The organism is Streptomyces sp. NPDC057950, assembly GCF_042887295.1.
Lineage (GTDB): Bacteria > Actinomycetota > Actinomycetes > Streptomycetales > Streptomycetaceae > Streptomyces > Streptomyces kaempferi.
On sequence record NZ_JBHVPP010000016.1, the window covers coordinates 184294 to 241312 of the forward strand.

Annotated in this window: 49 protein-coding genes (1 of these 49 cut by a window edge); 26 read left to right on the forward strand and 23 right to left on the reverse strand. The window is 71.2% G+C overall.

Annotated features, from left to right (window positions below; translation table 11 throughout):
- Positions 1-50 precede the first annotated feature (50 nt).
- The 3 genes from ACFVTC_RS25945 to ACFVTC_RS25955 all read left to right on the forward strand — a co-directional run bounded on the left by ACFVTC_RS25945 (position 51) and on the right by ACFVTC_RS25955 (position 3233).
- Positions 51-716, forward strand: coding sequence for a LuxR C-terminal-related transcriptional regulator (locus ACFVTC_RS25945; RefSeq protein ID WP_390130793.1), 666 nt, complete (start codon positions 51-53; stop codon positions 714-716).
- Positions 713-1750 carry a sensor histidine kinase gene (locus ACFVTC_RS25950; RefSeq protein WP_390130795.1) on the forward strand — a complete coding sequence of 346 codons (1038 nt, stop codon included), beginning with the start codon at positions 713-715 and terminating at the stop codon, positions 1748-1750. The genes ACFVTC_RS25945 and ACFVTC_RS25950 overlap by 4 nt, the downstream gene beginning before the upstream one ends.
- Positions 1751-2027: 277 nt before the next feature.
- Positions 2028-3233, forward strand: a complete 1206-nt coding sequence (locus ACFVTC_RS25955; RefSeq protein ID WP_390130797.1) for a lactonase family protein — start codon at positions 2028-2030, stop codon at positions 3231-3233.
- Positions 3234-3505: 272 nt separating this feature from the next.
- On the opposite strand, the gene ACFVTC_RS25960 is transcribed toward ACFVTC_RS25955, so the two are convergent.
- Entirely contained in the window at positions 3506-4048 is a 543-nt protein-coding gene (locus ACFVTC_RS25960; RefSeq protein WP_390130899.1) for a DoxX family protein, read from the reverse strand.
- A 466-nt stretch (positions 4049-4514) separates the two neighbouring features.
- On the opposite strand from ACFVTC_RS25960, the gene ACFVTC_RS25965 reads away from it, so the two are divergent.
- Positions 4515-5228 carry a beta-glucanase gene (locus tag ACFVTC_RS25965; protein WP_390130799.1) on the forward strand — a complete coding sequence of 238 codons (714 nt, stop codon included), beginning with the start codon at positions 4515-4517 and terminating at the stop codon, positions 5226-5228.
- 41 nt (positions 5229-5269) lie between these two features.
- Here the strand turns inward: ACFVTC_RS25965 and ACFVTC_RS25970 are convergent, their stop codons facing one another.
- Complete coding sequence (locus ACFVTC_RS25970) at positions 5270-6793, reverse strand: SpoIIE family protein phosphatase (protein ID WP_390130801.1); 1524 nt, start codon at positions 6791-6793, stop codon at positions 5270-5272.
- 578 nt (positions 6794-7371) lie between these two features.
- Between ACFVTC_RS25970 and ACFVTC_RS25975 the strand changes: the two genes are divergently transcribed.
- The 4 genes from ACFVTC_RS25975 to ACFVTC_RS25990 all read left to right on the forward strand — a co-directional run bounded on the left by ACFVTC_RS25975 (position 7372) and on the right by ACFVTC_RS25990 (position 13810).
- The gene (locus ACFVTC_RS25975; RefSeq protein ID WP_390130803.1) at positions 7372-9834 is read left to right on the forward strand and encodes a SpoIIE family protein phosphatase; all 2463 of its coding nucleotides are present in this window, start codon (positions 7372-7374) and stop codon (positions 9832-9834) included.
- A gap of 199 nt (positions 9835-10033) precedes the next feature.
- A complete protein-coding gene (locus ACFVTC_RS25980) occupies positions 10034-10831 on the forward strand; it encodes an SAM-dependent methyltransferase (protein WP_390130805.1) in 798 nt (265 codons plus the stop codon).
- A 238-nt stretch (positions 10832-11069) separates the two neighbouring features.
- A complete protein-coding gene (locus ACFVTC_RS25985) occupies positions 11070-12716 on the forward strand; it encodes a sigma-70 family RNA polymerase sigma factor (protein WP_390130807.1) in 1647 nt (548 codons plus the stop codon).
- 605 nt (positions 12717-13321) lie between these two features.
- Entirely contained in the window at positions 13322-13810 is a 489-nt protein-coding gene (locus ACFVTC_RS25990; protein ID WP_168525836.1) for a hypothetical protein, read from the forward strand.
- Here ACFVTC_RS25990 and ACFVTC_RS25995 read toward each other — a convergent pair whose 3' ends face one another.
- From ACFVTC_RS25995 to ACFVTC_RS26020, 6 genes are all read right to left on the reverse strand, one after another.
- The gene (locus ACFVTC_RS25995) at positions 13811-14329 is read right to left on the reverse strand and encodes a SpoIIE family protein phosphatase (protein ID WP_390130900.1); all 519 of its coding nucleotides are present in this window, start codon (positions 14327-14329) and stop codon (positions 13811-13813) included.
- Positions 14326-14685, reverse strand: a complete 360-nt coding sequence (locus tag ACFVTC_RS26000) for an anti-sigma factor antagonist (protein WP_390130809.1) — start codon at positions 14683-14685, stop codon at positions 14326-14328. Before ACFVTC_RS26000 ends, ACFVTC_RS25995 begins: the two co-directional genes overlap by 4 nt.
- A gap of 138 nt (positions 14686-14823) precedes the next feature.
- A complete protein-coding gene (locus ACFVTC_RS26005) occupies positions 14824-16203 on the reverse strand; it encodes a hypothetical protein (protein ID WP_390130811.1) in 1380 nt (459 codons plus the stop codon).
- Positions 16200-17426 (reverse strand): glycosyltransferase, encoded by a 1227-nt coding sequence (locus ACFVTC_RS26010; RefSeq protein WP_390130813.1) that lies wholly within the window; start codon positions 17424-17426, stop codon positions 16200-16202. Before ACFVTC_RS26010 ends, ACFVTC_RS26005 begins: the two co-directional genes overlap by 4 nt.
- 262 nt (positions 17427-17688) lie before the next feature.
- Complete coding sequence (locus ACFVTC_RS26015; protein WP_390130815.1) at positions 17689-18219, reverse strand: hypothetical protein; 531 nt, start codon at positions 18217-18219, stop codon at positions 17689-17691.
- An 8-nt stretch (positions 18220-18227) separates the two neighbouring features.
- Positions 18228-18734: a SigE family RNA polymerase sigma factor gene (locus ACFVTC_RS26020; protein WP_356285908.1), complete on the reverse strand. Its 507-nt coding sequence runs from the start codon at positions 18732-18734 to the stop codon at positions 18228-18230.
- Between the two features lie 198 nt (positions 18735-18932).
- On the opposite strand from ACFVTC_RS26020, the gene ACFVTC_RS26025 reads away from it, so the two are divergent.
- Positions 18933-19370, forward strand: coding sequence for an Rrf2 family transcriptional regulator (locus ACFVTC_RS26025; RefSeq protein ID WP_390130818.1), 438 nt, complete (start codon positions 18933-18935; stop codon positions 19368-19370).
- A 150-nt stretch (positions 19371-19520) separates the two neighbouring features.
- Here ACFVTC_RS26025 and ACFVTC_RS26030 read toward each other — a convergent pair whose 3' ends face one another.
- From ACFVTC_RS26030 to ACFVTC_RS26060, 7 genes are all read right to left on the reverse strand, one after another.
- Positions 19521-20471, reverse strand: coding sequence for a TIGR03620 family F420-dependent LLM class oxidoreductase (locus ACFVTC_RS26030; RefSeq protein WP_390130820.1), 951 nt, complete (start codon positions 20469-20471; stop codon positions 19521-19523).
- Positions 20472-20730: 259 nt separating this feature from the next.
- Complete coding sequence (locus ACFVTC_RS26035) at positions 20731-21480, reverse strand: SDR family NAD(P)-dependent oxidoreductase (RefSeq protein WP_390130821.1); 750 nt, start codon at positions 21478-21480, stop codon at positions 20731-20733.
- Positions 21481-21613: 133 nt separating this feature from the next.
- Entirely contained in the window at positions 21614-22780 is a 1167-nt protein-coding gene (locus ACFVTC_RS26040; protein ID WP_390130823.1) for a monooxygenase, read from the reverse strand.
- A gap of 98 nt (positions 22781-22878) precedes the next feature.
- Entirely contained in the window at positions 22879-23868 is a 990-nt protein-coding gene (locus ACFVTC_RS26045) for an amidohydrolase family protein (RefSeq protein ID WP_390130825.1), read from the reverse strand.
- Between the two features lie 63 nt (positions 23869-23931).
- Entirely contained in the window at positions 23932-24414 is a 483-nt protein-coding gene (locus ACFVTC_RS26050) for a (2Fe-2S)-binding protein (RefSeq protein ID WP_390130826.1), read from the reverse strand.
- On the reverse strand, positions 24411-25343 hold the full coding sequence (locus ACFVTC_RS26055) for an FAD binding domain-containing protein (protein WP_390130828.1): 933 nt from the start codon (positions 25341-25343) through the stop codon (positions 24411-24413). The genes ACFVTC_RS26050 and ACFVTC_RS26055 overlap by 4 nt, the downstream gene beginning before the upstream one ends.
- Positions 25340-27652: a xanthine dehydrogenase family protein molybdopterin-binding subunit gene (locus tag ACFVTC_RS26060; protein WP_390130830.1), complete on the reverse strand. Its 2313-nt coding sequence runs from the start codon at positions 27650-27652 to the stop codon at positions 25340-25342. The genes ACFVTC_RS26055 and ACFVTC_RS26060 overlap by 4 nt, the downstream gene beginning before the upstream one ends.
- 620 nt (positions 27653-28272) lie before the next feature.
- Here ACFVTC_RS26060 and ACFVTC_RS26065 point away from each other — a divergent pair.
- From ACFVTC_RS26065 to ACFVTC_RS26085, 5 genes are all read left to right on the forward strand, one after another.
- On the forward strand, positions 28273-29100 hold the full coding sequence (locus tag ACFVTC_RS26065) for an alpha/beta fold hydrolase (RefSeq protein WP_390130832.1): 828 nt from the start codon (positions 28273-28275) through the stop codon (positions 29098-29100).
- A gap of 135 nt (positions 29101-29235) precedes the next feature.
- Positions 29236-29397 carry a hydrophobic protein gene (locus tag ACFVTC_RS26070; RefSeq protein ID WP_168525801.1) on the forward strand — a complete coding sequence of 54 codons (162 nt, stop codon included), beginning with the start codon at positions 29236-29238 and terminating at the stop codon, positions 29395-29397.
- Between the two features lie 289 nt (positions 29398-29686).
- Positions 29687-30058, forward strand: a complete 372-nt coding sequence (locus ACFVTC_RS26075) for a PRC-barrel domain-containing protein (protein ID WP_168525799.1) — start codon at positions 29687-29689, stop codon at positions 30056-30058.
- Between the two features lie 116 nt (positions 30059-30174).
- The gene (locus ACFVTC_RS26080) at positions 30175-31758 is read left to right on the forward strand and encodes an FMN-binding glutamate synthase family protein (protein ID WP_390130833.1); all 1584 of its coding nucleotides are present in this window, start codon (positions 30175-30177) and stop codon (positions 31756-31758) included.
- 75 nt (positions 31759-31833) lie between these two features.
- On the forward strand, positions 31834-33561 hold the full coding sequence (locus ACFVTC_RS26085; protein ID WP_390130834.1) for a thiamine pyrophosphate-dependent enzyme: 1728 nt from the start codon (positions 31834-31836) through the stop codon (positions 33559-33561).
- A 134-nt stretch (positions 33562-33695) separates the two neighbouring features.
- Here ACFVTC_RS26085 and ACFVTC_RS26090 read toward each other — a convergent pair whose 3' ends face one another.
- Positions 33696-34103 (reverse strand): STAS domain-containing protein, encoded by a 408-nt coding sequence (locus ACFVTC_RS26090; protein ID WP_390130835.1) that lies wholly within the window; start codon positions 34101-34103, stop codon positions 33696-33698.
- 182 nt (positions 34104-34285) lie between these two features.
- Here ACFVTC_RS26090 and ACFVTC_RS26095 point away from each other — a divergent pair, with 182 nt between their 5' ends.
- Both ACFVTC_RS26095 and ACFVTC_RS26100 read left to right on the forward strand, forming a co-directional pair.
- Positions 34286-34660: a helix-turn-helix transcriptional regulator gene (locus ACFVTC_RS26095; RefSeq protein ID WP_390130837.1), complete on the forward strand. Its 375-nt coding sequence runs from the start codon at positions 34286-34288 to the stop codon at positions 34658-34660.
- A gap of 149 nt (positions 34661-34809) precedes the next feature.
- A complete protein-coding gene (locus ACFVTC_RS26100; RefSeq protein WP_390130838.1) occupies positions 34810-35151 on the forward strand; it encodes an ANTAR domain-containing protein in 342 nt (113 codons plus the stop codon).
- Between the two features lie 395 nt (positions 35152-35546).
- Here ACFVTC_RS26100 and ACFVTC_RS26105 read toward each other — a convergent pair whose 3' ends face one another.
- Complete coding sequence (locus tag ACFVTC_RS26105) at positions 35547-36491, reverse strand: alpha/beta hydrolase family protein (RefSeq protein ID WP_390130839.1); 945 nt, start codon at positions 36489-36491, stop codon at positions 35547-35549.
- A 322-nt stretch (positions 36492-36813) separates the two neighbouring features.
- On the opposite strand from ACFVTC_RS26105, the gene ACFVTC_RS26110 reads away from it, so the two are divergent.
- Positions 36814-37422, forward strand: a complete 609-nt coding sequence (locus tag ACFVTC_RS26110) for a TetR/AcrR family transcriptional regulator (protein WP_390130841.1) — start codon at positions 36814-36816, stop codon at positions 37420-37422.
- A 220-nt stretch (positions 37423-37642) separates the two neighbouring features.
- Positions 37643-38155 (forward strand): peptide-methionine (S)-S-oxide reductase MsrA, encoded by a 513-nt coding sequence (gene msrA, locus ACFVTC_RS26115; protein ID WP_390130842.1) that lies wholly within the window; start codon positions 37643-37645, stop codon positions 38153-38155.
- Between the two features lie 77 nt (positions 38156-38232).
- Here msrA and ACFVTC_RS26120 read toward each other — a convergent pair whose 3' ends face one another.
- Together ACFVTC_RS26120 and ACFVTC_RS26125 are read right to left on the reverse strand one after the other, a co-directional pair.
- Positions 38233-39414 carry a N(5)-(carboxyethyl)ornithine synthase gene (locus ACFVTC_RS26120; RefSeq protein ID WP_390130843.1) on the reverse strand — a complete coding sequence of 394 codons (1182 nt, stop codon included), beginning with the start codon at positions 39412-39414 and terminating at the stop codon, positions 38233-38235.
- 203 nt (positions 39415-39617) lie between these two features.
- The gene (locus ACFVTC_RS26125; protein WP_390130845.1) at positions 39618-39890 is read right to left on the reverse strand and encodes a hypothetical protein; all 273 of its coding nucleotides are present in this window, start codon (positions 39888-39890) and stop codon (positions 39618-39620) included.
- Positions 39891-40379: 489 nt separating this feature from the next.
- On the opposite strand from ACFVTC_RS26125, the gene ACFVTC_RS26130 reads away from it, so the two are divergent.
- The gene (locus ACFVTC_RS26130; protein WP_390130846.1) at positions 40380-40799 is read left to right on the forward strand and encodes an SRPBCC family protein; all 420 of its coding nucleotides are present in this window, start codon (positions 40380-40382) and stop codon (positions 40797-40799) included.
- Between the two features lie 243 nt (positions 40800-41042).
- A complete protein-coding gene (locus ACFVTC_RS26135; RefSeq protein ID WP_390130848.1) occupies positions 41043-41837 on the forward strand; it encodes an SDR family NAD(P)-dependent oxidoreductase in 795 nt (264 codons plus the stop codon).
- A 297-nt stretch (positions 41838-42134) separates the two neighbouring features.
- Here ACFVTC_RS26135 and ACFVTC_RS26140 read toward each other — a convergent pair whose 3' ends face one another.
- Entirely contained in the window at positions 42135-42959 is an 825-nt protein-coding gene (locus ACFVTC_RS26140; RefSeq protein ID WP_390130849.1) for an SAM-dependent methyltransferase, read from the reverse strand.
- Positions 42960-43095: 136 nt separating this feature from the next.
- Here ACFVTC_RS26140 and ACFVTC_RS26145 point away from each other — a divergent pair, with 136 nt between their 5' ends.
- Entirely contained in the window at positions 43096-44493 is a 1398-nt protein-coding gene (locus ACFVTC_RS26145; RefSeq protein WP_390130850.1) for a PP2C family protein-serine/threonine phosphatase, read from the forward strand.
- A gap of 516 nt (positions 44494-45009) precedes the next feature.
- On the opposite strand, the gene ACFVTC_RS26150 is transcribed toward ACFVTC_RS26145, so the two are convergent.
- Positions 45010-47583: a SpoIIE family protein phosphatase gene (locus ACFVTC_RS26150; protein ID WP_390130852.1), complete on the reverse strand. Its 2574-nt coding sequence runs from the start codon at positions 47581-47583 to the stop codon at positions 45010-45012.
- A gap of 181 nt (positions 47584-47764) precedes the next feature.
- Between ACFVTC_RS26150 and ACFVTC_RS26155 the strand changes: the two genes are divergently transcribed.
- Complete coding sequence (locus tag ACFVTC_RS26155) at positions 47765-50623, forward strand: SpoIIE family protein phosphatase (protein ID WP_390130854.1); 2859 nt, start codon at positions 47765-47767, stop codon at positions 50621-50623.
- Between the two features lie 102 nt (positions 50624-50725).
- Positions 50726-51724 (forward strand): NAD(P)H-dependent flavin oxidoreductase, encoded by a 999-nt coding sequence (locus ACFVTC_RS26160; RefSeq protein ID WP_390130855.1) that lies wholly within the window; start codon positions 50726-50728, stop codon positions 51722-51724.
- Between the two features lie 272 nt (positions 51725-51996).
- Here the strand turns inward: ACFVTC_RS26160 and ACFVTC_RS26165 are convergent, their stop codons facing one another.
- Entirely contained in the window at positions 51997-53694 is a 1698-nt protein-coding gene (locus ACFVTC_RS26165; RefSeq protein ID WP_390130857.1) for a peptidoglycan-binding protein, read from the reverse strand.
- 207 nt (positions 53695-53901) lie between these two features.
- Positions 53902-54348, reverse strand: a complete 447-nt coding sequence (locus tag ACFVTC_RS26170; RefSeq protein ID WP_390130858.1) for a peptidoglycan-binding protein — start codon at positions 54346-54348, stop codon at positions 53902-53904.
- A gap of 263 nt (positions 54349-54611) precedes the next feature.
- Between ACFVTC_RS26170 and ACFVTC_RS26175 the strand changes: the two genes are divergently transcribed.
- From ACFVTC_RS26175 to ACFVTC_RS26185, 3 genes are all read left to right on the forward strand, one after another.
- Complete coding sequence (locus tag ACFVTC_RS26175; RefSeq protein WP_390130860.1) at positions 54612-55592, forward strand: peptidoglycan-binding protein; 981 nt, start codon at positions 54612-54614, stop codon at positions 55590-55592.
- The gene (locus ACFVTC_RS26180) at positions 55589-56686 is read left to right on the forward strand and encodes a helix-turn-helix domain-containing protein (RefSeq protein WP_390130862.1); all 1098 of its coding nucleotides are present in this window, start codon (positions 55589-55591) and stop codon (positions 56684-56686) included. The genes ACFVTC_RS26175 and ACFVTC_RS26180 overlap by 4 nt, the downstream gene beginning before the upstream one ends.
- 200 nt (positions 56687-56886) lie before the next feature.
- Positions 56887-57019 carry the beginning of a MerR family transcriptional regulator gene (locus ACFVTC_RS26185; protein ID WP_390130864.1) on the forward strand. It continues 806 nt past the right edge of the window, so only the first 133 of its 939 coding nucleotides appear in the window; its start codon is at positions 56887-56889; its stop codon lies off the right edge, out of view.

The window sequence follows — 57019 nt, forward strand, 5'->3', positions numbered from 1 at the left end:
ACGCGCCACAGCGGCTGCCCGACGGCCGGAGGGGTTCTACCGTTGCAGTTATGGACGACCCCAGCTCCACCCCGTCCGGGCGAGCGCCCCGGGAGGTGACCGTGGTACTGGCCGACGATCATCTGGTGGTCCGGGCCGGAATGCGGCTCCTGCTGGCCCAGGACCCGGTGTTCCGGATCGTCGCCGAGAGCGCCACGGTGCCCGACACCCTCGAAGCCGTGCGCCGGACCCGTCCGCGGGTACTGGTCCTTGACCTGACCATGGCCGGCAAGTCGAGTCTGCCCATGATTCCGGCTTTGCTCACCGCTTCGCCCGGCACGCGGATCCTGGTCCTCACGATGCAGGAGGACCCGGCGTTCGCCCGGGAGGCGCTGCGTACCGGCGCGGCCGGCTACCTGCTCAAGGAGGCGGCCGCCGAGGAGCTGCGTGCCGCCGCACACCAGGTCGCCGAGGGTGCGACGTACGTCCAGCCGGTGCTGGGAGCCAGGCTTGCCGTCGAGATGCCGGGACCTGCCGACCAGGAGTCGCTGACCGTCCGCGAGGCCGAGGTTCTGTCGCTGCTGGCACTGGGCCACACCAACCAGGAGATCGCGCGGCATCTCTTCGTCTCGGTCAGGACCGTGGAAACCCATCGCGCCCGCATCCGGGACAAGCTGGGCAAGGACAGCCGGGCGGAACTCATCGCCGCGGCCCGCGAGCGCGGCCTGGTGGCATGAGCGGACCGCGTCAGGCCCGCTGGGGCCTCGCCCTGCAGGCGGCGGGGACCTGTCTGCTCGCGGTCGCGGTGGTTCTGGAGGTCACCGACCAGCCGCTCCCCTCCGAGCTGGCGCTTTCCCTCGCCGCGGCAACCCCGTTTCTCGGGGCGGCGCCGCTCTACACCGCGGGACGCCGTACCTGGATGGTGGTGGCCGGCGCCATCGCGCTCATGCTCGCGGTGGCCAGCCTGGTCCGCATCACCGAGCAACCGCTTTTGAACGCCCTGCACGTGGTCCCGCTCCTCCTGGTCGTCTACACGGCCTCCACCATGCGCAGTGCGACCCATCGCGACCGGAGGCTGCGACGTGAACGCGTCCGGGCCCGCCATGACGGCGCGGAGCGCGAACGCAGCCGCTGGGCCCGTGAACTGCACGACGACACCCTTCAGGAACTCGGCGCCGTACAGGTGGTGCTCTCCGCCGCCGCCACCGACGGCCGACCCGAGGCCATGCGCGGCGCGATCGAACAGGCACGCGCCCTGGTCGGCAACCAGATCACCTCGCTGCGCCACCTGATCACGGATCTGCGTCCCCTGGTCCTGGACGAGCTGGGACTGCGCGCGGCACTGGAAGCGCTGTGCCGGCGCACTTCGGAGACTTTCGGCGTCCCCGTCGATCTCCGGATCGATCCGCAGCAGGCCGACTTCAGCGACCGGCTGTCCTCAGAGGCACAGGCCCACGTGTACCGCATCGTGCAGGAGGCCCTGACCAACGCGGTGAAACACGCCCGGCCCACGCGGATCACGGTCGGTGTGGAGACCGACCGCCATGAGATGACGCTGACCGTCGCCGACGACGGGCACGGAATGCCCCGGCCCCCGGACTCCAGGCGCTGGCCGGCCCTGCGGGCGGCCGCACCCCCGGCTTCCACCGTACGTGGGGTGGGGCTCGCGGCCATGCACGAGCGTGCGGACCTCATCGACGCGCAGCTCACGGTCCGCAGCGTTCCTGGGAAAGGTACCTCCGTCATCCTGATCCTCCCTGAGCGAACGTGAGCCTTCCGTCGCGTCAAGGGCCGCGAGACCCCGTACTCACGGCCGCGTCGGCGCCGGCCGGCGGGCTGTGGCGCGTGCGCGTGTGCCGGATGTGTGCATCATGGCCCGCCGAGGGGCGGGACGTTCGGTGTGTGGCCGCGGTGCGGTGAGCGGTTCGCCGCAGTTCTTACGAGAGACTGACGCGGCGGCCGAACCTCTCCTGTCCCACCCTCCGCATGGGCAACTCTGGCTCTGCCCGCCTCCGACGGTGGTGGCGGCCGAGTCCGAGGAGCAACGCATGAGCAGGCACAACAGGCGCCGGTCGTCGCGGCGGCGTCGGCTGACCATCGGCGCGGCCGGCGTCCTCGCCGCCGCGGCTGCCGCCACGTCGGTGACCGTCGCCTCGGCGCGGGAGACCCATCCACGTGGTGACACGGCCAAGGCCGACCACGCCGTCTTCGTCCAGGGCGACGAACTCGACGGCAACACCATCCACGTCTTCAAGCGAGGCAGGGGTGGCGAGTTGACGGCCGCGGGCCGCTACGCGACCGGGGGCAGGGGCGGCGACCAGGTCGACGCCCCGACCGACTCACTCGCCTCCCAGGGCTCGCTCGTCTACGACGACCGGTCGGGTCGGCTCCTGGCGGTGAACGCGGGAAGCGGCACCGTGACGTCGTTCCGGGTGCGTGGACAGAGGTTGACCGACCGTCAGACGGTGAGCTCAGGCGGGGACTTCCCTTCCTCGATCGCGGTGTCGGGCCGGCTCGCCTACGTCATGAACGCGGGAGGCGCGGGCAGCGTTCAGGGGTTCCGGATCACGGCCGAGGGCCTCGAGCCGCTGCGCGGTTCGCACCGCTCCCTCGGACTGGACAACAAGAAGGTGCCGTTGTTCTCCAGTTCGCCGGGCCAGCTCGCGTTCACCCCGGGTGGCAGGCAGTTGGTCGTCACCACCAAGTCCGCGAACACCATCGAGGTCTTTCCGGTGCGGCGTGACGGGCGCCCCTCGCGCCGCGCGGTGGTCAACGACTCGGCCGGAGGGGTGCCGTTCGCCATCTCCTTCGACCGGGCGGGCCGCATGCTGGTGGCCGAGGCCGAGGACTCCACGGTCAGCAGGTACGAGGTGCGTGCAGACGGCACCTTGGACGTCGTCCAGAAACCTCTGCCGAGCGGCCAGAAGACGCTGTGCTGGCTGGAACGCGCGGGTGCCTTCTTCTACGGGGGCAACACCGGCAGCTCGACCGTCACCGGTTACCGCACCGACCGCCACGGCAGGCTGGCGCTCACCACCGGTGACGGCGTCGCCACGCCGCCGTCGGCCACGTCCCAGGGCGTCATCGACCTGGCGGTGACGGAGGACGAGCGGTTCCTCTACGTACAGAACGCCACCTCAGGCACGGTCGACGGGTTCCGCGTGGGCGGGAACGGCTCCCTGACCAAGGTCACCACCGTCACCGGACTTCCCTCCTTCGCCGGATCCGGCATGGAGGGCATCGCCGCGGTGTAGGAAAGCGGCCACCGCGGCGATGGGCGCCCCGGGCACCTTGTCCGGGGCGCCATGCGGCTCACTGGGGCGTGTTGCGAAGGTCCCGCCTGCTTTCGTGACCTCTGACGCGCTCCCCCTCTGCCTCAAGGGCGTGGGAGGTGCCCCCACTCGCCGCACCGGGCGAGAACCCGAGTACGTCCCGTACGCGCGCTTTCGCCCGGCACGCCGAGAGCACGCACCGGACGCCGCGAGGCCCGCCCTCCGGGCGGACGACGGGACTTTCGCGACACGACCTAGAGCAGCAGCACGACGGCGGCACCGATGCCTCCGAGGAGCAGGGCGAGGACGGCATCGGGCCAGCCGCCCCGGCCCCAGCGGAACGGGTGGTCCAGAGCCAGCCTTCCCGGACCGGTGGCCGCGACGCCGAGTGCGACGACCGCGATACTCAGGTTGTATTCGAGGCCCCCGTCGGTCACCCACACTCCGTGGGCCGCGGTGACGGTCACCATGGCGTTGATCATCACGCCGATCAGGGCGCCCGCCGCCAGGGGGGTGAACAGTCCCACGGCGAATCCGAGGCCCCCGAGGAGTTCGGAGGCACCGGCGATCACGGCGTAGACCTTGCCCGGCCGGTAGTCCAGCGCGGCGAGTCCCCTGGCGGTGGCGTTCAGGCCGTCGCCACCGAAGATCCCGAAAAGTTTCTGGGCGCCGTGTCCCGCCATCAACAGGCCGAACGTGAGCCTGATGAGCAGCAGACCACAGTCGCCGGCCGAGACCGCCGTCCGTGCCGCAGAGTCCGCCGGGGGATCGGGAGAAGCGCGTAGTCGCCGGGGGATGGAGTTCACGGGGGCTCTTCTCCGCTCCGTGTTCCCATGCGGGGGCGGCTGACCTTCGAGGAACAGCGGAACTCGTTTTCGGGTCGTCATGACGCCCTGAAGGCGGCGTGCGAGAAAGACCGCCACTGCCACGCACATGCCGCGCACGGTCACCACTGTCTGGCGTCCGCCCGGGGCAGGCCGCCGGCTGTCTTCGTTGTGCGTTCGTGGCCGTGTCCTTCCATCCTTACTCCGGTCCGCCGCTCATGTCGGCCGTCCGACAGAGGGGCCGTGCGCCCGATCCCGGACGGTGACGTCCGGTCGCGCAGCGGCACCGTGCGGCGACGTCTCAAGGACTCGGGGCCCGGAGACCCCGAGGCCCCGAGTCCCGCGGAGGCCGGGGGCCGTCTCACCCGGACGTGTAGTTTGCGCGGCGGTGCGGGGGTGTACAGGTATGGCGGGGTCGCCCACCGGAGAGAACCAGAGCATGCACGAACCGGTGTCCGACGAACCGCTCCCCGCCTCCGGAATCCCGCCCGCGACCGACGTGGTCTTCACAGCGGACTTCGCTTCCACCCGGCAGTGGGTCGTCGGCCGTTCCTGGGCCTATCCCGACGGCGGTCCGGTCAATCCGGGCGACGACAAGCTCGATCACCTCGTCGAGGACGGTACGTACTGCCGCACCGGCGTCTTCCGGGCCACACGAAGACGGGACGGCAGGTGGAACACGGGACTGCTGACGACCGAAGGCAGTGAGGAGGGGTTCGCCGTCCGCGCGGGCGACGTACTCGAAGCGCGGGTGCGGTTGCCCCGCGAGATCGGGGCCTGGCCGGCGATCTGGACCTGGCGGGACGGCGGCCAGGAGATCGACGTCTTCGAGTACCACCCCGACAACGCCGATCTGTTGGAGTTCTCCAACCATGTCCGCGGCAGTGGCCACTACTGCACGGACGAGTCGGTGAGTCCGGGAGCGTGGGTCGATCTGTGCGTCGAGTTCGGCGTCCGTTCCGTGGTGTGGTGGGTGAACGGCACCCAGGTGTTCGCGGACCGGCGAGGGGTGGGGCGCGCCTGGCATGCCTACCTGATCGTCAACCTCTCGGTGTGCGCCGGGCGTTACCATCCGTCTCCCACCCGGGGGACCAGTGCGATGTCGTACGAGGTGGAGAGCCTGGTCGTGCGCCGTGCGGGGCCGATCCACTGAACGGTGACACCTTCGGAACAGCGACTCCGTGGAGATGTCGTTCAGGACAGTGACGTCCGCTCAGAGGCGTGGGCCTGCAGTACCCGGACGATGAGCAGTGCCACGTCGTCGTGGCCGCCCGGATCGCGAAGGGCGTGCAGGAGCACCTCGCAGGTGTCGTCGAGGGAGCGGTGCGGATCATCCAGGAGGACGAGCAGGCTGTCCATGCACGCGTCGATCGGAAAGCCACGTTTCTCGACCAGGCCGTCGGTGTACAGCACGAGTTGATCGCCACGGCCCAGCGCCAGCACACTGGTGTGGAAGTCGCCGTTGCCCACGCCCAGCGGGGTCCCCGTGGGCAGGTCGAGCAGTTCGCGTTTCCCGTCCATGCGGAGGAGCGCGGGCGGCAGATGGCCGGCCAGCGAGATGAGGCATCGCGCGCTGTGCGGGTCGTAGACGGCGTAGACACAGGTGGCGATGATGTCCTGCTCCAGGTCCTCGGTGATGCGGTCGAGGTGCTGGAGGACCTGGGCGGGGTCGAGGTCGAGCCCGGCCAGGGTGCGCGTGGCGGTGCGGAGCTGGCCCATGGTGGCGGCGGCGCTGACGCCGCTGCCCATGACGTCACCGACGACCAGGGCGGTTTTGTCGCCCCCGAGGGCGATGACGTCGAACCAGTCACCACCGATCCCGCTGGCGGCCCTGGCCGGCTGGTACCGGGAGGCGACGGCCAGCCCCGGCCGCTGCGGCGGAGGGTGGGGGAGGAGGCTGCGCTGGAGAGTGAGGACGGTGCGTCGTTGTTCCTCGAAGGCGCGGTAACGTTCGGTGACGTCCACACTGGAGGTCACCACGCCCAGCGCCTTTCCGTTGGGCGCTTCGAGCCGGTGGAACGAGATCGACCAGGCGTGCTCGTTGTCCGGGTCGGCCGGGGTGCGGGCGGAGGTGTACTGGTCCAGTACCGGGGCGCCGGTGGCCAGTACCTCGTGGATGGTCGTTTCGAAGGACTCGTCCAGCAGCGGAAGCACGTCATGCACGTGCCGGCCCAGGTGTTCGGCGACGGGGACGCCGCTCATCCGCTCCTCGGCCGCGTTGACCGACACGTAGCGGAGGTCGGTGTCCAGTACACCGAGCCCGATGGGTGACTGGGAGACCAGTCGCGCGGCCAGTGCCAGTTCACGTTCGACCTGCCGCAGCGTGGCCTGATCCGCCGCGAGCCCCAGGGCGTAGTGGTCACCCTGCTCGTCCTGGAGCCGCATGTTACGGAACTCCACCCGTCGCGTGCTGCCGTCCTTGTGCTTGATGGGGAAGACTCCGGCCCAGCTGCCGCCGCCCTCCATGACCTGCGCGAACAGGCCGAGGACGATGTCCCGGTGCTTCTCGTGGATCAGGAGGCGGCCGGCGAACTCGCCGAGCGCCTCATCTGCGCTGTAGCCGAAGAGATCCTCGCCCTGAGGGCTCCACAGAACGATCTTGCCGTGGTCGTCGAGGAGGATGGCTGCCACGCTCAGCAGGTCGAGGAGGCCGCCGGACGCGGTCGGGGCGACGTCCGCCGTGTCGTAGTCGCGCTCCAACGACTCGGCTGCACCCATCCCCATCCCTCCTCACTGCATGCGGCCACCGGGTGGCTTCAGGACGCCGAGGTACCCCAGGGCTCGGCAGCAGGCGTCATGTTCCTCCTCATCGTCTCCCTCCACGCCGAGTCCCGCAGCTATACCCGCCGCAAACCCGAAACAGGGGCATCGCGTCGGATCCCGTCGGCTACCGCCCAAAATACGCGTGCGCGCGCCGCCGCGGGGCCGGGTCAGGAGGGGCGGGGGAGCCGGGCGGGCACGCGCGTTCCGCCGGGCGGTAGGGCGTACGCGCGGTGATGTTCTCTCCGGGGCCACCCGGAAGGCCCACGGGGCCGGCGGGAGTGCCAGGACCGTTTCCCGTGCCGGCGACGGCTGAGGGCCGCGGTCACGGAAACGGTGCGGCCACCGACCGCAGCCGGGCGGTCACCGGGGTGTGAAGGCCCCGGCGTGTCCGCGGGCCGACGCGAGGAAGAGCCGAAGGGGGGAAGCGCCGACGCGCGGAAGCGCCGAAGGGCGGCGATCGCGCCATGGCCGCGGTTGTACACCCTGGGCCGCCGACAGATGCTGTAGTCATCGCCACGGGTTGGGGTGGTGCCATGAATGTCTGGAATGCGAAGGACAGCGTCTACTTCCGTGGTCCCCTCGACGTCACGCGGGCCGCCACGGCGGTCCTGGACGCCGAGGGCTGGGTCGTGGGGTGGAGTCCGGCGGCCGAGGAGATGCTCGGCTATCGGTCGGACGAGATCGTGGGCCACCCGGTGGACGTGCTGTTCGCGGGTGGGCGTTCCTGGCAGCCCGGACTGGCCGAGTGGCGTGACGCCCCCAACGTGCGCAGCAACGCGGTCGACCTCGAACACCGCGACGGCCACATCGTACGGTCGGCGACGATGATGTCCCGCCTGTCCGACGGGAGCGACGGACCGGCCTGGATCGTCGTCGCGGCGGAGCTGGACGAGGTCCACGACTGGGAGGCGGGCCAGGCCATGCTGCGCGGCCTGGCCACCCAGTCACCCATCAGCCTGACCATCTACGACACCGGCCTCCGGCTGGCGTGGGCCAACACCGCGTCGGGACGGGAGTTCACCGAACCGGTCGAGAACGTCATCGGGACACTGTCGCAGGACCTGTACCCGGGCGGCGAGGTACTGACCGAGGGGGCACCGTCGACGCTGGAACAGGTCATGCGGAACGTGCTCACCACCGGTGAGCCGGTTGTCGACCTGCGCTATCGCGGGCGGCCCCCGGCCGACCGGGAGCAGGATCACGTCTGGTCCTGCTCGTACTACCGTCTGCAGGACGCCCGTGGGCAGACGCTGGGCGTGTGCGAGGACGCCTTCGACGTGACCGACCGGTACCTCGCCCAGCGGCGGCTGGCGCTCCTGGTACGGGCCGGATCCCACATCGGCCGCACCCTCGATGTCGCGCGCACGGTCACGGAGTGCACCGAGGTCACCGTCCCGGACTTCGCCGACGCCGTCGTGGTGGACGTCGTGGAAGGTGTCACGGAAGGGGAGGAACCCGGTCAGGTGTGCCCGGATCCGCTGCTGCGCATGGCCCGCCGCTCGGCCGACGGTGTTCCCGAGGGGTCCCTCTCGGGAACGCCGTCGGCCGAGCGGCGGGTCGCCTACGACGCGGATTCGCCCCAGGCCCGCAGCCTGTCCTCGGGCCGCCAGGTCCTGGAGGAGACCGGATCGGGTGAGGCCGGGCCCCTGCCCGACGCCGAACCGTGGGCCCGTTCCGTACTCGTCGTACCCCTCCGCGCCCGGGGTACGACGCTGGGGCTCGTCACGTTCCTGCGCGGCAGGACCTCCGCCCGTTTCGACAGCGACGACCTGTCGCTCGCCGAGGAGCTGGCCACCCGTACCGCCGTCTGCATCGACAACGCGCGCCGCTACACCCGGGAGCGCAGGGCCGCCCTCGCACTCCAGCGCGACCTGCTGCCCCGGCACATCCCGCCGCAGACGGCCGTCGAAGTGGCCCACCGCTATCTCCCCGCTCACCTGGCCGGTGTCGGCGGCGACTGGTTCGACGTCGTGCCGCTCTCCGGAGCGCGGGTCGGGCTGGTCGTCGGAGACGTGGTGGGCCACGGTCTGCGCGCCGCCGCCACGATGGGCCGCCTGCGCACCAGCGTGCGCGCCCTGGCACGGCTGGACTACACCCCCGACGAACTGCTCACCCGCCTCGACGACCTGGCCGAGCAGACCTCCGAGGAACAGACGGCGGCGCGGCGAGTGAGTGGTCAGCCCGTCGATGCCGGAACGTACGACGACCCGGCCCTCGGTGTGACCTGCCTCTACGCGGTGTACGACCCGGTCACCGGGCGGTGTGCCCTGGCCCGCGCGGGGCACCTGCCGCCGGCGGTCGTCACCCCGGACGGCGTGCTCACCTTCCCCGAGCTGCCCTCCGGCCCACCACTGGGTCTGGGCGGTCTGCCGTTCGAGAGCGCGGAACTCGAACTGCCCCGGGGCAGCCTCGTGGCCCTCTTCACCGACGGTCTGGTCAGGGGCCAGGACCATGACATCGAGCTCGGACTCGAGCGGCTGGGCCGGGTGCTGTCCGAACGCGAGAAGCCTCTCGAGGAGTTGTGCGACCAGATCATCGCCGAACTCCTCCCCGAGGGACCGGCCGCCGACGACGCGGCCCTGCTGCTCGTACGCACCCGGGTGCTGGACTCGCACGAGGTGGCCGTGTGGGAGCTGTCCCTGGACCCCGAGGCGGTCGGACGCGCCCGCAACCTGGCCAGTCGGCAGCTGAGGAACTGGGGGCTGGGGGACCTGTCCTTCACCACCGAGCTGGTCGTCAGCGAGCTGGTCACCAACGCGATCCGTTACGCCTCGGGACCGATCCAGCTCAGGCTGATCCGCGACCGCACCCTGCTGTGCGAGGTCTCGGACGCCGGGCACACCACGCCCCACCTCCGGCGCGCCGCCAGTGACGACGAAGGCGGGCGCGGCCTTTTCATCGTCGCGCACATGGTCCAGCGGTGGGGCACGCGCTATTCGGCGGCCGGCAAGACCATCTGGACGGAACAGCCCCTCCCGCCCACGGACGCGCTCTAGACCACGGGCGGCCGGCGGCCACCAGTGGCGTCCGGCCATTTCATCGGGACGACGGTCAGTGGGCCGCCAACGATCCTGGATCCCCGCAGACTCCCCTCATCGAGGCGAACTGCGGTCATGTGCGGGCCAGTTGATGTGACAGGGTGTCCTGAGCCGTTCGCGCGCGGGGAGCCGGGACGGGCGTCGAGAGGAGCGCAGCGTGACGCAGTACGGGTTCCGTACCGAGGAGATCGACACCAGCAGGCCGCACCCGGCCCGGATCTACGACTACCTCCTGGGCGGCAAGGACAACTACGAGGTGGACCAGCGGGCCGGGGACGAACTCGCCGCCGCGGCCCCCGAGGCACGGATCGGCCTGCGAGCCAACCGCGCGTTCCTGCAACGCGCTGTCCGGTACGTGGTGGGCAGCGGCGTCCGCCAGATCCTCGACGTCGGCACCGGGCTGCCCACTTCGCCGAACGTGCACGAGACGGCCGAGGCGGTGGCGTCCGACGTGCGCATCGCGTACGTCGACAACGACCCGATCGTGAACGCCCACGCCAACGCGCTGATCAGCCGTTCCGGTCCGACCAGTGTCGTACTCGCCGACCTGCGCGATCCGCTCGCCATCGTGAACCACCCCGAGGTGCGCCGCGTCATCGACTTCGACGAGCCCGTCGCCCTTCTCCTGGTCGCCGTCGTCCACTTCCTCACCAATGCGGACAATCCCGGGCGAGTGGTAGCCACACTGCGCGACGCGCTGCCCGCGGGCAGCTTCCTGGTGCTCTCCCACGCCACCGGCGACTTCGCCGACCGCCGTGACGCGCAGGCCGTCTACAACAAGGCCAGCGCCACCCTGAACCTGCGCGCTCGCGCGGAGGTCGAGCGGTTCTTCGACGGGTTCGAACTGGTCGAACCGGGCCTGGCCCAGGTCCCGTTCTGGCGCCCGGACGGCCCGCCGCCGGCGAGGTCCGGCGAGATCGGCTTCTATGGCGGCGTCGGGCGCAGGAACGGCTGAGCCGCCGGCTCCCAGCCACCCCTTCCACCGGCGTCCCGAGGTGCCGTGCCCGACCCGGTCGGGCACGGCACTCATGCGTGCCGCACTTCCCCGATGTGACGTCCTCCATTGCGTTTCCCCGGCACAGCGGTGAGTCTCTCCCGGAACGATTCTCCGAAGAACTGTTATCCGAGGCTCACCGAGCGGTCTCCCAGGTATCGGACAGCATCGTTCGGCGTCGAGGACAGGGAAGCGTTTGATGAGCACACGGAACACGGTGGACGAGGCGGCACTGGTGACCGCTGCCCGAAGCGGCGACCCGCAGGCTCAGGACGCCCTGGTCGGTGCGTACCTCCCGCTCGTCTACAACATCGTGGGCCGGGCTCTGAACGGCTCCGTCGACGTGGACGACGTGGTCCAGGAGACGATGCTCCGTGCGCTGGACGCGCTGGGAAGTCTGCGGGCCCCCGAAAGCTTCCGCTCCTGGCTCGTGGCGATCGCGATGAACCAGGTCAGGACACACTGGCAGGCCCGGCAGTTCACCCCGGGAGCCGTTGAGGACACCAAGGACTTCGCCGATCCGGGCGCCGACTTCGTGGACCTGACTATGGTGCGGCTGCAGTTGTCCGGCCAGCGTCAGGAGACCGCGCGCGCCACCCGCTGGCTGGAGCCGGACGACCGGGCGCTGCTGTCGCTGTGGTGGCTGGAGTGCGCCGGCGAGCTCACCCGGACCGAGGTCGCCGCCGCCCTGGAGGCGTCACCTCAGCACACGGCGGTCCGGGTGCAGCGGATGAAGGCACAACTGGAGGCGGCGCGTGTGGTCGTGCGGGCGCTCGACGCGCGGCCGCCGTGCGAGGAACTGCGCGGGGTACTGGCCTCATGGGACGCTCGGCCCTCGGCGCTGTGGCGCAAGCGAATAGCGCGGCACGCCCGCGGGTGCGTACGCTGCTCCGGCCTGTGGAACGGGCTGATGCCCGCGGAGGGGCTGCTGGCCGGCCTGGCACTCGTGTCGGCGTCGCCCGCGCTGCTGGACAGAGTGCGCTCCGCCCGCGGCGGTATGGCTCCGGCCGGTTCGGCGTCGGCGCTCGACGCCTCCGGTGCCACCGTCGGACCGGGTACGAGGGCCCGTCACCGTGCCGACGGCCGCGCGGGAACCTCCCGTGGCGAGGCCCGTCGCCGTCGGCGCGTCCGGCGCCGCGCGGTGGGCGGTGCCGTCGTGGCGGCCTGTGTGGCCGGCGGCGGTCTCTGGTACTTCGGTTCGGACCCGGGGAACGGGGGCGGGGGAGGGAACGCCGCGCAGACGACCGACGACCACGTCGTGGGCCTCTCGGCGTCCAGTGCCTCCGAGGCCGCGCCGTCGGCCTCCCCGTCCGCCTCGGCGTCCGTGTCACCGTCCGCGTCGGCATCGAAGAAGGCGAGCCCTTCCAGGACCCCGTCCGCCACCAAGAAGAGTGTGCCGACACCCGCGAGATCCGTGCCGCCCACCAAGGCTTCGGCCAGTGCGTCGAAGGCGGCGGCTCCGGCGACCACCGTCGCGCAGGTGGTCGCGCTGGTGAACAAGGAGCGATCGACGGCCGGCTGCGGCCCGCTCACCGAGGACGCGCAGCTGGAGAAGGCCGCGCAGGCACACTCCGACGACATGGCCGCTCGTAACTTCTTCGAACACACCAACCCGGACGGCGCCGACCCCGGGCAGCGCATCACGGCCGCGGGCTACCGCTGGTCCACCTACGGCGAGAACATCGCCCAGGGCCAGCAGACGCCGGAGGCGGTGATGGAGTCGTGGATGAACAGCCCCGGCCACCGCGCCAACATTCTCAACTGCGCGTTCAAGAACATCGGAGTGGGAGTCCACAAGGGGTCGGGCGGCCCTTGGTGGACACAGGACTTCGGCGCCAAGCAGTGAGGGAACCCGCTTGTGTGCGGGGACAAGTCCGGCTCACGCGCTCCGCCGTCCCGCGCTTGTCGTGCGCGGTCCAGGAATTCCGGCGGACGCCGGGCCGGATCACGGCGATCAAGCCCATGTAAGCGGAATTCTCGAGCAGTTGGGGGTGTCGAACGCACCGCGGCGCGGGCTCGCGCGGCCTGCCGGTACTCGACTCCCCTGCTGTGGACACGAGTTACGGCATCCACGTCCCGGATGCCGCCGACCTCGACGAGGGCGTGGAGGTGCTTCGCGCGCAGGAGCCGGCCGGCCGCGCATCCCGTCGGCCCCTGCCCTCGACTCCGCCCGGGTCGGTCTCACCGGCGCGTCGGCGGTGACGCGGCTTCCCGCGCGGCCGGTGCGACCGGCTTCGTCGGCGGGCCATCACCAAGCGTCAGATTCCCACGTCAGAGGCCGCTCTGGGGGTGCGTCAGGCGGGGTCGGAGCGGGCGACGGCCGAGTACCTGCGTCCATTCGGGTGTTGCTGTGAAACTCCCGCGTGTCCGATATGGCAGATAAAGCGATTATCGGTACGTTCTCTCATAGATCGGCTGCTTGGCCGACGTCTCAGAGATTGGGAAAGTGACATGACCACGCGCAACATTGCCGTGACGGCCGCTGCTGCGGCTGCTACGGCCCTCGTCGCCACGGGCGTCACCTACGCCTCGGCCGCCGCGGCTCCTGAGGCCGCCCCCGTCGTCAAGCAGGTTGCTCCCATGGGTGGCGACAGCGGGCAGTCGAAGGGCAACGAAGGAGGAGGTGGAGGCGACCGCGGTGGCCGGGGCCACTACGAGGGCCACATCGACTTCAACGAGCGTACCTACTCCGCCCAGAGCTGGGGCTGCATCACCGTGGTGAGCGGTCTCGGTTCGCGTAGCTTCAACGTCCGCAACGACAGCCACCGGACCGTCGAGGTCTTCCGTGGCGCCACCTGTGACAACGGCTCGCCCGTCGCCACGGTCGGCCCGTGGAGCACCAGCAACGGTGTCATGCCCTTCCGCGTCCACGGTGGCGTGAAGGTCAAGAACGGCGTCGTGGGCAGCTTCCGCGTCGTCGAGGACCACCACCGCTGGTAGTCACGACGTCACCGCACCATCCGCACCGCATGGAGAACCCGGCCCGCTGCAATCGGGCCGGGTTCTCCGGCATGTGGTGCTGCTGCCCCACCCATGCCCACCACGCACGGACTTGAACATTCCGGGCACAGGTCGGTTTTGCCGCTTCGGCCGTGCGGCGGACGGTCCCGGTGGCGTCGGCACCGTGGGTGGCGGCCGGGACGGCGGCGAGGTCGGCCTCGTCGAAGAGGGGCGCTTCCCGCCGGGGGTGGCGGCGCGTGGACCGGCCTCGGTGGCGCCGTCGGTGCAGAGCAGCAGAGTGTCTCCCGCGGCGAGGCGGAAACGGACGTCGGTGAGACGGACCTCGGGCAGGATGCCCAGGAGTGTTCCCCGCCGGGCCGACCGACCGGATACGGCCGTCGGCGTGGCGGCTGAGGGCAGGGGGATGCCCCTGCGGCAAACACGGCGGGCATCGTCGGTGCGGTGGTTTCGGTGCGCGTCGTCCCGGTGGGCCGAGCCCGCCGCGCGCCATGAGGTCAGCCCGGCAGATGCGCCAGGGCGGTGGTCAGGTCGGGCTGGACGTCAAAGCATTCGACCGTACCCGTGACGTCCATACGCTGGTGGAACTGCTTGCTCAGGGGGCCGACAAGCATCAGGTCGCCCTTCTCACGGGCAGCGAGCAGATGCCCCAGCAGATGTTCGTCGCCGAAGGCGAGACCCGCCAGATCCACAATCACCGGGCAGCCGGACCCGGCGGCCTCACCGAAGATCTCCTCCAGCTTTCCGGAACTCGTCATGTCGGCGCATCCCCGCAGGAGCATCACGAACGCCCTGGGCATCTCGTACCGGGTGGTGATCGCCACCAGTTCGTCCGAGGCCGCGGGGGAGGTGTCCATCTGTCCAGCATCTCACCCTGGCTCCCGACGGGTCGTACGGGACTCCCCGGCACGCACCGCGGTCCTCGCTACCGCACCCGGGGGCCGGTCCGGCGTCGGCCGGACCGGGCCGGAGGGGCGACGCCCCCGCAACGCCCCCTACGGAACGCCGAGTTCGAAGAGGACGTACCCCGCGTACGAGCCGGAGGCGAACGCGGCGATGCCGAGTACGGCGCACAGCACCGGCGTACTGAGCCGGCGCATCCCGACGGCGCACGGGATGAACAGGGGGAAGGCGGGGAGCAGGTAGCGCGAGACGTTGCCGAAGATCTGCCGGCTTCCCAGGACGAGCGCGATCGTCAGGAGGGTGTGGACGACGAGGACCGGTGGCGGGCGGAGCCGCAGCAGCAACGGGAGGACGATCAAAGCCAGCAGCACCGTGCCGACGCCGACGAGGTCCTCGAACGGGGAGGCGAAGAGGTAGTCGAAGTGGCCCACCGGCAGGGAGGTGAACACGTCGAGGGTCTGCCTGCCGTAGTCGAACGTGTGGGCCCAGGCTCCCTCCTGGAGCTTGAAGTACCCGTCGTAGTCGCCCATCCGGTACCCCACCCAGCCGAGGTAGCCGACCAGCCCGAGGGGGGCGATCGCCACGGCCGCCAGGGGGCGCGGGGCGATGCGTCGGCGTCTCTTCCCGTCCGGGCCGGGGGCGTCGCCCCACCGGCGGACCTCCCGCCACTGCCGGTGCACGGCCAGCAGGGCGGCGACGGCGAGCGCCGCGATCAGCGCGGTGGCCGTCGGGCGGGTGAGGCCCGCGGCGCAGGTCAGAAGGCCGGCGGTGAGCCAGTGGTGGCGCATGACGGCGTAGCAGGCCCAGGCCGCGAGGGCCACGTAGAGCGATTCCGAATAGGCCGACCACTCCATGCCGGAACCGGGCCACACGGCCCAGAGTCCGGCGGCGGCGAGCCCGGCCCGGTGACCGCCGATCCGCGCGGTGACGGCGTGGATCGCCAGAGCGGCGGCGAACGAGGCCACGACCGAGACCAGCAGGCCGGCGCCGAACAGACCCAGACCGGTGCACGTGGAGAACAGCCGCATCAGGGCCGGGTACAGCGGGAAGAACGCCGCCGAATTGCCCTCGACGGTGATCAGGCCGGTGGCGCCGGGCACCGGGACGAGCGCCGGGTGGTACCCGTGTGCGGCGATCTGCTGGTACCACCAGCCGTCCCAGGTGGCCAGGACGTCCCAGACGTGGGCGCCGCCGCCGAAGCGGGGGTGTTTCCGGCGGAAGTCCCCGGCGGAGTCGAGCAGATACATGAAGACGCAGAAGCCGACGAGCTTCAGCGCACCGTACAGCGCGAGCACCGGACCGTACCGCTCCGCCACCCGGGGCAACCACGGCCACCGGTACGGAACGACAGCGGGGGAGGTGACGCGGGCCGGTGCGGTGCCGTACGGCTGCCGAGCGGCGGTTGAACGGCCCTCGGTGTGAGGCCTGTTGTCCTCGTACGGCGGAGAGTCCGCGAGACGCGGGTCGTTCATCGGACCCCGGCTCCCTTCCCGCCGTCACCGGGGAGGGCGGTGAACACCCAGGCCCGCAGGAGCAGGAAGCGCAGGAGCGTCGCGACCAGATTGGCGACGACGAGCACCTCGACCTCCGTGGGCCGCCCGGGACCCGGGACCCAGCGGTGCAGCGCGGCGAGCGACCCGCCGGTGAGTGCCAGGCCGAGGCCGAACACCCCCAGTCCCTTGGCCTGCTGGCGCAGCGCGCCGCCGCGCCCGCGCAGCCCGAAGGTGAGCCGTCGGTTCGCGGCCGTGTTCGCGACGGCGCAGAACAGGAGCGCCCACGCGTTGGCTCCCTGCGGACCCGTGACCGGACGCAGGGCCGCGTAGAGCAGGACGTACCCGACCGTGCTTGCCACGCCCACGGCAGCGAACCGCAGTGACCGGGCGACGAGTGAGCTAGGCGGATCACCTCCGGCGGCGCGCCGCAGGTCCGCGGTCGGGAGCGTGCCACGGGCCAGCGCGCCGCCGATCCTGGCGACACCGCGCAGGTCCGCCACGGCCGTGGGGATCAGATCGACCCGGCTGTCGGGGTCGTCGACCCAGTCGACCGGTACCTCGTGGATACGCATTCCGGCCCGCTCGGCGATCACCAGCAGTTCCGTGTCGAAGAACCATTCCGAGTCCCGCACCAGGGGAAGCAGCCGCTCGGCGACGTCGCGCCGGACCGCTTTGAAACCGCACTGCGCGTCGGAGAAGCCGACCGCGAGGGTGGACCTCAACAGGGCGTTGTAGCAACGGGAGATGATCTCCCGCTTGGGGCCGCGCACCACCCGGGAGCCACGGGCCAGCCGGGTGCCGATGGCCATGTCGGAGTGGCCGGAGATCAGCGGCGCGACCAGCGGGAGCAGCGCCGTCAGTTCGGTGGACAGGTCCACGTCCAGGTAGGCCAGGACCGGGGCCCGTGACCGCGACCAGGCGACGCGCAGAGCCCGGCCGCGCCCCTTCTCCGCCAGCCGTATCCACTCGGCCTCCGGGAGCTCGGCGGCCAGCCGGGCCGCGATCCGCGGCGTGGCGTCGGTACTGGCGTTGTCGGCGACGGTGATGCGGAAGGGGTACGGGAACGTCTCGCGCAGGTGCGTGTGCAGCCGCCGCACGCTCGGCTCCAGGTGCCTCTCCTCGTTGAACACGGGGACGACCACGTCGAGGACGGGTTCCGGGTGGTCCGCGGGCAGCGGCAGACGGAGCGGCAGCCTGTTCATGGCCAGTCCTGTCGAGGGGTTCGGCGGGGCGGGCCGCGTGGCATTGGTCATAGTTCATCCAGTTCTGTTCGTCGGCGCAGGGCATCCCGAAGAAGCTCACGGCGGAGCTGTGGGCACGGAGTACGGCTGCGGGCGGAGCGGGAAACGGGGGCGGGGGACGACAGGTTCCGCGCCAGGGTGTTCGGGGCGGGAGTGTCCGTGGCCGAGGGGTCGGTGCGGCGTACGGCCCGGGGGTGGGCGCGGGGCCGTTACCCGGTGGCGGTTACCCGGTGTCGGTCGCGTCGGCCGACGAGGACGAGGACGACTGGACGGTCGTCGTCGGTGGGGGCGGCGTGATGCTCCCGGTCGGCGTGGACGAAGCCGGGGGCGGCGGGCTGGTGGTCGCGCTCCGCGAGGGATCGGTGCCGACCGAGGTCGAACCGCCCGTCGAGGTCGGTGCCGTGGGTGGGTTGGTGGTGCTCGTGGTGTCGTCGGGAGCGGTGGTGCCCGATCCGGTAGGCGTCTCGCTGGAGGACCGGGGCGGGGTCGGGGTCGGTGAGATGTCCGGGGAGGGGCGGCCGGTCATGGGCAGCGGGGCCTGGGGCCGGTCGCCGTCCGGGGTGTGCGGCAGCAGGAACAGACCGAGGCTGAGCCCGGCGGCCGCGACCACGGAGCCCACGGCCTTCTGCGCGGAGCGGACCCGGCGGCGGGCGCGGATCCCGGTCGTGAGGCGGTCCTGTTGTGCCGGCTCGAAGGGGGTGTGCTCCTCGGTGTCGCGCATCATCCGCGCCAACTCCCGCTCGAAGTGATCCATGTTTCCCTTCACTCCACCGGTTCGATGACGACGGCCAGGATCTGGCGCAGGCGCGCCACACCGCGTGACGCGTGGGACCGGGCCGTGCCCAGTGGGCATCCCAGGATCTCCGCGACCTGTTTCTCCGGCAGGTCCTGGTAGTAGCGCAGCACCACGGCGGCCCTTTGCCGGGGCGGCAGTTGGGCGAGGGCCGCCTCCAGCCGCGACCGTTCCACCACGGTCGCGGACTCGTCCCCGACCTGCGCCAGGTCGGGCAGTTCGTCCACGGGGCGCTCGCCCCACCACCGTCTGCGGGCCGAGCGGGCGGCGGCGCGGGCCAGGATCTTTCGTACGTACGCCTCGGGCGCCTCGTCCGCGATCCTCGGCCAGACGAACCAGAGCTTGACCAGGGCCTCCTGGAGCAGGTCCTCGGCGCGGTGCCGGTCACCCCCGCAGAGCAGGCGCGCGAGGTGGATCAACGCCGACCAGCGGGCCGCGACGAACCCGTCGAAACCCTCGGCTCCAGCCTGTCGCATCCGCACCGTCCCTTGCCAGCTTCGTACACCTGGTGAAAGACGTCGGTGAGCACCTCGCTATGCACCGCCCGCACGTGATGCCGGTCACGTCGGGCGAGGAGACCGCGCTGCGGTTGGAAGAGGGGCGGACCTCGTCGAGGATTCCTCGCCACCGCGATGTAACATTGTGAGTTACATGGATGGAGGAGTGGTCCGAGGGTGAGTGCGAACAGCAGGCTGACGGTCGCGGTGCACGTACTGACGTGGATGGTGCTCGACCGGCAGGGCGGGAACGAAGTCGCCACGTCCGAGCGCATCGCGAGCAGTGTCAACACCAACCCCGTCGTGATCCGGCGCTGCCTCGGCGATCTGCGGAAGGCTGGGCTGGTGGAGGCCCGGCGGGGCACCGGTGCCGGCTGGGTCGTCGCGCGGGAGCCGGAGACGGTCACCCTGCTCGATGTGTACGAGGCCCTGGACGAGGGCGGTGTCTTCGGGATGCACAGCGGCGAACCGAACCAGTCATGTCCGGTCGGCTTCGGGATCCGGCCCACCCTGCGCCAGGTGTACGACGGCGTGGAGGACACCATGCGGAAGGAACTGGCCGGCACCACCATCGCCGACGTACTGCGGGATGTACTGGCCCAGGAGCGGGCTTAGAGTTCCTCGCCCCCTCGTCATACGCCCTCGTCATGCGCCTCGGTGGCCCCGGGTGAGGCGGTGGCGCACCAGACGTCGGGGGCCCGCCCGTCGCAAGGCCGGCCCCCGACGTCGCGTCGGCCTGAAGGCGGGACTCGCGCAACCCGCCCTTCAGACCGTCGGACCGCTCAAGGTCTCGGGCGCTCCGTCCGGTACGACGTCCTGTACGGGCGTGGGTACGGGAAGGAGGCCGGCCAGCTCGCGCCACTGGGGGAGGGGAAGGCCGGGAGGGCCGCCCAGGACGTGGAGTGCGACATGGTCGGCGCCCGCGTCGAGGTGCTCGCGGACGCGGCGTGCCACCACGTCGAGCGAACCGTGGGCGACGACGGCGTCGATGAGACGGTCGCTGCCGCCGGGGATCAGGTCCTCGTCGGTGAAGCCGAGCCGCCGGAGGTTGTTCCGGTAGGCCGGGAAACCGATGAACGTGCCGATGCCCCGACGCGCGGCGGCACGTGCCCTGGCCGGGTCGGTGTCGAGGACCACGGACTGGTGCGGGGCGATCACCGGGGCCGGGCCCACGCGGCGCCGGTGGATGGCGCTGAACTCCGGCGTCACCAGGAAGGGGTGCAGGCCGGCGGTGCGGCGGGCGGCGAGGTCGACCATCTTGGGACCGAGCGCGCCGAGCATGCGACGTCCGGCGGGAACGGGGTGCGGGGCCCCGTCGAGCCGGTCCAGGTAGTCCCCGACGCTTTGGAGGGGCTTCCCGTACGTCTGCCCCGCGGCCCGCGCCGAGTGCGGGCTGCTCACACCGAACCCCATGACGAGCCGCCGTCCGTGTGCGCGGTCCAGTTCGTGGACGTGCGCTCCGACGGCCGCCGGGTCCTGACCCCAGAGGGCGAGCACCCCCACCGCGACGGAGGCGTGCGGCGCGGCGGCCAGCAGGTGTCCGGCGTCGTCGAGTACACCGCCACCGTCGAGTCCCGGGATCCACAGCGCGGGGAAGCCGAGTTCGTCGAGCTCGGCCGCCGCTTCCCGGACTTCGGGACGATCGGCCGAGCGAAGTTCCATGCTCCAGATCCCGACACCGCCGAGCAGGGAACGGACCGTTGGATCGGCGGTCATCGCCGAACCTCCTTCGTGGGTTGTCGCGATCCGTGCCGACCGGCGGATGAGATCCGCACCGTCACGCGCGGGAGATGACGCGGGGAGGAGGCGGGCGGGCCGACGCCGGGGACGGCCGGTCCCCGTGCCGTCCCCGGCCCACCAGTGCCGCGCAGGGGACTGTGCGCCGGCCTCCGCCGTCGTCGGGCCGCTCAGACCTGGTTCGGGCCGCCGTCGTCGGGCCGCTCAGACCTGGTTCGGGCCGCCGTCGTCGGGCCGCTCAGACCTGGTTCAGGCCGCCGTCGACGTGCAGCTCGGAACCGGTGGTGAAGCTGCTCTGGTCGGAGGCGAGGAACAGCACGGCGCCGGCCACCTCCTCGGTACGGCCCATGCGGCCCAGCGGCACCTGGCTCGCCAGGAAGTCCTTGAGCTGTCCGGCCTGCTCGGCGTCGGGAGCGAGGCCGGCGATTCCAGGGGTGTCGATCGGTCCCGGCACGATGACGTTGACCCGGATTCCGCGGCCCTTGAGCTCGTTGGCCCAGGTACGGGCGAGGGAGCGGACGGCGGCCTTGGTTGCGGCGTACACGCCGAACGCCTCCGCTCCGGACGCCGCGGCCGTGGAGCCCGGGACGATCACCGAGGCGCCCTCGTCGAGCAGCGGCAGGGCCTTCTGGACGGTGAACAGGAGACCGCGGACGTTGACGCCGAAGGTCTGGTCGAAGTGTTCCTCCGTGACCTCCTCCAGCCGGCCGAACTCGCCGCCGCCCGCGTTGGCGAAGAGAACGTCGATCCGGCGGCCGTCCTGCGCGACGGCCGCGTAGAGCCGGTCCAGGTCGGCGAGGTCGGAAATGTCCCCCTGGATTCCCACGGCGCCCGAGCCGATGTCCTCGACGGCCGCGTCCAGCTCCGGCTTGCGGCGACCGGTGACGTACACCTGTGCGCCCTCGGCGGCGAAACGCTTGGCGGTGGCGAGGCCGATGCCGGTGGTGCCTCCCGTGACGATCGCGACCTTGCCGGTGAGCTGGCCCATGACATCCTCCACTGATTCGTCGTAACAGGATTGGTTACGACCCTGGGTGTAACCGTAAAAGTTTCAACCAGTCGCGTCAAGCCCGACCCTTGACGAGGCCGGAGGCCGCCCGGCGGGCCGTGTGCCGCCAGGGTCAGTCGGAACCGAAGAACCGGCTCCCCCTCTCGGCACCCAGCGTGGATCTCACCGCCAGGTCGAACCCGGCCTCGGACAAGGTGAGGAAGCGGTCGAGGCGCCGTAGCTCCCAGTGCTCGAGCTCGGAGGCGGGCAGCGGACGCGTCGGGGTCCATCCGCGCAGGGCGGCCGCCAGGCCCGCGGCGTCACCGAACGCCTTGGAGGTTCCCGAGGCGGTGTGGGGCCTGACCGTGCCCGCCGCGTCGCCGATCAGCGCCGCGTGGTCGGCCACCATGCGCCCTGGCGCGAGGTCGAACACCGGTTGCATGAAGACGTCCGACAAGTGCACCAGTTCGGCGAAGGGCGGCGGGAGCGAGACGTCGGCCTGCCGGTTGATCTGTTCGACGGTCTCGGGGAGCAACTCGCCCGGCGGCAGGAAGTGCGCGAAGTGTTTTCCGGAGCAGCCGGTGAGCAGCCTCGGCAGATCCGGCTCGGCGACGTTCACGTACCAGACCCAGTTGACGCGCCGGAAACCCTCCTCCAGCTGACCGTCGGCGCCCGGAACCAGATAGCACAGCATCTGCATTCCGCTCGACGTGAAGAACGTGAAGCGGCCCGCGAGAAGATCCAGCAGCTCACTCGGCACCGCGGATTCGGGTTCCAGGCCGCGCCAGGCCACGTAACCCGCGTACTCGGGGCGGGAGACGGAGTCGAGCAGCATGCGGGTGGCCGACCCGATTCCGTCGGCCCCCACCAGAAAGTTTCCGCTCGCCGTGTAGCCGTCCGAGAACTCGGCCGTGACGTCGTGACCGCTCACCTGCACCCGTCTGAGCGTGCTGTCCAGGCGGTGGCAGACCCCGGAGAGCGGTTCTCGCAGCGCGCCGTACAGGGTGTCCCACGCGGTCATGAGCTGCGGAGCCCCATGACGCGCGGTCCTGCCGCGCGCGTCCAGTTGCTGACGCTCGTGCAGTTCGACACTCACGGAGGCCGCCGTTCTGCCGAGACGGTTCAGCAGCGCGTCGACCTCCGGCTGCATGACGATGCCGGCGCCGCGTGCCGACGTCCGGCCCGCCGACCGCTCGTAGACGGCGACCCCGGCTCCCACGTCCCGCAGTTCGTGCGCGGCCGCCAGACCGCCCACCGATCCACCGATGACCAGTGCTGTGAAGTCGTTCGTCTCGGACATGGCACACCTCTGCTGTGGTGGAAGCGGGGACACCTCGGATGCGGACGCCTCGGATGCGGCACCGGAGCGACCGAGGGCGCGGCGGGTCCGGGCGAGGATCAGTCGGGGCCGCGGATGCCGAGGAACGCCCGGCCGTTCGCCTCGAGGGTCCCGGCGTCCAGGCCGTGGTCCGACAGGAACCGGACGGGTTCCGGCTGTGCCATGTCGAAGGGGTGGTCGTTCCCGCACACGATCCGCTCCGGCGCGGCGTGGGCCGCGAGCAGCCTCAGCACTTCGGGATCGTGGGTGACCGTGTCGAAGGACAGCCGGGCGAACGATTCGGCAGGCGGGCGGCCGGCGCCGTGGCGTACGTCCTCCCGCGACCGCCATCCGTGTCCCCACCGGCCGAGCAGTGCCGGCGCGCACCCACCGCCGTGGACGAAGCGGACGCGCGGGTCCGGCAGTTCGTCCAGGACGCCGCTGAGGACCACCGAGGCCACGGCGGTCGTGGTCTCCACCGGGTTGCCGATCAGGTTCACCAGGTAGTGGTCCTCCCACTCCGGCCGCGGCGACAGCATCGGGTGGACGAGGACGGCCGGATCCGCGTCCACGGCCGCGGCCAGTACCTCCCGCAGGACTCCGTCGCCGTAGGACCGGCCCTGCACCACAGGCGGGACGGCGACACCCGCGATGCCCCGCGTGCCCGTCAGGCGTGTCATCTCGCGACGGGCGGCGGCCACGTCGTCCACCCGGACCAGCCCCAGTCCGACCAGCGTGCCCTCCGAGGAGGAGACGGCCGGTTCGAGCCGGTCGTCACAGGCGGGGACGGAGTCGTCCGCCTCGGAGGGTGCGAAGGCGGGGAGGGCGAAGGGCGGCGCCGAGACGGCGCGCGCCCCGAGACCCGCCTTCACGGTGTCGGCGATCACCACGTCGATGCCGGTCATCGCCGTGCTTGCGAAGAACAGCGGACGGTCCCCCAGGTACAACTCCCCGTCGCGGTCGCTCATGCCGCCCAGGGGGAAGCCCGGCCGGAGGGAGGGCAGTTCGCGGGGCGGCCAGTGCGCGTGGACGTCGACGACTCCGGCGCGGACATCTCCCCTCACGGCCATTTCCACTCTCCCCTCACGGTCATCGCCTCTCCTCAGCACCGCCGGGACCGGCACGGGACGGGGTCAGGTCGCGGGTTCCTGCTGTTCCCGCGCCGCGCGCAGGATCGCGCGGCGGATGGGTTCGTAGCCGGTGCACCGGCAGACGTTGGATCCGACGATGTGATCCACGCGCTCGGGGTGATCGGCGAGGGCGGGGTCGGTCTCCAGCGCCCCGGCGGCCACCATCAGGAATCCGGGCGTGCAGAAGCCGCACTGCAAAGCGTGTTCCGCGGAGAAGGCCCGTTGCAGCGCGCTGGGCTCGCCGTCCGGACCGGCCAGCCCCTCCACGGTCCGCACCGACCCGCCGTCGCACTGCACGGCGAGCATCAGACAGGAGCGCACCGCCTCGCCGTCCACGAGCACGGTGCAGGCGCCGCACACGCCGTGCTCGCAGCCCAGGTGGGTGCCGGTCAGCCGGCAGTCGTCGCGCAGGACGTCCGCCAGGACGCGCCGGGGCTCCACGTCGAGCGGGAACTCCTCGCCGTTCACCGTGAGTGTGATCTTCATCGGATGTCTCCCTCGGTCCCGGCGGCGCGGGAGCGGTGGTCGTCGGCGGCCTGGCACAGGGTCCTGGCGGTCACGACGGCGATGGCGTGCCGGCGGTATTCGAGGTCCGCGTACGGCTCCGCGAGGGGTGCGGCGTCACGCTCCGCCGCGACGCGGCCCGCGCGGGCGAACGGATGGTCCTCGGGCAGCCGGTAGCCGTCCGTCGGAGCGCCGATCTCGACGCCGGTCAGGGCCTGCTCCGCGGCGTGCGCCCGCAACGGCCGGTCGGCGCAGTTGACCAGTCCGACGCGTGCTTCCCTGATCACTCCGTCGTCCACGGTGAGGACGGCCGCGACGGCGACCTGGGCGAAGCAGAAGTGTGTGCGCCGGTGCTCGACGAAGCCGACGCCGGTCTGCTCGGCCAGGAGCGGATACCGCACCGAGGTGATCAGTTCGCCGGGGCGGCGGTCCGTCCTGAGCGGACCGAGGAAGTAGTCGCGGGCCGCGACGGTACGGACACCCTGGGGTCCTCGCAGGTGGATGTCGGCGTCGAGGGCCATGGCGATGGCGCACCACTCGGAGGCGGGGTGGCCCCAGCCGAAGCTGCCCACCATGGTGCCCCGGGACCGGATCGGCGGATGCGCGATGTTGACGACGGCGAGCGAGAACAATGAGCCGAGGGGACCCGGTACGGCCTCCGCGGACTCGAAGACGCGGTGCCTGACCAGGGCGCCCACCCGCAGTGAGCCGTCGACGACCCGCAGGGTGTCGAGTTCCGGGATGCGGTTGATGTCGACGACCAGGTCGGGACGGACGCGCTCCAGGTGCATCTCCAGGAGCAGGCTCTGGCCGCCGGCCAGGACCTGGGCGTCGCGGCCCCCGTTCCCCAGGGCGTCGACGGCCTCGGCCACCGTGCGGGGCGCGACGTAGTCGAAAGCAGCGGGTTTCACCGGTCCTCCTCGAGCTTCGGGGCCCGCGCCGCGCGCCAGATCACATCCGGGGTGAGCGGCATCTGCAACAGGTCGGCGTCGGCCGGACGGAGCGCGTCGACCACGGCGTTGACAATGGCGGCCGGAAGTCCGATGCAGCCCGACTCCCCGGCGCCCTTGGCACCGAGGGGCGAGCTGGGACTCGGCGTGCAGGTGTCCTTGACCTCGATGGGCGGCACTTCGGTGAAGGTCGGCAGGAGGTAGTCCAGCAGGCCGTTCGCCAGCAGCGGTGTGCCGTTGTCGTCGTAGGGGATGGCCTCGTACAGCGCCTGGCCGATGCCCTGAATCGCGGACCCGAAGGCCTGGGCGCGGACGACCGCGGGGTCGAGCACCACCCCGCAGTCGTCGACCGTCACCACCTTCAGCAGCTCCACGGTGCCGAGTTCCGGGTCGACTTCGGCCACCGCCACATGGGAGCCGAAGGGGAACGCCATCCCCGTCTCGAAGCGGTCCTCCACGCGCAGCGGCCCGGTGGCCTTGACCAGTTCACCGACGTCCATGGCGGCCGAGCCGTCGTGGGCGGCGTGTACGGTGCCGTCGGCCCACTCCACCTCCTCCAGGGGCAGATCCCACAGGGTCGCGGCCCTCTGCCGGGCTTCCGCGATGACCAGTCGGGAGGCGTGCTGCAGCATCGCTCCGGCGACCTGCGCGGTCCGGCTGGCGAAGGAACCCAGGCCCTTGGGCTGTTCGTCGGTGTCGCCCTCGATCAGCCGGACCCGCCGCTCGTCCACGCCCAGGGTCTTGGCGACCAGCGCGGGGAACACGGTCTCGTGACTCTGGCCGCTGGAAGCGGCCCCGCAGCGCGCGGTGATGACGCCGTCCGCACCGACTTCGATGCCGCCGAACTCGTGCAGCCCGCCCGGTTCGCCGCCGGATCGCTCGACGTAGCAGGACAGGCCGATTCCCAGGGGTTTGGCGGTCGGATCGCTCTGGCGCCGGGCCTGCTCCGCACGCCATGTGCCGTACTCGACGCTCTCCAGCGCCAGGTCCAGCGCGCGGGCGTATTCACCGCTGTCGTACGTCCGGCCGGTGGGGGTCGTGTACGGGAACGCCCCGGGCGGGATGAAGTTGCGGCGACGCAGCTCCGCCGGGTCGATCCCCAACTTCCTTGCCATCATGTCCATACAGCGCTCGAGCGCGATGACCGCCTCGGGCCGGCCGGCTCCCCGGTAGGGATACGTGACCATGGTGTTGGTGAGGATCGAGCGGACCGTCGAATGCACCCGGGGAGTGCGGTAGGCGCCGGTCGCCATCCAGGCGGTCTGCATCGGCAGCCCGACTCCGAGGTGAGGGTAGGCTCCGACGTCCGCGTCGATGTGCAACTCGTAGGCGAGGAGCCGCCCGTCGGCGTCGGCGGCCAGCCGGGCCCGCTGGTCCTGTCCCCGGCCGCGCGTGGCGGCCGTCATCGACTCCAGGCGGTCCTCGATCCACCGGACCGGCCGCCGTAGTCCGACCGCGAGGAAGGCGACCACGACGAACTCCGGGAACGTGGCGCTCTTGCCGCCGAACGCCCCACCGGTGTCCGGCACCACCACACGGATCCGGTCCTCCGACCAGCCCAGCAGCGCGGCCATTTCCCGGCGCAGCCGGTGCGGCATCTGATGCCCCGACCAGATCGTCAGCCGGTCCTCCTCGGGCACGGCCAGGATCGTCCTGCACTCCATCGGTGTGGGCATCAGCAGGCTCTGCCGGTAGCGGCCCTCCACCACGGCGGCCGCTCCCCGCCACACCTCGTCCTCGACGGGCGTGCCCGTCTCTCCCCGCAGGGCGATGTTGCTCAGGCCCTCGAAGAGCAGGGTCTCGTCCGCCGCCGCGTCGGCCGGCGTGACCATCGCGGGCAGCGGGTCGACGTGAAAGGTGACCTCGGCCGCCCCGTCCTCGGCCCGGTAGCGGTCCTCGCCCAGGACGACCGCGACGGCCTCGCCCGCGTACCGCACGCGCTCCTTGACCAGTGGCGGCCACTCACGGCCGGCGACCGCCTCGTCCGAGGAGAGGTCGGCCAGCACGGTGTGCGGTACCGGAGGCAGGTCCTGCAGGGCGGCTGCCGAGTGCGCGCACGAGGGCAGGTCCGTCAGGTCGGCGGCGGACCAGGCACCCACCACACCGGGCACCTCTCGGGCCCCACGGCAATCGACCGCGCGCAGCACGCCATGACCGGTACCGCTCCTGACGAACACGGCATCCAGGCAGTCCGGCACTTCGATGTCGGCGACGTAGCGGCCGTTTCCCGTGAGCAGCCTTTCGTCCTCGCGCCGTGTCCACTGATGCACCACACCACACCTCTTGCTGAGTCGGGTCGGGAGGGGACCGCGGGGGATTCCCCTACGTGGCGATCTACCGGGGGGCGTGGGTCGAGACGGATCGGCTGCACGAGGACACCCGTCCCGTAAATCTAGGCACATACTCCGCACACCCGCATGTGCGGCGACCTCGCCTCCTGGTCCTGGAACGGGCCGGGAACTCCGGCCTCGCGCTCGTGGCGGAGGACGTGTCCGTCGACGACGGTCCGTCGCCGCGGATGGGAGACGTCGGCCGATACCGGCGGACGATCACGACCGCGGGCGCATGCCTGCGGGGCGATTCCCCGCAGGCATGCGGGAAATGCGGCGGCACGGCATTCGTGGACGGGACGCTTATCCGGGATTCGACAAGGGGTTTCCGCGGAAGCAGCAGTGAAGGGGAACAGGCGGCGCACAGGGAGCAAAGGAGTGTTTTCGGCCGCGGTCCGCGGCGGGAATCCGCGACGCGCCGAGGTGGTGCTTCTCGGGTAGCGTGGGTGAGTCGACGTGCACCATCTGGTCGTTTCCCGCCGCGGGACCATCCGCCGAAGAGAGGCCGTCCTTCGCGGGTTCGATGGGATTCCCCGGTGACCATGGGAAGGAACCGCGCCGTGCCATTCATCACGACGAAAGACGGAACCGAGATCTTCTACAAGGACTGGGGATCCGGTCAGCCGATCGTCTTCAGCCACGGCTGGCCGCTCACCGCCGACGCGTGGGACCCCCAGGTGAATTTCGTGGCGGACAACGGATTCCGCGGCATCGCCCACGACCGGCGCGGGGGCGGGCGCTCGGGGCAGCCCTGGGAGGGGAACGACCTCGACACGTACGCCGACGACCTTGCCTCGCTGATCGAGGCCCTGGACCTGCGCGACGTCATCCTCGTCGGCCATTCCACCGGTGGCGGTGAGGTGGCCCGGTACATCGGCCGGCACGGCACCGGACGGGTCGCGAAGGCCGTCCTGCTCAGCGCGATCCCGCCACTGATGCTCAAGACCGAGGCGAACCCCGAAGGACTGCCCATCGAGGTCTTCGACGAGATCAGGGCGGGCGTGGCGAAGGACCGCTCCCAGTTCTACCAGGACCTCAGCGAGACCTTCTACGGCGCCAACCGCGAGGGTTCGACGGTCTCACAGGGCACCCGTGACGCCTTCTGGCTGTGGTCGATGCAGGTGGGCATCAAGAGCGCGTACGACTGCGTCAAGGCGTTCTCCGAGACCGACCTGACCGAGGACCTCAAGCGGTTCGACGTCCCCACGCTGATCGTGCACGGCGACGACGACCAGATCGTGCCGATCGTGGCCGCGGGCGAGAAGTCCTCGAAGCTGGTCAAGGACTCCACGTTCAAGGTGTACCCGGGCGCCCCGCACGGCCTGGCGATGGTCCCCGTGTTCGCCGACCGGTTCAACGCCGACCTCCTGGAGTTCGCCCGCGGTTGAGGATTTCCTGAGCCGGAGCGGTTGAGGATTTCCTGGGCCGGACAGGGAATCGGCGCACGGCATACGGGTGAACTGTGAAGATTGTATGTACAAGTGAGAAGGTCCGGGGAACAAGGGGATTCGGAGGTCGATCACATGGTTCCCCTGCTTCTCGTTCTTCTGCTGGTTCTGCTTCTCTTCGGCGCGGGCTTCGCGTTGAAGATCCTCTGGTGGGTCGCAATCGTCGTACTGGTGCTGTGGCTGGTCGGATTCGTCGCCCGTCCCAAGAGCGGCAGTGGTCGCTGGTACCGCTGGTAGCGGATCCGAAAGTGGGTCGCGTTCGGGCCTGACACGGTGATGGCCGCCCTCCTCCGACGGGAGGGCGGCCATCACCGTGTCGTCGTGCGCGAGAGCGGATTCCCTGATCGCCGTCACCGAACGGCGACTACTGCGGTGTCCGTTTCCCGCATCGGAGGAATGAAGCGCCGCGGCAGGGGCACCCGGAGTCCGGACGGAAAGCGAGAACCGTCCCGCACCGCGTACGGAAAGAGGAAGAGCGGCAGGGAACCCCGCGCCGCTCTCTGATCACCGGAGGAGCTGTTTTCGCGTGACTGAGCATGTGTGGAGTTACAAGTCGACCTCGGGTCATCTGGCCGGCGCCGATCTGACCGGCTACAAGGTCGAGGCGAGCGACGGCGGAATCGGCAAGGTCGACAAGCACTCCGACGAGGTCGGTGACGCCTACCTGGTCGTGGACACCGGGGTCTGGATCTTCGGCAAGGAGGTCCTACTCCCGGCGAGCACCGTGATCCAGATCGACCCGGAGGACAGGAAGATCTTCGTCGACCGGTCCAGGGAGCAGATCAAGAACGCCCCTGAGTTCCTTCGCGACAAGCACCTCGGCGACTCCGGCTACCGGGACGCGCTGGGCGCCTACTACCGCCCCAACGCCCCCTTCGGCGCACAGCCCATGGTCTGACCCCCGCACATGAGCGGGCCCGAACTCGACGAGTTCGGGCCCGCTCCCGGTTCCGGACAGCGCACGTGTGACGGGACGAACGGATTGGAGTCCGGACTTCGGGACACAAGCATCGGGTGCTGAAGATACTTCTGGTTGTCCTGCTCGGCTCGCTGGCGACGGGCGCCTCGGTCGTCGCCTTCCTCGTCTCCCCCTGGTGGTGGGCCGCGGCCGTCCCGCTGCTCCTGCTCGCGCTGGTGGCCGTCCACGACCTCGTGCAGCGCCGGCATTCCGTCCTGCGCAACTACCCACTGCTCGGGCATCTCCGTTTCGCCCTGGAGGCGCTGCGGCCGGAGCTTCAGCAGTACTTCATCGAGCGCAACTTCGACGGCCGCCCCTTCGACCGTGACACCCGCAGCATCGTCTACGAGCGGGCCAAGGGCACCGATGCCGAGGAGCCGTTCGGCACCGAACTCGACCTGTACCGGACGGGCAGTGAGTTCCTCACCCCGTCCATGGCCCCCCGGCCGGTGCCCACCGACGCGCCCCGTGTCCGGATCGGCGGACCCGAGTGCACCCGGCCCTACGACATGGCGCTGCTCAACGTCTCGGCGATGAGCTTCGGCTCGCTGTCCGCCAACGCCGTGCTCGCCCTCAACACCGGTGCGCAACTGGGCGGTTTCGCCCACGACACCGGCGAGGGCGGTCTCTCCGAGTACCACTTGAGGCCCGGTGGAGATCTCGTCTGGGAGATCGGTACCGGGTACTTCGGCTGCCGGACGGACGACGGGGACTTCGACCCGCGGAAGTTCGCCGAGAAGGCGGCGCACGAGCAGGTCAAGTGCGTGTCGCTGAAGGTCAGTCAGGGGGCCAAGCCCGGGATCGGCGGAGTGCTGCCGGGCGCCAAGGTGAACGCGGAGATCGCCGGAGTCCGCGGCGTGCCGCAGGGGGAGACCGTCATCTCGCCGCCCTACCACCGCGTCTACTCCACGCCGCGCGAACTGGTGCGCTTCCTGGCCCGGATGAGGGAACTGGCCGACGGCAAGCCCGTCGGGTTCAAGCTGTGCGTCGGCTCGCGCCGCGAGTTCCTCGCCGTGTGCAAGGCGATGCTGGAGGAGGACAGCACGCCGGACTTCATCGTCGTCGACGGCGCGGAGGGCGGAACGGGTGCGGCGCCCCTCGAGTTCGCGGACAACGTGGGCCTGCCCCTGGGCGAGGGTCTGATGACCGTGCACAACGCCCTTGTGGGTGCCGGGCTTCGCGACCGGATCCGGATCGGTGCCAGCGGCAAGGTCGCCACGGGCAGCGACCTCGTCAAGCGCCTTCTGCAGGGAGCCGACTACACCAACGCCGCCCGCGCCATGATGTTCGCGATCGGCTGCATACAGGCCCAGCGCTGCCACACCAACACCTGTCCCGTCGGGGTCGCGACCCAGGACGAACGACGCGCCCGCGCCGTCGACGTACCCGACAAGTCCCAGCGCGTACGGCGTTATCAGCGCGCGACGGTCAAGAGCGCGCTCCAGATCATGGCCTCGATGGGCGTCGAGGAACCGCGCGGTCTGCGGCCCCACATGCTGCTGCAGCGGGTGAATCCGCACACCGTCCGCTCCTATGCGGAACTCCACGAGTGGCTCACTCCCGGAGAACTGATCGCGTCGGCGCCCTCCGGCTGGGCATCCGACTGGAAGGCGGCCGACCCGGACCGCTTCGCCCGCTGAACCCGGTACTCATCGCTTCACCCGTCGAACCCGGCACCCGTTCCGAGGGGCCGCACCGAACCGAAGGGCACTCCCGTGGCACGAACCGTCGCCCGTGTGATCGTCGACGCACTCAAGGATCTGGGCGTCCAGCATGTCTTCGGCGTGGTCGGAGACGCCTTGAACCCGCTGACCGACGCGATCCGTACCACCGACGACCTGGACTGGGTCGGCTGTCGGCACGAAGAGGCCGCGGCCTTCGCCGCCGGAGCCCAGTCCCAGCTCTCGGGAACGCTGGGGGTGTGCATGGGGACGGTGGGACCCGGCTCCGTACACCTTCTCAACGGGCTCTACGACGCGGCGAAGAGCCGGACCCCCGTTCTCGCGATCTGTGGTCAGGTGCCCCTCGCCGAGGTCGGCAGCGACTACTTCCAGGAGGTCGACAACGACCTGCTCTTCCGTGACGTGGCCGTCTACCGTGCCACCGTCTCCTCCCCGGACCAGATGCCGCGGATGCTGGAGTCCGCCGTGCGCGCGGCCGTGAGCCAGGGGGGAGTGGCCGTGCTCACCGTGCCCGGTGACCTGGGCGACCAGGAACTGAGCGACGACCGGGCCGCCCGCTTCCCGCTCGACCGTCCCGTCACCCGCCCGGACGACCCCGCGCTCGCGCGTGCCGCCGAACTCCTCAACGCCGCCGACCGGGTCACCCTGCTCGTCGGCCGCGGAGCCCGCGACGCCCGCTCCGAGGTCCTGCGGACCGCCGAGGCCCTCGCGGCGCCGATGGTGCTCACCCTCAAGGCGAAGGAGGGGTTCGAGGGGGACAACGAGTTCCAGGTCGGCCAGACCGGTCTGATAGGCAACCCGGCAGCCGCCCACGCGCTCGACAGCGGCGACGCGCTCCTGATGCTGGGCACCGATTTCCCGTACCGGGACTGGTATCCGAAGGGGTGCAAGGTCGTCCAGGTCGACGCCCGTGAGGAGCACTTGGGCCGCCGGGTTCCGGTGGACGTGGGTCTGACGGGCGACGTGGGCGCGACGCTGCGGGCCCTGCTCCCGCTGTTGAGGTCGGCGACGGACCGGGGCCACCTGGACGACGCGCGGGAACGGTTCGCCCACTGGCAGGAAGGCCAGCGGCGGCTGGCCGACCCGGGTCACGAGCGCCGCTGGACCGGGAAGCTGAGGGCTGCCCTGGACAACCGCGACCACGAGATCCGCCCCGAGGCACTGGCCGCCGCGGTGGACGCCCACGCCGCCGAGGACGCCGTTTTCACCTCCGACACCGGAATGGCCACCGTCTGGCTCTCCCGCTTCGTCAGCATGCGCGGGAGCAGGCGCCTGATCGGCTCGTACAACCTTGGCTCGATGGCCAACGCCATGCCCCAGGCCCTGGGGGCCCAACTCTGGGCACCCGACCGTCAGATCGTCGCCTTCTGCGGCGACGGCGGACTGAGCATGCTGCTGGGCGACCTCATGACGATCAAGACGTACCGGCTGCCGGTGAAGCTCGTGGTCTTCGACAACCGCCGCCTGGGCATGGTCAAACTCGAACAGGAACAGGCCGGACTGCCCGAGTTCGGTACGGAACTCGACAACCCCGACTTTGCCGCGGTGGCCACCGCGCTCGGGCTCACGGGCATCCGCGTCACCGACCCGGCCGATCTCGACGACAGCGTCCGCCGGGCCCTCGACACCCCCGGGCCGGTGCTGCTGGACGTCCTGACCAATCCGCAGGAGGTGGCCGTGCCGGGCAAGCCGACCGTCTCGCAGGGGTGGGGCTTCGCCATCGCCAAGGTCAAGGAGATCCTCCCGAGCCACGAAGGCTGACCGGAACCCGCCGCAGGCTCTGGCCGGCCAGCCGGTCGGCCCGGCCGGACACGGGCTGCGGGCGGCCCACGCGGGGGGTGTCCTCGGCCCGTGTCCGGCGGCCTCATGGCGCGAAGTCGCCGTACGCCCTCACCTCAGTCACCCGCCGGACCATCGGGCCGGTCATGGTCGGCGCCTGCCTGGCCGACCCGGGCCCCCACGCCCAACGCCTGCTGGAGCGTGGGATAGCAGGTGATGACGGTGTCGAGGCCGACGATCTGCAGGACGCGCAGTATCGAGGGGGAAGGGGCCGCCAGGCGTACCCAGCCCTGCAGGGCGGTGGCGGCGTGGTGGGCCCCGATGAGCGCGTTGATGCCGCTGGAGTCCATGAAAGTGACCTGACTCAGCTCCACCACGGTGCGGGCGGCCGCCTCGCCGTCGGGACCGAGGAGCGCACGCTGGACCTCGGTGCCGGTGGTGAAGTCGATCTCGCCGCGCAGGGCCAGCACGGCGATGCCCTCGGCGGTGGTGGAGCGGGTTGCCGACAGCCGTGGGGACTCCATCTCGGTCAATCCCTTCCGTGGGACAGGGCTCGGTGGGGCGTGCCAGGGCCGAAGCCCACGGCGGTCGGTCGCCGTGGGCGGGAACCCCTCAAGGGTCCGTTCCCCACTCTTCACCCGTCAAGAGATACAGGAAAAGATTTTCACCCTTTCTTATACGTGAAAGCTGCGTCTACTCTGGGGGGATGTACGGAGTACCCGAGTCCCATACAGGCTGGACGTTCCTCACGAACCACGCCCGAGTGCTGGCCGCCATCGCCGAGGACCGCACCACGCGCATCCGCGACATCGCCGCGCGCTGCCAGCTCACCGAGCGGGCTGTCCAGAAGATCATTTCTGACCTGGAGGAGGGCGGCTACCTCACCCACACCCGGCAGGGGCGCTCGAACGAGTACCAGATCGAGGAGGGCACCCTTCTTCGGCACCCGGCGGACTCCGGACCGACGGTGGCGGACCTGCTGGCCCTGCTCGCCCGGCACGACGCCGAACACGGCGGCACCGGCAACCGGCAGATGCGAAGGGCGTCCCCGCACGGACGCGCCACGGAAGGCGACGGATGATGTCGGCGGCTCGCTCCCCGGGGCGCCTCGGGCGGCGGCGCGGGCCGGCTCCCGACGACCGTGTGACGGCGCCGGATTCGCGGGCATGAGATTCGCGGGCATGAGATGAGACGAAATTGCGCCGGACTCCCCGGAACACGGAGGCGACGTTGACGTCCGAAGCGGACATGACGCAGCGGTTTCCCTCGGACTTCGAGGCATCGGCGGACGAGGTGCTGCGCCTGGAGGACGAAAACCTCCAGCTCAAGCAGGCGGTGCGGTCGCACGCCGTTGTCGATCAGGCCATCGGTGTCGTCCTGGCGGTCGGCCGGCTGACTCCGGACCAGGGCTGGGACACGCTGCGGAGCATCTCCCAGAACACCAACGTCAAGCTGCGGCATGTGGCCGAACTGATCGTCGAGTGGGCACGGACGGGACAGCTGCCCAGCGAGATTCGCGGCCAGTTGGAGCACGAGCTCGGACTCGGCGACCCGTCGGGCGAAGCGGAGTAGAACCCCGGGCCGCGTCTCCCGGCGGCCTCGGACGGGATCGCTCGGGTGTGATCGCCGGGGTGTGATCGCTCGGGTCCGCGTGCGGGGTGAAGGTAGCGAAGCGGTGGACGCGGTGACGGCCCCTCGGCGACGTACAGGCCCGAGTGGCGGGGCGCCGCGGCCGGTGTGCCCGTCCGGGAGAGGCCGCCGGTGCCGCCGCGTCACCGACGGCGGCACCGGCGACCGCCCGTGACTCGGGGCGGAGCGCCGAGAACACGGCGCTCCGCCCCGATCGCCGAACGTTCCGGGGACGTACGGCGGGGCCGCAGGCCGCAGGGCGGCGGAGCCGGACAGCCGCAGGCACAGGCCGCGTTGCCCGCTTCGGGCCCACGGCATGGCCTGCTTCCCTGCTTGCTCTACTTGCTCTGTACCCGACCCAGCGGCTCGGGATCGTCCTCCAGCGCGGAGCACGCCGTCGGCCAGCCGGTGTCCTCGGGGTCGAACGCGCCGCGCAGGAACGCCCAGGTGAACTGCTGTATCAGGGCGACTCGTTCGGGACTCTCGTCCGTCGTCTCCGCGACGCCGTACCCGGGGATCCCGCCGAGCGAGTGCTCAGCCCCGAACAGGGTGAGCAGGCTCTTGTCGGCCGGGCTCAGGAAGTACGGGTCGGTGAACCAGTCCGGTCCCCGTACGGACAGCGCGGACTGGTCCTGGTCCCCGGCGACGACGAGGACCGGTGCCTTCATGCCGTCGAAGGACGGGTTCATGAAGGGGAAGTGCTCGGCCGCGAACGGGGACAGGTCGTCCCCGCCCCGGCCGGGCGGGGCGAGCAGCACACCCGCCGAGACCCGCGGATCGGACATGTCCTCTCCCGGGACGCCGTCGGGATCGAGCACCCGCGCACCCAGCAGCATGCTTGCCGTCTGGGCCCCCCAGGAGTGACCGGCCACGGCGACGCGACTTTGGTCCACACGCCCTGCGAGGCCGGGCACGGCAGCTTCCAGCAGGTCGAGCCGGTCGATGACGCGCTTCAGGTCCTCGACCCGGAAACGCCAGATCAGTGGCGTACGGGGGTCGTCCGCGGGCAGATCGAGCGTCCTCGAGTCGAGATGGGTGGGTTGCAGGACCACGAAGCCGCGCGCGGCCCAGAAGTCCGCGAGTGGGGCATAGCCGTCCATCGACCAGCCGTAGCCGTGTGAGAAGACGATGACGGGCAGGTCGTGCCCCGTCGTGGGCGCGGACACCCGGACCCGCAGGTCCTCACCGCGGCCAGGGGCCGACAGTACGACCGGCTTCACGGAGACGACCGGAGTGGGCGTGGGCGTGGTGGCCGGGGCGGTCGCCGTGTGTGCTTCGGGCATGGAGGTGCCTTCCGTTCAGGTTCTTCGCGCGGTTGGTGTGTGGTGGGGATGGGGGTTGGGGTGTGTGGCGGGGGTCCGTGCGGGGCGGGCGCGGGCCGGACAGGTGTCGTGCCGACGTCTGTCGCCACCGTGTTCGTGTCCACCCCGTGCCGGGCTTCCCGTGCGCCCGTCACCCGGCGTCTTCGTGTGGTCAGCGGCCAGCCACGCACGGTTTGGCCGTCGGCCCCCCGCTCTGGGATGATAGACAAACGGAACCGTGTCCCGTTTGACGATACGGAACGCTGTTCCGGATAGCAAGCCCGGTGGTGGAGAGGATGGCGCGATGAGTGACAGTGGCGCGGTCGGTGGCGGTGACGAGGAGTCGGGGCGTGCGGCCCGGCCGAAGCGGGCGGATGCCCGGCGCAATGAGGAGACCCTGCTCGACGCGGCCGCCGCGATCTTCGTGACCTCGGGCGTGGAGGCTCCGGTGCGTGACATCGCCGCCAAGGCCGGCGTCGGGACGGGCACGATCTACCGCCACTTCCCGACGCGAGCGGATCTCATCATCGCCGTCTACCGGCACCAGGTCGAAGCCTGCGCCGAGGCCGGCCCCGCCCTGCTGGCGAGCTCTCCGACCCCTCATGCCGCACTGGGGCGGTGGATCGACCTCTTCGTCGACTTCCTGGTCACCAAGCACGGACTGGCCGCGGTGCTGCAGTCCGACGCCGCCGGCTTCGACACGCTGCACGCCTATTTCCTCGACCGTCTGGTGCCCGTGTGCGGCCGACTGCTCGAAGCCGCGGCCGCCGCCGGCGAGATCCGCTCCGACCTGGACGCGATCGCGCTGATGCGCGGTGTCGGGAACCTCTGCATCGGCGCGGACGCCGATCCCGGCTACGACGCGCGGCGACTGGTCGAACTCCTCGTCGCGGGGCTGCGCCGGTCGGCATGACGGGGGGTCCGCGACGCGGTGCCGTCCCCGTGATTCACTACGGGTGCGGGTCCTGGGCGGCCGCCGGACGGCGTACTGCCAGGCGGCGGGGGCCGACGGGAATTTTCCGGCACGTCCTGGACGTCTGTCCGTGGGGGAACGGCCGACGGCCGAGCCGTTGAGTTTGCGCGGTCCGCAGGCGGACCGCGCAAAGAGACGAAGAAAAGGGATGTGAAGAGCTATGAGCGCCACTGAGGAAAAGGCGTTGCTGGCGGGTGGCTGCTTCTGGGGGATGCAGGAACTGATCCGGACGCTGCCGGGTGTTCTGGCCACGCGGGTGGGATACAGCGGCGGCGACGTGCCCCACGCGACCTACCGCAATCACGGAACCCACGCCGAATCGATCGAGATCACCTTCGACCCCGCCGCGACCGACTACCGCGCCATCCTGGAGTACTTCTTCCAGATCCATGACCCGAGTACGCGGAACCGGCAGGGAAACGACATCGGCCTCAGCTACCGCTCCGCGATCTTCTACTTCGACGACGAGCAGCGACGCGTCGCCGAGGACACGATCGCCGATGTCGAGGCCTCGGGACTGTGGCCGGGGAAGGTCGTGACCGAGGTCGTGCCGGCCGGCGCCTTCTGGGAGGCCGAGCCGGAGCACCAGGACTACCTGCTGAAGTACCCCGAGGGCTACACGTGCCACTTCCCGCGGCCGAACTGGCGGCTCCCGAAGCGCGCGGAAGCCTGATTCCGGGCAGGGCCGGCCGGTGAAGGCGCCGCGTCCGTCACCGGCCGTACGGCCGGTGACGACCAACCCGGGCATTGTCAGGCCGGCTGCACGACGGGTCGCAGCGCCGGGGCCGGGATCTCGGGGGCGTGGGGGTACGCGGGCGCACGGTGCTGGAACGAGAGGATCTTCGGGTTCTGCACGACGCCGTCGCGGATCTCGATGGCCTTCCTGACCGTGGCGTCGGCCTCCCAGGCGGCGGGGCCGCTCATGACCTTGCGCAGGTAGGGGAGGAGTGCCTCGCTGATTTCCCAGGTGGCCGAGTTCCACAGGTGGGACGGGCTGTGGTCGACCCCGTAGTAGTGGCAGTCCGCTCCCACCGTGGGCATGGGATCGCCGAAGGTGGTCGGCCGGGCCCATGCGAAGCCCATGCCCTCGTCGCAGGCGACGTCGATGAAGAAGGTGCCCGGGCGGAACAGGGCGAGTTCCTCGTCGGTGACGAACATCAAGGGCGCGTCGGTGTCCTGCCGGATGCAGTTGACGATGATGTCGAACCCGGCCAGGTACTCCGCGAGCGGCACCGGACCCGTCGCGGTGAGCGCCCGGAGCCGCGACGGATCGTCCTCCTGCTCCGCGAAGTGGCCCATCACGACCGACGGCATGGGCGAGGCCACCGCCGCGGCGGCGCGCTGGGTGAGCACCGTGACATCGGAGACCCCCATGGCGCCCAGACCGGTCACCGCTCCGCGTGCCGTGGCGCCGAAGCTGAGGACCACCGCGCGCAGCCGGCGTCCGTAGCTACCGGTCATCCCGCCGAGCTGCAGGGCGTGCAGCACCGAGCAGTAGCCCGCCAGCTCGTTGTTCTTGTGGAACACGTGGACGCTGAAGGCGCCCGTTGAGGTCCAGTGGTTCATCGCCTCCCAGGCGACGAGGGTCAGCCGTCGGTCGATGGCGATCTGGGTCATCCGCTCGTCCTGCACACAGTGCGGCCATCCCCACAGCACCTGGCCCTCGCGCAGCTCGGCGATGTCGTCGTGCGTCGGTTTGGGCAGCAGCAGCACCTCGCACTCGGCGAGGAGCCGCTCGCGGGAGCGCAGGCCTGCCACCAGCGGCAGCAGGGCATCGTCGTCGATGCCGAACCGCCGGCCGTAGCCGTGTTCCAGGAAGATCCTCGCGCGGACGTCCGGGGCGATCCGGTCGAAGTGAGCGGGGTGCAACGGGAGCCGGAACTCGTTCTCCTTGCGGGAGGAGGCCAGGACTCCGAGGCTCATGAGGGTCATGCGATTCCTTGTCATGTAATTGTCATGCAGTGGTGTGCGATGTCTCTCGCGCTGCGATGTCTGTCGCATGCACGGTGCCTGCGGGCGGGCGGGCGGGCGGGCGGGCGTGCGTGTGCGCCGGCCGCCGCCGGGGGAGGGCCGGACCCGCGTAGGTGGTGGTCACCGCCGGACGGAGTGTCCGGGATGCCCCCTGTCTCAGCGTCTCAGTGCTGGTCGGCCCGGTGTCTGCGCAGGCGCTCGGCCAGCGGGAGGGGCGTCTCCTCCAGCCCGGTGACCGACCCGCTCGCCAACCGCGCGCACGTTCCATGGCAGGCGAGCAGTTGTCTGTCGTCGCGGTGCGAGACGACCACGGCGTCCGCGTCCGGCGCGTTCCGGTAGTCCGTGCCGCAGATCAGACAGGCCAGGCCGGAGACCATCTCGGCGGTCGGTTCGGGGCGGCCCCGGCGGTGGCCGGAGATCGCGTCCTGTGAGTACATGAGTGCCGCATCCTCTTCGTCGGTCGTCGGCTCAAGGGGTGCGAGGTGCCGGAACGCCTCGGGAACCAGGAAGTCCGCTACCGCGGGGCGCCGCACGCAATGCGCGAGACGGTGCGAGAGTACGAGCCAGAAGTCATGGGGCGGCTCATTTCCGGCCGGAGCGCGCAGGCCCCGGCGTCTGCCGTTCCCCGAGGGCGACGCCGAAACGGATAACGGCATGCGAGGTGCGCTCGGTGACGCCACCGTACTCTGTCCTGGCCGCCGTTGCCTCCACCGCGCGTGCTCAGGGGCACCGGGCGGCCCGCGGAGAAGACGTGGAGCGCAGCCGTCGTGGCGGTCGCGCCTGCCCGACGCCGTGGCACGACGGCCTCCGCGTGCCTCTCTCCATATGTGCCTTTTATGATGATCTGTGGAAGGCGTGTAGCCGACCGGCCCGACTGTCGCGAGCACTCCCGCCCCCGTAGACCGACGAGTCCTGGAGCAGAAGCAATGGCATCGACCTCGGTGAGCAGGGTCGTCCCCGCATCCCCCGGGCGTGTGTGGGAGGTGATCGGCGGCTTCGGTTCCCTGCCCGACTGGGTTCCGCGGATCGCCGGGAGCACGGCTCTGGAGGGGGGTCGCGTCCGCCGGCTGATCATGGCGGACGGAGAGGTCGTCGTCGAACGGCTGACGGGGTTCAGCGAGGGGGGCCGACACTACACGTACACCGTCGTGGAGGCACCGTTCCCCGTCACCGGCTATCTCGCGACGATCCGGGTGCACACCGTGCCCGGTGAGCCCGACAGCGCGGAAGTGGAGTGGTCCGGCCGTTTCTACCCGCTGGGGGCGAGCGACGACGAGATGGTGGCCCTTTTCACCGGCATCTACCGCGACGGTCTGGACGCGCTGTACACGGAGTTGGCGGACTGAACACCCGTGGACGGGCGGCGTGTTGGGACGAGGGCCGCGTGACCTCGGACCTGGGTGCCGACAGCGGCCGCCCACCTTACCGGGAGGCCGCGGGACGCGGCCGTCGCCCCGCACCGGCGTGGTCACGGCGTACCACCCGTCGCGTCATGTGAAGGCGAGGCGGCCCACGCACGGGGGACCGCCGTGCTCCATGGCGCGGACCCCGGACCGGCACCTCGGCCGGCCACAGCAAGGGAGTTGTACATGCGTATCGATCTCACGGGACGGACCGCCCTGGTGACAGGGTCGACGCAGGGCATCGGGGCCGCCATCGCGGCGGGTCTCGCGGGCGCGGGGGCGCGGGTGGGCGTCAACGGCCGCGACAGGGAGAGGGTCGACGCGGCGGTCGGGCGACTGCGGGAGGAGGTGCCGGACGGTGACTTCGTCGCCGTAGCCGCGGACGTGTCCTCCGAGGAGGGCGCGGTGACCGCCCTCGAGGTGTTGCCGGACGTCGACGTCCTCGTCAACAACCTCGGTGTCTTCGGCTCGCAGGACCCGCTGGACATCACCGATGAGGAATGGCGCCGGTACTTCGAGGTGAACGTGCTCGCCGCGGTCCGCCTCACCCGTGCGTACCTGCCGCGGATGATCGAGAGCGACTGGGGTCGTGTCCAGTACATCGCCAGCGAATCGGCGGTGGTCATCCCCGAAGAGATGATCCACTACGGCATGACGAAGACCGCCCTCCTGGCCGTCGGCCGCGGCTTCGCGAAGAAGGCCGCCGGAACGGGCGTCACCGTCAACTCGGTTCTCGCCGGCCCCACCCACACCGCGGGCGTCGAGGAGTTCGTGTACGGACTGGTCGGCCGTGACCTGCCCTGGGAGGAGGCGGAACGGATCTTCATGCGCGAGCACCGGCCGCAGTCGCTGCTACGGCGTCTGATCGACCCCGAGGAGATCGCCAACATGGTGGTGTACCTGAGTTCGGACCAGGCATCCGCCACCACGGGTGGCGCGCTGCGGGTCGACGGAGGCTGCATCGACGCCGTGATTCCCTGACCGCCGCCCGCGGCGGGCCGCCCGTCCGGGGTGGCCCGCCGCGGAGGGGGCGGGAATCCCGCACCCGGGTGAGCGCGTCTCGGGGCCGCCCGGCGCGGATCAGGCACGGCCCGCGATCAGAGCCGGTACGCGGGGATCGGGTCCGGCGCGCGGTCGGAGCCGTACGCAGGGATCGGGCACGCGCGCGGTCAGAGACGGTGCGCGGGGATCAGGTCCGGCCCGCGGTCGGAGCCGTACGCAGGGGAACGGGCACGGCGCGCGGTCAGAGACGATGCGCGGCTCGCCGGGTGATTCGGCTCAGCCGCCCGCCGGACGCTTGCGGCCCACGCCCGAGTACACCCAGTACTCCGACGGGTTCTCCGGGATGTGGTCGTCCGCGTCCGGGCGCCACAGGGGTACGTAGACCAGGCCGGGCTCCACGAGGTCGAAGCCGTCGAAGAGTCCGAGGATCTCGCCGTGGGACCGGGCGGTGACCGGCGAGGTGGCCCGCGACCGGTACAGCTTCCCCACGGCGGCGGCGGTGTCCGGGCGGTCCTGGTTCGTCGCGTGCGTCAGCGCGAGCCAGCTGTCCTCGGGCAGGGCGTCCCGGAACGCGGCCACGATGCCGGCGGGGTTCTCCTCGGGCGCGATGAAGTGCAGGATCGTGATCATCAGCACGGCGACGGGCTGATCGAAGTCGATCAGTTTCTGCACCTGCGGCGAGGACAGCACCTCGGCCGGGCGGCGGATGTCGGCGTCCACGATGTCCGCGTCAGGATTGTCGGCGAGCAACGAGGCGCTGTGCGCCACGGCGACCGGATCACTGTCCACGTACACCACCCGGGCTCCGGGGAAAGCCGCCTGCGCCACCTCGTGGACGTTGCCCTGGGTCGGGATGCCCGATCCGAGGTCGATGAACTGCCGCACCCCTGCGTCGATCAGGAAACGTACGGCCCGCCCGAGAAAGGCGCGGTTGGCCCGCGCCAGGGTGCGCACCTGCGGGTCGATGGCCGTGAACGCCGCCAACGCCTCCCGGTCTATGGCGAAATTGTGCTGGCCGCCCAGCATTGCGTCGTACATCCGGGCAACGCTCGCCTTGTCCGGGTCGACACCCTGAGGCAGACCTTCGCTACCTGACACCACAACTCCCCGTCCTGGAACTGATCTTGACGCTCCATCATATAGTTGCCGCCCAGGCACGGCGAGGTGTGTCCATGCCACGCGATTCGACCCCTCCCATTCGTCCCCTCCCGTTCGACCCCTCCCGTTCGACCCTCCAGTGGAAGGCACCGCCCTGCGGAACGAAGCACACAGCCACGCGGACGATGCGGCCGCCGCGTTCGCGCGCCTTCGGCCGGTCTTCTCGGAGGCGGGCGACGCCATCGGCTCGGAACTCAACCTGCACCTGACCGGCAGCCATGTCGTCCGGGCGCTGGCTCCCGGGTTCTGCGACGCGGCCTCGGTCTACCTTCTGGAGCGGTGGCTGCTGGAGGAGAACGCGTACCACTCCGCGGATCCGGCCCAGATCGAGGCCAGGCGACTGGCCCTGCGCATCGGGACGGACGCGCCCGAGGACTGGGAGGGGACGCTGCCCGTCGGCGAGGTGATCGTCTTTCCCCGCGAGACCCCGTACACGCGCTGTATCGCCACCCGTACGACGCAGTTGCTCGACTCGGTCGACGCCCACACGTCCGAACGGCTCAGCACGGCCGGGGGCGACGACGTCCGCATGGACGCCCTGCTGCGGACCGCGTCCTTCCTCGTCGTCCCGCTGCATCTACGGGGCATCGCGGTCGGGTTCATCGCGTGCACGCGCGGTGCGGACCGGGCGCCCTTCGTGGCCGAGGACGCCGCGTCCGTGGAATCACTGGCCGCGCGGGCCTGTGTGGCCCTGGACAACGCGCGACGCTACGAACGTGAACGCCGCATGGCGCTGGCCATCCGGCAGAGCCTGCTGCCCGCGACCTCGCAGACGTTCGAGGGCTGTCGTATCGCCCATGGCTATCTCCCGGCCGGGCAGGACAACATCATCGGCGGTGACTGGTTCGACGTACTGCCGCGGTCCGACGGCCGCGTCAGTCTGATCGTCGGGGACGCCATGGGGCACGGGCCGGAATCGGCCGTCGCCATGATCCAGCTGCGTACGGCCGTGCGGACCCTCGCGGGGCTGGACATCACCCCGGCCGAGCTGATGCGCCGACTGGACGCGCTGGCCTGTGACACTCCGGGCGCCTCCTTCGCCACGTGCGTGTACGCCGAGTGGGACGCGCAGAGGCAGCTCTGCACCTTCGTCGGAGCCGGTCATCCCCCACCACTGATCCGTACCGCGGACGGACGTGCCCGGCCCATCACGCTCACCAGCGCGGGCCTGCCCCTCGGACTGGGCATGGGCAGCTATGAACCCACCGTCGTCCGGGTACCCGAACCGATACTGCTGCTGCTCTACAGCGATGGTCTGGTCGAGTCCCGCGACACCGACATAGAGCAGGGCATCGCGCGCCTCGCCGGTCTCCTCGGCACCGACGGCGCGGAACCCGCGGGCACCGAGGGCCCGGACGCGTTGGAGTCGCTCTGCCGGCGGCTGTTGCACAAGACGTCGCCCACCGGTGGCGGCGCGGACGACCGGACGCTCCTGCTGGCCGAACTGACGCCCGCGAAGCGCCTGGCACCGTCATGAACGGCTCGGGCCCTTCCGGTCCGTCGTGCCAGGGCTCTTCGCCCGGACGGGCGAGACGGCGGGCGCGGGTGTCGGGCGCGCGGTGACGCGTGGGCGTCGTGGCGACCTCCGGCTCGTGGACGTGTTGCGGACCGCCGCCTGTGGACGTCGCGCCGGTCGTTGATCCATGGGCTCGTGCCGGTCGGTCACGACCGGGCGCAGGACCCGGCGCTCGGCCCGCCGCGGTCCCCCGGTACGTGGCTCCGCCTGGATCCCGGTCCGTTCCGAAGTGGATCCCGGTCCGTCCGAAGCGGAACCCGGTCCGTTCCGGCGTCGCCTCGGCACACGCCCCCCCCGCGCCGCCGCCCGGCGGGCGAGCGCGGCAGGGGCGGGTGTGGCACCGTGGACGCAGGCCCGGTCCGTCGCTCCCCGAGGCGGCGGACCGGGCCTCACCATGTGCTGGAGCGACGGCGCCCCTCCGGGGACGGATGCGCCGCGGTCGAGGGCCCGTCGGGCGGCCGACGGTGGCTTCGCCCGTCAGGTCCCGTCCGTCGCTCGAAGCAGGAGCAGGGCCACGTCGTCACTGCGCGGGTCGGTGTGGCGGGTGTGCCGGATGAGGGCGTCCGCGAGGGTGCCGACGGGCTGGTCCGCGGCACGGTCGAGGTGATCCGCCAGGTCGGCGGCGGCCTCGCCGATGTCGCCGCCGGGGGTCTCGATCAGGCCGTCGGTGTAAAGGGCCAGCAGCGCGTCGGGCGGCAGGGGGATCTCGGTGGTCCGGTAGTCGGCCGCGGAGTCGATACCGAGCAGGAGTCCGGGCGGGAGATCGAGGACCTTGGTGCGTCCGTCGGCATCGCGCAGGAGCGGAGGCGGGTGACCCGCGGTGGCGAGTAGGGCGCGATGGTGTGCGAGATCGATATGGGCGTACAGGCAGCTGGCGAAGAGGCCCGGGTCGAAGTCGGTGAGCAGACGGTTCGCGCGGGCGAGGACTTCGTCGGGTGACGCCCCCGCGGTGACGTGGACGGCCGTGCGGATCTGTCCCATCAGAGCGGCGGCGTGCACGTTGTGCCCCTGGACGTCACCGATGGCGGCGGCGACGGTGGTGGCGTCCAGACGGATGAGGTCGTAGAAGTCGCCTCCGACATCCATCCCGCGGGCCGCGGGCAGGTACCGGGCCGCCGCCTCCAGGCCGGGTACCGCGGGCAGGGTGGTGGGGAGCAGGCCGCTTTGCAGGTCGTGGGCGAGCTGGTGCTTGGCGTCGTAGAGGCGGGCGCGGTCGAGGGCCTGGGCGATCAGGCCGGCCAGCGAGGTCAGAACGGCGCGCTCGTCGGGGCCGAAGGTGCGGGGACGGTCGAAGGACAGCACCCAGCAGCCGACCGGGCGGCGCGAGACGACCAGCGGCAGGAAGGCCCACGCCGCCCTTCCGGTCAGCCGTGGGATGGCGGGGTGGAACCGTTCCATGTCCTGCGGGGAACCGAAGAAGAGGGGGACTCCGGTGGCGAGGGCGTGCACGGTGGGAGCCGACCTGTCGGTGAGCGATGGTCCGTCGAAGGGCCTGAGGACCTCGTCCCGGTATCCACGGGACCCGACGATCTGCAGCCGGCCGTCCTCGGCCACGGACAGCACGAAACCCTGCGCGTCGAAGGTGGGCATGATCTGGTCGGCCGCCAGCTCCACCACGTCCTGCACGCTGACGGCCTCGGTGAGTGAGGCCGCCAGGTGCATCAGGTCGTACAGCACGCGTGCCCGCGTAGGGACGAGGGCGCTGTCCCTGCCGCCCCGCCGCGCGTGGTCCGCCGGACCCGCGTCCTCGGCGGGAGTGACTCGGACGGTCGTACCGGAGACGTCGGGGTGCAGTTCGAAGTCCAGCCACCGGCCCCGCGGGCACAGGGCCGTGAAGACGGCGGGCCGCCGGCTGATCGTCGCGGCTCGCTGGTGGTCCTGGAGGACCGGCTCGTCCAGCCACGGCAGGGCCTCGCACAGCGATGTCCCGAGCAGGTCCGGAGCGCTCCCGCCGACCAGATCACGGGCGGTGGCGTCGATGAAGGTGATCCGGTTGTCCAGGTCGAGCGCCAGGCAGCCCTCGGGCAGGCGGTCGACGAGATCGACGGCGGCCAGCGCTTCCGCCGGTCCGGGCGTACGGGCCCGGGGCGGGTCCGGAACGTGCGGACGGCCCGCGGGGAGGACCGGGCGCCCGTCGGCGGCGGCCTGCCGCAGGAACGCGCCCACGCGGTCGCAGGCGGTGGCGACCGCGTCGCGTTCGCGGGTGCTCAGCAGTCGCGGATGCGTACCGGGCCACAGGAACGCCAGCGCGCCCCATGTGGTGGCACCGGTGATCACCGGCGCGGCCGCCACCGCCACGGGGTAGGGCAGGGTGAGCGCGGTCCGGGGGTAGCGGCGGGCCAGCTCCGCGTGGCCGGCGACCCACACCAGCCGCCGCTCGCGTACCGCCTCGGCCACGGGTCCCTCGCACCCCGGGTCGATCCTTTCCCACAGCGCGACCGTCGTGCCCCCGGTCGTCACCGCCAGCCGCAGCACCGGCCGGTCCGGCGGGAACAGGTAGATCCCGCTCACGGACGCACCGGTGTTCCGGGCCGCCGGGAGGAGCAGCGCGCCGAGCGTTTCCGGCCCGATGGAACAGGTCGCGCCCGCGGGCGGCGACGGGCCACGCGCCCCCTGGCCGTGCTGCCCGCGAGCGCACATGCGTCCGAAGCGGTGCCGGGCCGCCGCGCCGCTCATCCCCAGCCCGGCGCCGATCTGTGTCCAGCCGGCCCCGGCCTGCCGGTCGGCCATGACCGCGGACCGCACCAGCTGCTCGGCCAGCCCGAGGATCTCCGCGGCCGCGGCACTGTGCGCGCCGGCCGAGGCACCGTCCCCCGTCGTCGCGGCCATCCGCTCAGGATCCTGGGTGGCCGCCTCCTGGGACATCGTCCGTGCCCGGGACAGCAGCTCCGCGTCGGCCAGGACGAGCGCGTGGCGCGCCTGGGCCCCGGCCTCCCAGCGGCGCCGGGCCCGCCAGGCAGCCTGCCGGTGGGCCGGACCGCAGTACCGCCGGTTGGGTCCGGCCTCATCCGGCAGCGGCTTGTCGCACCAGCCGCACCGAACATCACCCATATGAGCACGATAAGCCGGATTCGTGTGACGGCGCGGGTCCACCGGCCCGCGACATACGCGAGCCCGCCCCTCGATGTCTCGATGTACGACCGTGTGTTCGACCGACGACCATGACATGAAGAATCAGTATGAAAGGTCATATAGTTCGACCTTTGTCCGTGATGCGTACGACCATGGCTGTATGCGTCGGGCAGGCGACAGGTCCCGGACGCCGCTCAGCCTGATCGGACGCAGGTTCTCGGGGCGGCGCGAACGTCTGGACCTGGGCGCTGATCCCGACCCGGACCCGGCCGCCCCGCGGCGCGGCCGCCTCAGTCCGCTCCCGTACAGCATCGCGGGACAGATGCTCGCGCTGGCCGTGACCATCGCGGTGCTGCTCATAGCCGCCGCGACCACGGTCCTGGTGCTGCAGGACCGCAAGGAGGCCACGCAGGAGGCCCGTACGCGCGCCCTCGCGGTCGCCGAGACCTTCGCCCACTCCCCGGCCGTACTGGACGCGCTGAAGTCCGCCAGTCCGAGCACCACTCTGCAACCGCTGGCCGAGGCCACCCGCCGGGACGCCCGGGTCGCCTACATCGTGGTGACCAACCCCAAGGGCATCCGGTACAGCCACCCGGACCCCCGCGCGATCGGTCTGCCCTCCAACGCCACCGTGTGGCCCGCCACCGCGGGCCACACATTCACCGACAAGGTCATCGGCAGGAGCCTTCACTCGCCGTCGATCCGCGCGGTGGTTCCCGTCTTCGACGCGCGCCACAGCGTGGTGGGCACCGTCATGACCGGCGTGCCGGTCGCCAGCGTGGTCCACCAGGTCAACGGCCAGCTGCCGCCCCTGCTCGGGTCCGCCGGCGTCGCCCTCGCCCTGTCCATGGGAGGGATCGCCTGGCTGAGCAGACGGCTGCGGCGGCAGACCCACGGCCTCGGGCCGGCCGAGATCACACGCATGTACGAGCACCATGACGCGGTGCTGCACGCGGTCCGCGAAGGTGTCCTCATCGCCGACCGCGAGCGCCGCCTGCTGCTGGCCAACGACGAGGCGCACCGGCTGCTCGGTCTGCCGCCCGACGTCCAGGGGCGCCACGCGGACGAACTCGCCCTCGGCCCCCCGCTCACCCGGATGCTCACCACCGGCCGGGTCGCCACCGACGAGGTCCACCTCGCCGGGGACCGCCTGCTGGCCGTGAACCAGCAGCCCACCGTGTGGAAGGGCCGCGTACTCGGCACGGTCACCACCCTGCGCGACACCACCGAACTGCGCTCCCTGGCAGGTCAGGCCGATGTCGCCCGCGAGCGCCTGCGACTGCTCTACGACGCGGGTATGACCATCGGTACGACCCTCGACGTGAGCCGGATCGCCGAGGAACTCGTCGCCGCCGTCGTGCCGCGGTTCGCCGACCACGCGGTCGTGGATCTCTCGGACGCGGTGCTGCACGGGGAGGAACCGCACGGCGACGACACGGGGCCGCTGCGCCGCGCGGCGCGGGCGCCCCTCGCCGGCACCCCCTCGTCGCGCGCCGTCGGGGACCTCGTCCGCTTCCCTCCCGCCTCGCCGCAGGCCCGAAGCCTCAAGGCCCAAAGACCCGTGGCCGAACCGGACCCGGCCGGGGAGCCCGTCACCGGCCCCCACCGCACCCCGGGCCCGTTCACGTCCCCCGACCTCCCCGACCACGCGATGATCGCCGTACCGCTGCGCGCGCGAGGCACGGTGCTCGGCCTGGTCGGTCTCTTCCGCGCGAGGACATCCGGCCCCGGCGGTCACAATCCCTTCGACCCGGAGGACCTGTCACTCGCCGAGGAGCTGGTCAACCACACGGCCGTCTGCATCGACAACGCCCGGCGCTACGCCCGCGAACACGCCACCGCCGTCTCGCTCCAGCGCAGCCTGCTGCCGCACGGGCTGCCCGAACAGAACGCCGTCGACGCGGCGTACCGCTATCTGCCCGGGCAGGCGACGACGGCCGGCGGCTGGTTCGACGTCATCCCGCTCTCCAGTGCGCGCGTCGCGCTCGTCGCGGGTGACGTGACCGGGCACGGCCTGCACGCAGCCGTCGCCATGGGCCGCCTGCGCACCGCCGTCCACAACTTCTCGGACCTGGATCTGGTGCCCGAGGAACTCATGGCGCGCCTCGACGATCTGGTCATCCGCCTCGACCGCGACGAGGGGCGCCCGGCCGGTGGCGAGCAGCGGCCCGGCCCCGCCGGGGGCGCGGACGGTTCCGCACTCACCGGGGCCACCTGCCTGTACGTGGTCTACGACCCGGTCCGCAGGCAGTGCGTCATGGCCAGGGCCGGCCATCCACTGCCCGTCCTGATCCTCCCGGACGGCACCGCCGACTTCCCCCGCGTACGGGACTGCCCGGCCCTGGGCCTTGGGGGGCAGCCCTTCGAGAGCCTCACCGTCGACGTCCCGGAGAACAGCCGGCTCGTCCTGTACACGGACGGCCTGCTCAAGCACCACAACCCGGAGCCGGCCACCGGGCAGGAATGGCTGCGGCAGGTACTCGCCCGTCCTGGCCGGTCACCGCGGGAGACCTGCGACGCCGTGCTCGACGCCCTGGTGCCCGACCGGCTCGGCCACCCCGGGGACGACATCGCCCTCCTGGTGGCTCGTACACGCGCCCTGGACGACGAACACCTCGCCTGCTGGGACATCCCCGCGGACCCCGCGACGGTCGCCGGGACACGTGCGGCGGTCGAACGCCGGCTCACCGAATGGGGGCTGGACGACACGGTGTTCACCACGGAACTGATCCTCAGCGAGCTGATCACCAACGCCATCCGGTACGCCTCGCCCCCCATCGAGCTGCGCCTGCTGCGCGACCGCACCCTCATCTGCGAGGTCTCCGACGCCAGCAGCACCTCACCCCACGTGCGGCGTGCGGCCACCACGGACGAGGGCGGCCGCGGCCTCTTCCTCATCTCCCAGCTCACCCAGCGCTGGGGCACCCGTTACACCTCACGCGGCAAGGTGGTCTGGACGGAACAGAGCCTGCCGACCGGGGAGGAGCAAGAGGGCCTCGGGGGCGCGGCGAACCCGTAGTCGCGTGACGCGTCCGCCCATCCGTCGGCTGCTGCCAGCCCGTTGACGACTCCGGCGCCCGGGGGATGGCCCGCACGCGGGCGGTGGACCGATGATGCGGGCATGGCGTTGTCGACGGATTTCACGCGGTTGTGCGGAGTGCGGCACCCGATCGCGCTGGCACCGATGGGCGGGACGGCCGGTGGGGAACTGGCCTCGGCCGTCTCCCGCGGTGGCGGCCTCGGGCTGCTGGGTGCCGGGAGCGGCGAGCTCGCGTGGCTGCGGCGCGAACTGCCGATCGTCGCGTCGGGCCGCCACGAACCCTGGGGTGTCGGGTTCCTGGCCTGGGCGGCCGAGGCGGCAGCGGTGGAGTGCGCGCTGGAGTACGGCCCCACCGCGGTCATGCTGTCCTTCGGGGATCCGAGCCCGTTCGTGGAAAGGATCCGGCGGGCGGGAGCGGTGCTGATCATCCAGGCCACCGATCTGGAGGAGGCGAAGCGTGCCGTGGACCTGGGCGCCGATGTCGTCGTGGCGCAGGGGACCGAGAGCGGTGGTCACGGCGCCCGGCACGGGCGGTCCACGATGGCGTTCGTCCCTGTCGTGGTGGATCTCGCGGGACCGGTGCCGGTGCTGGCGGCCGGCGGGATCGCCGACGGCAGGGGAGTCGCCGCGGCTCTGGCCCTCGGAGCGGCCGGAGCGCTCATCGGCACCCGGTTCCAGGCCGCCGCGGAATCCCTGGCCGATCCCTCGGTCACCAGGGCGATCGTCGAAGGACGCGGGCAGGACACCGAGCGCAGCGGAGTGCTGGACATCGTTCGTGGCTCTCGCTGGCCGTCGAAGTACACCGCCCGGACGCTGGCCCATCCCTGGCTGGTCCGGTGGCGCGGCCGTGAAGCCGAGCTCGCCGCCGACGCCCGTGCCGCTCAGGACTACCGTCACGACGTGGCCCGAGGCGCCGTGCCGCCGTTGCCCGTCTGGGCCGGCGAGGGTGTCGACCTGATCACCGACCTGCCCTCCGCGGCCAGCCTCGTCCACACCCTGGCCGTACAGGCGGAAGACGCGCTGGCGCGGGCGGGACGGGGTGGCTTCGGCCAGGACCCGCCGGTTCCTCGGCATGAGTGACGACCGCCGGCGGATCCGCGCCCGCCGCGGTTCCGGGGCGAGGAAGGGCCTGTGACACCCGAGCGCAGGACATCCTCGCGGGCGCTTCGCTCCGGGGGCGAAGGACGCCCATGAAGCGCTCCGGCGAGCCGAGGTGCCGACGGTACGGCGGTCCGGACGCCGATCCGTCGCGTCGCCGGGACGTCCGACGGCCGAGGAAGCGGCTCCCGGGTCCGGAGTCCTGGGGGAGTCCGGACCCGAGCGCGACCTGCCGGGAACCCCGGCGGGGCCGGTCAGCGGACCCGGATGAAGACCACGTCGTAACCGCTGTTCGTGGCACGCGACTTGACGTACACGCCGTCGCTGCCGCCGTTGGGGTTGCCCGTGTTGCCCTCGACCGTGGTGAAGGACGATCCCGATACCGTCCGCACGATGCCTATGTGTTCGTTGCCGCCGGTGAAGTCGCTTCCGCCGTCCCAGTCGAAGGCCACGATGTCACCCGGCTGCGGGCTGGTCGTCACCGACAGGTGGTAGTTGCCGGCCCGCGCCTGCTTGACCCAGCCCGAGACATAGGAGTTGCGGTAGGAGCTGGCCCCGGTCTGCTTGGCCACCCAGCTCACGAAGGTCGCGCACCAGGCGTAGTTGCTGGTCGACAGCGAAAGACCCACGGCCGAACCGTAGCTGTTCGCGCGGGCACTGCCCTCGACCGTGCCCACCTCGGCCTCGGCCACGTCGAGGATCTTGCCGTAGCCGCCGCCGGGCGGGGGCGACGAAGGCGGGGTGACCGCCCCGTACAGCGCGGCCTTGGTGTTCGGTCCCGCATGGCCGTCGACCGAGAGACCCTTCTCGGCCTGGAAGTCCCTGACGGCGCTGTCGGTGAGCGCACCGAAGTCGCCGTCGACGGCGAGGTCGGCGCCGTGGTGGTTGAGCAGGCTCTGCAGTTCGGTGACGCAGCCGCTGCGCTGTCCCTTGACGATCTCGTTCGGGCACGCGGCGGAGTTCAGGTTGATCGGCGCGGGCGCGCCGTCGCCGCCACCGCCGCCGATGTTCGAGTACAGGGCGGCTTTGGTGTTCGGACCGACCTCGCCGTCGGCGGTGAGGCCGCTCGCGGACTGGAACGCCTTGACGGCCGTAAGGGTCTGGGGGCCGAAACTGCCGTCGACGCCGACGCTCTGGCCCTTGCCGTTCAGCAGGGACTGGAGCGTGGCGACGCAACCCCCGCTCTGCCCCTCCACGATGTTCTCCGGGCAGGAGGTCGACCTCAGGTCCAGGCCCGTCGACGGTGACTCGTCGGTGTCGTACAGCGCCCGCTTGGTGTTGGTGCCGACCTGGCCGTCGGCCGTGAGGCCGTAGGACGACTGGAAGCTGCGGACGGCACTCGCGGTTCCGGCGCCGAAGTCGCCGTCCACGTCCACCGCGTAGCCGTGGTGACGCAGCAGCCGCTGGAGCTCGGTGACGCATCCGCCCTTGTCGCCCTGGACGATGTTCGCCGGGCACGAGGAGGACTGGAGGTTGATCGGGGCGGGCGCCGAGCCTCCGGTCGCGTAGAGCTTGCTCTTGGTCGCCGGGCCCACCCGTCCGTCGACGGCGATCGCGGTGGCGGCCTGGTACTCACGGACCGCGTAGAGCGTGCTCGACCCGAACTGACCGTCCACCACCAGACCGGCACCGTGCGCGTTGAGCAGGTTCTGCAACTCCGTCACGCAGCCGCTGAGTTGTCCCTGCACGATCTCGTTGGGGCAGGACGCGGAGGTCAGCTTGATCGCGGCGGGCGCGGCCGCCATCGCGGGGCCGGCACCGAGCACGAGGCCGGCCGAGACCATCGCCGCGGTCGCGGCGAAGGTCCCGATGCGAATCCGCCACCCGGTCCCGGTGCGGCGCGTCTCCCGATGCCGTGAGCTTTCGTCTTCGGTGCGCACTGGGGGCGCGAGTCTTCCCATGTCGGCGAGGTTCTCCTTCGGTCGCTGGAGCATGGCCTGACGCATTGTCATGTGACGGCCGTCGTGTGTGTCCGGTGCTTTCCGGCCCGCCCCGCGCGTTCACGGGGCCGGACCCGGTCCGGACGAGGAGCGGGAACACGCGTCCCTGGCCCGGCCTCGCTCCGCGAGGCCGGGCCAGGTCGGTCACTCTTCGTCACTCGGCGGCGCCACCGTTCGGACCGGTCCGAACGGTGGGATCAGCCGGGTGAGTCGGGCAGATCAGGCGGCGAAGCGCTTGAACGCCGCCCGGGTGCCCGAGCCGGCGACGCCGTCGATCGCGCCCGTGTAGCCGTAGTCGTCCGCCAGCAGACGCTGCAGCGCCTTGATGGTGTTGGTGCCGGGGTCCCCGTCGATGGCTCCCGTGTATCCCCAGTACTTCGCGAGGCAGCGCTGGAAGGCCTTCCAGCTGTTGGTGCCCAGCTGGCCGTCGATGGAGTCGGTGTAGCCCCAGTAGTCCGCGAGGAACTCCTGGACGTTCTTGGCCTCGGCCGTGGTCAGACCGAAGTTCTGCGTCGCGGCCGCGGCTGCGGGCTGTGCGGCCACGGCCGTCCGCGCGGTGGTGGCCGTCGCCGCGAAGCTTGTGCCCGCGGTCGCCACACTGCCGGCGGCGAGGCCGGCAACGGTGATGAGGCCGACGATGGTCCTGCCCAGAGCGTTCGGTCGCATGCGTTCCTCTTTCGGTCGTGGGTCGGCACCTGTCCCGCCGGGCGGCCAGGTGGCGAGACCAAAGGTGCTGGCGAGCCGGGCACGGCGGCTACCTCCGCGGCAAAGGTGGCGGCTTTATGGGACGACCACCCTGCTGACCTGGGACGACGCCGTCCCGCAGGACGGTGGCGTGAGACACCTGTGACAGATGTGGCGGGCTCATGCAGAATGCGCAGCAGCGGAGGGGGCCGCTGTTGACACCGATGAACGCATTGGGGGGAAACATGCCGCGCTCCAAGGTGCTGCCCGCCGAACTCGATCCCTGCGCCCGGCAGTTGATTGAGCGGTTACGCCGACTCAAGGACCACAGCGAGTTGACGATGCGGCAACTCGCGGCCAAGACCGGCTACAGCGCCAGGTCGTGGGAGCGCTACCTGGGAGGCACGACGCTGCCGCCCAGGGAAGCGGTCGAGGCGCTGGCCCGGATCACCTGCGCCGACCCCGTCCCTCTGTTCGCGTTGCACGAGGTCGCCGCCGCCACCTGGGGCAGCCGCCGTGCCGTGCCGGCCGCATCACCCGGGCCCACCGCGCCCGCGGGGGAAGGGCGACAACAAGAGGGACAGCAGCAGGAACTGCAGCAGGAGCAGGAGCAGGAGCAGGAGCAGGAGCAGGAGAAAGAGAAAGAGCAGGAGCAGGAGCAGGAGCAGGAACAACGGCGGGAGCGGGAAGGGAGCGGGGAGCAGGCCGAGGAGCGGGAGGAGAAGCAGGGGCAGCCGGTACAGCCGGCGGAGCCGCAGGCCGAGGCACCGGCCTCGCCGATCGACCTCACGGGCCCACCGGCCCCCGGCCGGTTCCCGCACATCGCCCTCACGGCAGGCGTCGTGGCCTTGACCGTCGCCGTCCTGGCGGCGGTGCTGCTCATGCTGCGCCTCGACGAGGACGGTGCTCCGGCGGCCGTCGTGGTCTCGCCCCGCATCACTACGGCCTCGCCACCGCCCACCTACACCTGCCGCATCACCCGCGTCGACGGCCACTGGTCGGCAGGCATCAACCACGGCCGGAACACCGAGATCTTCTACGGCGCCTCCGGTGCCGACGTCGCCGAGGCGCAGTGTCTGCTGCGCCGCGCGGGCATCTCACCCGGTGGGATCGATGGCATGTTCGGCCCGCTGACCTTGCGGGCGGCCAAGGCGTTTCAGCAACGCGCGGGCCTGGTCGCCGACGGCATGCTGGGCCCACGCTCCTGGAAGGCGCTGCGCGGATGACTCCGAGCGCACCCTCACCCTCGGGTGCCCGACTGGCCATCGCACTAAGGAAGTTGAAGCAGCGAACGGGTCTGAGCCTCGCGCAGCTCGCGAACGCGACCACCTTCAGCAAGTCGTCCTGGGAGCGCTATCTCAACGGCAAGGGCTTGCCGTCCCGCAGCGCGGTCAAGGAGCTGTGCCGTCTCGCCGGTGAACCCGCGGACCATCTTCTGGCGCTCCTGGACATCGCCCGTACGGACCGTACGGAGCGGACCGACCGAGCAGATCAGGCGGGTCAGTCGGACCGGCCGGACCGCACGGACCGCACGAACCGCACGGAGGACATCAGGTCGACGCAGGAGCCGCCCGCGCGGCAGCCCACCGGCACCCGAAAGGACTCACTCACCTCGGCCCCCGCAACCGACCCGTCCCCGACCGACCCGTCCGCCACCGACCCGTCCCCGACCGATTCGTCCGCCACCGCTCCGTCCGCCACCGATCCGTCCGTCACCGCTCCGCCCGGCACCGGCCGGAGCGAGACAGCCGCGAGCGACACCGCACCGCGCGACCCTGACCACGCCCGCTTCGGTCCGACCACCCACCGGCGCGCAACCGTCCTCACCGCCCTCGCGTCCGCGCTCGGCGCCGTGGTCCTGGGAACACTGGTGCTCATGCACCTTCCTCCCGCGCAACGCAGGCAGGTGTCACCGTCTCCCACGTCCGCTGCGGCCACGGGGGCGCTGTGTCGGCACACCGCCTGCGAGAACAAGGACCCGATCTCGATGCGGTGCGCCGCCACCCCGTTGACCCTCGCCGAGCACGAGACCACCACGGGAGCCTGGATCCAGATCCGCTACAGCCAGGAATGCGGCACGAGTTGGGTGCGGATGTGGGGCGCGGCCGTGGACGACCGTGTCGAGATCCGTGTGGGCGGCCGTGACGACTCGCTCCGCGCCGCGCGGGTCACCAGCCGCAACGAGGCCGACACCTATGTCCACACCACCATGAGCGTGATCAGCCTCGGGATGTCCGTGCGATCCTGTTTCACTCCCGCGGCGGGCGGCCGGAAGGAATGCTTCGAGGCCCGCACGCAACGCTGGAAATCCGCCCCCTGAGATCAGGGCCCTCATCCCGCTTGGACCGTCTCCCGGCCCGCGAACCCGTCTCCGGCCGCCTCCCTCCGCATGCGGCTGACTTCCCCGTCCTCCTCCGCCCCCCTCCACCGCCGGATCGGCACCCGAACGGTGGCGACGACCCGTGGAGACGTGAGGCCCGGACTTGACTCTCCCGCAGGGGGAGACCGGAAGGTGAGCCCATGGACGGCGACATCCTCTACTCGATCGGTGAACTGGCCCGGCGCACCGGGCTGGCGGTCAAGACGATCAGGTTCTACTCCGATCGCGGCATCGTGGCGCCCGTCGCCCGCACACACGCGGGCTACCGGCGCT

Excerpts from the sequence above, each read along its gene's own strand:
- ACFVTC_RS26110 (WP_390130841.1), top strand. The coding sequence starts at position 36,814 with ATGAGTGACAGTGGCGCGGTCGGTGGCGGTGACGAGGAGTCGGGGCGT.
- ACFVTC_RS26000 (WP_390130809.1), bottom strand. The coding sequence starts at position 14,685 with ATGGACACCTCCCCCGCGGCCTCGGACGAACTGGTGGCGATCACCACC.
- ACFVTC_RS25970 (WP_390130801.1), bottom strand. The coding sequence starts at position 6,793 with ATGGGTGCAGCCGAGTCGTTGGAGCGCGACTACGACACGGCGGACGTC.
- ACFVTC_RS26005 (WP_390130811.1), bottom strand. The coding sequence starts at position 16,203 with ATGAACGACCCGCGTCTCGCGGACTCTCCGCCGTACGAGGACAACAGG.
- ACFVTC_RS26045 (WP_390130825.1), bottom strand. The coding sequence starts at position 23,868 with ATGGCCGTGAGGGGAGATGTCCGCGCCGGAGTCGTCGACGTCCACGCG.
- ACFVTC_RS26150 (WP_390130852.1), bottom strand. The coding sequence starts at position 47,583 with ATGGGTGATGTTCGGTGCGGCTGGTGCGACAAGCCGCTGCCGGATGAG.
- ACFVTC_RS26035 (WP_390130821.1), bottom strand. The coding sequence starts at position 21,480 with ATGGGCCAGCTCACCGGCAAGGTCGCGATCGTCACGGGAGGCACCACC.
- ACFVTC_RS25955 (WP_390130797.1), top strand. The coding sequence starts at position 2,028 with ATGAGCAGGCACAACAGGCGCCGGTCGTCGCGGCGGCGTCGGCTGACC.
- msrA (WP_390130842.1), top strand. The coding sequence starts at position 37,643 with ATGAGCGCCACTGAGGAAAAGGCGTTGCTGGCGGGTGGCTGCTTCTGG.
- ACFVTC_RS26020 (WP_356285908.1), bottom strand. The coding sequence starts at position 18,734 with ATGCGACAGGCTGGAGCCGAGGGTTTCGACGGGTTCGTCGCGGCCCGC.
- ACFVTC_RS25985 (WP_390130807.1), top strand. The coding sequence starts at position 11,070 with ATGAGCACACGGAACACGGTGGACGAGGCGGCACTGGTGACCGCTGCC.
- ACFVTC_RS26050 (WP_390130826.1), bottom strand. The coding sequence starts at position 24,414 with ATGAAGATCACACTCACGGTGAACGGCGAGGAGTTCCCGCTCGACGTG.
- ACFVTC_RS26155 (WP_390130854.1), top strand. The coding sequence starts at position 47,765 with ATGCGTCGGGCAGGCGACAGGTCCCGGACGCCGCTCAGCCTGATCGGA.
- ACFVTC_RS26030 (WP_390130820.1), bottom strand. The coding sequence starts at position 20,471 with ATGACCGCCGATCCAACGGTCCGTTCCCTGCTCGGCGGTGTCGGGATC.
- ACFVTC_RS26165 (WP_390130857.1), bottom strand. The coding sequence starts at position 53,694 with ATGACAATGCGTCAGGCCATGCTCCAGCGACCGAAGGAGAACCTCGCC.
- ACFVTC_RS26120 (WP_390130843.1), bottom strand. The coding sequence starts at position 39,414 with ATGACCCTCATGAGCCTCGGAGTCCTGGCCTCCTCCCGCAAGGAGAAC.
- ACFVTC_RS26130 (WP_390130846.1), top strand. The coding sequence starts at position 40,380 with ATGGCATCGACCTCGGTGAGCAGGGTCGTCCCCGCATCCCCCGGGCGT.
- ACFVTC_RS25990 (WP_168525836.1), top strand. The coding sequence starts at position 13,322 with ATGACCACGCGCAACATTGCCGTGACGGCCGCTGCTGCGGCTGCTACG.
- ACFVTC_RS26160 (WP_390130855.1), top strand. The coding sequence starts at position 50,726 with ATGGCGTTGTCGACGGATTTCACGCGGTTGTGCGGAGTGCGGCACCCG.
- ACFVTC_RS25975 (WP_390130803.1), top strand. The coding sequence starts at position 7,372 with ATGAATGTCTGGAATGCGAAGGACAGCGTCTACTTCCGTGGTCCCCTC.
- ACFVTC_RS26175 (WP_390130860.1), top strand. The coding sequence starts at position 54,612 with ATGCCGCGCTCCAAGGTGCTGCCCGCCGAACTCGATCCCTGCGCCCGG.
- ACFVTC_RS26090 (WP_390130835.1), bottom strand. The coding sequence starts at position 34,103 with ATGGAGTCCCCACGGCTGTCGGCAACCCGCTCCACCACCGCCGAGGGC.
- ACFVTC_RS25950 (WP_390130795.1), top strand. The coding sequence starts at position 713 with ATGAGCGGACCGCGTCAGGCCCGCTGGGGCCTCGCCCTGCAGGCGGCG.
- ACFVTC_RS26070 (WP_168525801.1), top strand. The coding sequence starts at position 29,236 with ATGGTTCCCCTGCTTCTCGTTCTTCTGCTGGTTCTGCTTCTCTTCGGC.
- ACFVTC_RS25945 (WP_390130793.1), top strand. The coding sequence starts at position 51 with ATGGACGACCCCAGCTCCACCCCGTCCGGGCGAGCGCCCCGGGAGGTG.
- ACFVTC_RS26040 (WP_390130823.1), bottom strand. The coding sequence starts at position 22,780 with ATGTCCGAGACGAACGACTTCACAGCACTGGTCATCGGTGGATCGGTG.
- ACFVTC_RS26095 (WP_390130837.1), top strand. The coding sequence starts at position 34,286 with ATGTACGGAGTACCCGAGTCCCATACAGGCTGGACGTTCCTCACGAAC.
- ACFVTC_RS26135 (WP_390130848.1), top strand. The coding sequence starts at position 41,043 with ATGCGTATCGATCTCACGGGACGGACCGCCCTGGTGACAGGGTCGACG.
- ACFVTC_RS25965 (WP_390130799.1), top strand. The coding sequence starts at position 4,515 with ATGCACGAACCGGTGTCCGACGAACCGCTCCCCGCCTCCGGAATCCCG.
- ACFVTC_RS26125 (WP_390130845.1), bottom strand. The coding sequence starts at position 39,890 with ATGTACTCACAGGACGCGATCTCCGGCCACCGCCGGGGCCGCCCCGAA.
- ACFVTC_RS26010 (WP_390130813.1), bottom strand. The coding sequence starts at position 17,426 with ATGAACAGGCTGCCGCTCCGTCTGCCGCTGCCCGCGGACCACCCGGAA.
- ACFVTC_RS26015 (WP_390130815.1), bottom strand. The coding sequence starts at position 18,219 with ATGGATCACTTCGAGCGGGAGTTGGCGCGGATGATGCGCGACACCGAG.
- ACFVTC_RS26180 (WP_390130862.1), top strand. The coding sequence starts at position 55,589 with ATGACTCCGAGCGCACCCTCACCCTCGGGTGCCCGACTGGCCATCGCA.
- ACFVTC_RS26105 (WP_390130839.1), bottom strand. The coding sequence starts at position 36,491 with ATGCCCGAAGCACACACGGCGACCGCCCCGGCCACCACGCCCACGCCC.
- ACFVTC_RS26170 (WP_390130858.1), bottom strand. The coding sequence starts at position 54,348 with ATGCGACCGAACGCTCTGGGCAGGACCATCGTCGGCCTCATCACCGTT.